This window comes from Streptomyces sp. NPDC054961, assembly GCF_053609145.1.
The window spans coordinates 1-47,640 of record NZ_JBSGWY010000047.1; the positions used below are offsets into that span (position 1 = coordinate 1).

Genomic DNA, 47,640 nt, shown 5'->3' on the forward strand with positions numbered 1-47,640 from the left:
GCCCCCCCCCCCCCCCCGCGGGGCCGCCCCCCACCACACACCACTCCACCGCATGCGGGGCCGGCTGTGACAGCCCGGAAGTTCCGGGTGCGGGGGGGGTCCCAGGCGACCCGCCCCTCACCCGTACAACGCACCGCGGCAGCGGCTACGCTCCGCGCAGCACCGCGCCCGTGCGCTCGCCCGCCAGGGCGACCGCCGCGTCACGGGCCGCCGTCGACTCCTCGGCCGTCAGCGTCCGGTCCGTCGCCCGGAAGCGCAGCGCGTAGGCCAGGGACTTCTTGCCCTCGCCCACCTGCTCGCCCTCGAAGACGTCGAACAGGCGCAGCGACTCCAGCAGTTCGCCGGCGCCCTTGCGCAGCGCCGCCTCGACCGTGGCGGCCGGGACGGACGCGTCGACGATCAGCGCGACGTCCTGGGTCGCCACCGGGAAGGAGGAGATCCGGGGCGCCTGCAGGGCCTCGCCGCCGGCCGCCGCGAGGCGGTCCAGGTCGAGCTCCATGGCGCTGGTACGGGCCGGCAGGCCCATCGCCTTGACCACGCGCGGGTGCAGCTCACCGGCGTGGCCGATGACCGTCTCCACCCCGTCGAGGGTGACGAGCAGCTCGGCGCACCGGCCCGGGTGCCACGGACCGTACTGGCCCTGGCGCACCACGAGCTCCGCACCGGCCTCGACGGCCAGCGAGCGCGCGGCCTGGACGGCGTCCGCCCAGTCGGCCGGGCGGCCCTTGCCCCACCAGCCGGCCTGCTCGCGGGCCCCGGCCAGCACGACCGCGGCGTAGCGCGGCTGCGCGGGCAGGGCCGCGTCCAGGGTGGCGATCTCCTCGTCCGAGGGACGCCGGTCGACGGGCAGCCGTACGGCGACGCCCGGCTGCGCGGCGGCCCGGAAGACCGAGCCGGTCTCGAAGAGGGCCAGGTCGTGACCGCCCCGGCTGTCGTTGCGCCGCAGCGCGCCGAGCAGACCCGGCAGCAGCGTGGTGCGCAGCGCCGGCTCCTCGTCGGAGATCGGGTTGACCAGCTTGACGACCTGGCGGGAGGCGTCGTGCGCGGGCAGCTGGAGCTGGTCGAAGACGCCCTCGCCCAGGAACGGGTAGCTGAGCGCCTCGACGTAGCCCGCGCCGGCCAGCGCGCGGCCCACCCGGCGGTGCAGCTGCTGCCGGGCGGTCAGACCACGGCCGGAGGGCACCTGCGGGAGGGTGGAGGGAAGGTTCCCGTAGCCCTCCAGCCGGATGACTTCCTCGGCGAGGTCGTTGGGCTCGGCGAGGTCGGGCCGCCACGAGGGCGTGGTGACGACGAGCTCGTCCTGGCCGTAGACGTCACAGCCGACCTCCTGGAGGCGGCGCACGACGGTCTCACGGCCGTACTCCATGCCCGCGACCCGGTCGGGGTGGTCCGCGCTCATCGCGATGGTGCGCGGCGCGCCCGGGGCGGTGAGCTCGGTGACACCGGCCTCGGCGGTGCCGCCCGCGAGCAGCACCAGCAGGTCCACGGTGCGCTGCGCGGCCGCGGCGGCGGCCTGCGGGTCGACGCCCCGCTCGAAGCGCTTGGACGCCTCGGAGGAGAGCTTGAGGCGGCGGGCGGTGCGCGAGATCGACACGGAGTCGAAGTGCGCGGCCTCGACGACCACGTCGGTGGTGCCGGTGACCGTGCCGGTCGCCGGGTCCGTGACGGAGTCGGCGATCTCGGTGTTGGCGCCGCCCATGACGCCGGCGAGCCCGATCGGGCCGCTGTTGTCGGTGATCACCAGGTCCTCGGCGTCGAGCGTGCGCTTGACCCCGTCGAGGGTGGTGAACTTCTCGCCCTGCTCGGCGCGGCGGACGCCGATGGCGCCGTCGATGCGCGAGCGGTCGTAGGCGTGCAGCGGCTGACCGAGCTCCAGCATCACGTAGTTGGTGATGTCCACGGCGAGCGAGATCGGGCGCATGCCCGCCTTCTGCAGGCGCCGCGTGAGCCAGATCGGGGAGCGCGCCTCGGGGTCGAGGCCGGTCACCGTGCGCGCGGTGAAGCGGTCGCAGCCCTGCGGGTCGTCGATGGTGACGGCGTAGCCGTACGAGTTCGGCGCGGGCACGTCGAGCAGCGCCGGGTCGCGCAGCGGCAGGCCGTACGCGGTGGCGGCCTCGCGGGCCACACCGCGCATGGACATGCAGTAGCCGCGGTCCGGGGTGATGTCGATGTCGAGGACCTCGTCGATCAGCTCCAGGAGCTTGATCGCGTCGGTGCCGACCTCGTGCTCGTGCGGCAGCACGATGATGCCGTGCGTGCCGTCGTCGCCCATGCCCAGCTCGTCGCCGGAGCAGATCATGCCGTGCGAGGTCCGGCCGTACGTCTTGCGCGAGGCGATCGCGAAGTCGCCGGGCAGCACCGCGCCGGGCAGGACCACGACGACCTTGTCGCCGACGGAGAAGTTCCGGGCGCCGCAGACGATCTCCTGCGGTTCGCCGGTGCCGTTCGCCGAGCCGACGTCCACCGTGCAGAAGCGGATCGGCTTGCGGAAGCCCTCGAGCTCCTCGATGGAACGCACCTGGCCGACGACGAGCGGGCCCTTGAGCCCGGCGCCGAGCTGCTCGACGGTCTCGACCTCGAGGCCGGCGTCGACGAGCTTGGCCGCGACGTCGCGACCGGTTTCACCGGCGGGGAGGTCGACGTACTCCCGCAGCCAAGAAAGCGGGACCCGCATCAGATCTCCATCCCGAACGGCCGGGTGAAACGGATGTCACCCTCGACCATGTCTCGCATGTCTTCTACGTTGTGGCGGAACATCAGCATCCGCTCGATGCCGAAGCCGAAGGCGAACCCGCTGTACTTCTCCGGGTCCACGCCGCAGGCGACGAGCACCTTGGGGTTGACCATGCCGCAGCCGCCGAGCTCGATCCAGCCCTCGCTGGAGCAGGTGCGGCACGGGCGGTCGGGGTTGCCCACCGATTCGCCGCGGCACACGTAGCACTGCATGTCCATCTCGGCGGACGGCTCGGTGAAGGGGAAGAAGTGCGGGCGCAGGCGCGTGGTGGTGCCCTCGCCGAACAGCTCCTGGACCATGTGGTCCATGGTGCCCTTGAGGTCCGCCATGGTCAGGCCCTCGTCCACGGCGAGCAGCTCGACCTGGTGGAAGACCGGGGTGTGCGTCGCGTCGAGCTCGTCGGTGCGGTACACCCGCCCCGGGCACACGATGTAGACGGGGGGCTTGCGCTCCAGCAGCGAGCGCGCCTGCACCGGGGAGGTGTGGGTGCGCAGCACGACGCCCGACTCGTCGCCCTCGGTGCCTTCCGGCCCCCGGACGAAGAAGGTGTCCTGCATCTGGCGGGCCGGGTGGTCCGGCGTGAAGTTGAGGGCGTCGAAGTTGAACCACTCCGCCTCGACCTCGGGGCCCTCCGCGACCTCGTACCCCATGGCCACGAAGATGTCCGCGATGCGGTCCATCAGCGTGGTCAGGGGGTGCCGGGCGCCGGCGGGAACCCGGTCGTAGGGCAGCGTGACGTCCACTGCCTCCTCGACCAGCACCCGCTCGTCGCGCTCGGCCTCGAGCTCGACCGTGCGGGCCCCGAAGGCCTTGTTCACGGCGCCGCGGGCCTGGCCCACGCGCTTGCCCGCCTCGGCCTTGGCCTGGGGCGGCAGCGCGCCGATCTCGCGGTTGGCGAGCGCCAGGGGCGAGCGGTCGCCCATGTGCGCGGTCTTCGCCTCACGCAGAGCGTCGAGGTCGCCCGCGGAGGCGAAGGCGGCGAGCGCCTCGTCCCGCATGCGCTCGATCTCATCCGGTTTCAGTGCCTCGACCTCAACAGGGTCGTACGACTTGTTCGGTGCCGACATCTCTTCCCGTACTTCCGATGGCTGGCTGGTGGGTCCCCCGCGTGACGCGCAGGACGCGCTCGGCACAAAGACACAAAGGTGCCAAAGGTCGAGTCTAAAGGTCGCTGGGGGTGAAGGGGCCCGTGGGCCGCCTGGCGAGACGCTCCGCAGGACTACTGCGTGAGGTACGCCGGGGCGGCGACGGGCAGGATAAACCGGAACTCGGCTCCGCCGCCGGGGCCGCGGCCGACCCTGATGGTGCCGCCGTGGGCTTCCACGATCCCCTTGACGATGTACAGGCCCAGGCCGGTGCCGCCGCGCTTGCTGCCCCGCCAGAAGCGGGTGAAGACGCGGCCCATCGACTCCTCGGGGATTCCGGGGCCCTCATCGGTCACGGTGACGGCGGTTCCCTTCTCGGTCTTCCCCGCGGCGTTCGCGAAGCTGGTCGGCGCTACGTCGATGGTGACCGTTCCCTCGCCGTGCCGCACCGCATTTTCGAGGAGGTTGCCGAGGATCTGGTCGATCTTGTCGGGATCCGCCCAGCAATCGGGCAGCGGGCGGCTCACGCTGAGGAGGAACCGCTCCGGGGCCTGTCCGTTCGCGGTGAGCGCCTGGACGTGACGGCCGACGGCGGTGGAGAGGTCGACCGGCTGGCGGCGCACCTCGAGGCGGCCCGAGTCGATGCGGGAGATGTCGAGGAGCTCCGCGATGAGCCGGGTGACGCGGTTGGCGTCGGCGTCGACGGTCTCCAGCATCAGCCGCTTCTGGTCGTCGGTGAAACGCTCCCACTTGGCGAGCAGGGTCGCCGTGAACCCCTTGACGGAGGTCAGCGGGGAGCGCAGTTCGTGCGCGACGGTGGCGATCAGCTCGGCGTGGCTGCGCTCGGTGCGCCGCCGGGCCTCGGTGCCCCGCAGGGTGACCACGAGGCGGCGCAGCGGGCCGGTGGGGTGGGTGCGCACGTACCGGGCGGAGACGAGCACCTCGCGGCCGCCGGGCAGCAGCAGGTTCCGCTCGGGTTGTCCGCGCCGGGTGGCGAGGCCCCCGTAGGGGTCGGTCATGGCCCACCAGCGGCGGCCTTCGAGGTCCTCCAGCGGGAGCGCGCGTTCGATGCCCACGCCGATCGCGCCCCCGGCCGCGAGCGCGGTGATCCGCTCGGCGGCCGCGTTGAAGCAGACGACCCGGCCGGTGGCGTCGGCGATCACGAGCCCGTCGGGCAGGTCGTCGGGATCGATCCCGAGACCGGCGAACTCGCCGCAGACGTCCGGTCCGGGGCCGGCGCCCGTGCCCGCACCGGTACCGGGGTCCGCGCCCGTACCGGCACCGGGGTCCGCGAGGCCCAGGGGGCTCGTGTGCGGGGTCCGGACGGCGTGCCCGGGCTGGGTGGTGGGCCGCGCGGGCGGGGCGGGCACCCGGGCGGGCTCGGCCTGCTGGGGCACGGCCGCCAGGACCGGTGCGCCGGCTGCCTTCGCGGCCCCCGGCGAGCTGTTCGTACCGACGGTCATGTCCCCGTACCCCACATCTCCGAGTAGCACAGTGGGCCCCCCGGGCGGCCACATTACTAGCTGGGGGTCACGGAGCGGCACCCTCCGGGCGCCCGCTGTGCACGCGCGGAGGCGTAGAGGCACACGGCGGCGGCCGTCGCGAGGTTCAGGCTCTCGGCCTTGCCGTGGATCGGGACCCGTACCACCGCGTCGGCGAGCGCCCGGGTCTCCTCGGGCAGGCCCCAGGCCTCGTTGCCGAAGATCCAGGCCGAGGCGGTGCCCATGGAGCCCGCGTCCAGCTCGGCGTCGAGGTCCTCGTCGCCGGCCCCGTCGGCGGCCAGGATCCGTACCCCGGCGGCGCGCAGCCCCTGGACGGCCAGCTCGACGGGGACGCCCACGGCCACCGGGAGGTGGAAGAGGGAGCCCACGGAGGCCCGTACCGACTTGGGGTTGTACAGGTCCACGGAGGCGTCGGTCAGCACCACGGCGTCCGCCCCGGCGGCGTCCGCGCAGCGCAGCACCGTACCGGCGTTGCCGGGGTCGCGGACGTGGGCGAGGACGGCGACCAGCTTCGGCCCGGCCCGCAGGATCTCCTCGAAGGGCGAGTCGAGGAAGTGGCAGACGCCGACCAGGCCCTGCGGGGTGACGGTCTGCGAGACCTCGGCGAGCACCTCGTCGGAGGCGTAGTGGACGCGGGCGCCCGCGGCGAGGGCGGCGTCGACGATGTCGGCGTAGCGCTCGGCGGCCTCGACGGTCGCGAACAGCTCGATCAGGGTGGGCTCGCCGTCGGCACCCCGGTGCTCGGCGGCTTCGCGCACGGCCTGGGGGCCCTCGGCGATGAAGCGGCGCTCCTTGGTGCGGAAATTGCGGCGCGCCAGTCGCCTGGCGGCGGCCACCCGCGTGGATCGGGGGGAGATCAGCTCGGCGGGGGTGCCCATGGAGGTCGGCTCGCTTCCGTGCGTACTGCGGGTCGAAACGGGTGGAACAGGCGGAACATGGTGGAAATGGTGGAACGTGCTGGACGTGCTGGAGCCTGGTGGGCCGCGCTGGAGCCTGGTGGGCCGCGCCGCGACCGGCGGGTCAACGCACCGGACCCGCAGGCGCGAGGCCTGCGGGTCCGGGCAAAATACTGCAGCCGTGAAGGCGTGCTGCTTAGGCAGCGACCTTCGGGGCGTTGACGTCGGCCGGGAGGGCCTTCTGCGCGACCTCGACCAGCGCGGCGAACGCGTTGGCGTCGTTGACGGCCAGCTCGGCGAGGATCTTGCGGTCCACCTCGATGTTGGCGGCCTTCAGACCCTGGATGAGGCGGTTGTACGTCATGCCGTTCTGGCGGGCAGCAGCGTTGATGCGCTGGATCCACAGCTGACGGAAGTCACCCTTGCGCTTCTTGCGGTCGTTGAAGTTGTAGACCAGCGAGTGGGTGACCTGCTCCTTGGCCTTGCGGTACAGGCGCGAACGCTGACCGCGGTAGCCCTTGGCAGCCTCGAGGATTGCCCGGCGCTTCTTGTGGGCGTTTACTGCCCGCTTGACGCGTGCCACTTTTAACTCCTTGTAGCGGGGCCGTGGTTGTCTTCACACGGCCCGAATTCGATGGGGTCCCGGTCTTGACGTCCCGCTCCCGGAAGGGGAGCGGAGAGCGTCACTTGCCGAGAAGCTTCTTGATCTTCGCGGCGTCGCCGGGGGCCATCTCCGCGGTGCCGGTGAGGCGGCGGGTGACACGGGACGACTTGTGCTCGAGCAGGTGGCGCTTGCCGGCGCGCTCGCGGAGCACCTTGCCGGAGCCGGTGATCTTGAAGCGCTTCTTGGTCCCGCTGTGCGTCTTGTTCTTCGGCATAGCGCCGTTATCTCCTCGTCGGTGGCGCCCCCACCGGCCCTGTTGGGGGCCGGCTCACCGGAGCGTCATGTTGTGTGGTGATCCGAGACGGGCTGCCTCGGATCAGGCCTGGGCAGGAGCCTCGGGAGAGGCGTCCGCCTCTTCGGGGGCGGCCTCGGCCGTTTCGGCCGCCTCGTCAGAAGCGCCCTCCGCGACCTCGGTGACCTCGGCGGCCGCGATGTCAGCGTCCCCGGCCTCGAACTCGGCGTCCTCGGTGAGGGCCTCGTCGTCGGTGGGGGCGAGGCCCTGGCGCTCGGCCTTGCGGGCGGCCTGCGCCTCGCGGGCTTCGGCCATCGCCTCGGTCTTCTTCTTGTGCGGACCGAGAACCATGATCATGTTCCGGCCGTCCTGCTTCGGGTTCGACTCGATGAACCCCAGGTCCTCGACGTCGGCCGCGAGGCGCTGGAGCAGTCGGAAGCCGAGCTCCGGGCGGGACTGCTCACGACCACGGAACATGATCGTGATCTTGACCTTGTCGCCCTGCTTGAGGAACCGGACGACGTGACCCTTCTTGGTGTCATAGTCGTGCGGGTCGATCTTCGGCCGGAGCTTCATTTCCTTGATGACCGTGTGCGCCTGGTTCTTGCGCGCCTCACGGGCCTTCATGGCCGACTCGTACTTGAACTTGCCGTAGTCCATGAGCTTGCAGACCGGCGGGCGTGCGGACGCCGCGACCTCGACCAGGTCGAGGTCGTACTCCTGCGCGAGCTCGAGCGCCTTCGCAAGCGGCACAATGCCGACCTGCTCGCCGCTCGGGCCGACAAGTCGTACCTCGGGAACGCGAATCCGGTCGTTGATGCGGGGCTCGGTGCTGATGGATCCTCCTCGGTAGCACCACACGGCTGCCTGGAGGACAGCCGCTGACGTAATTCCGTCAGACCGGCCGCGGCGGAGAATCAAAAAAGCCCCGCCGGGCACAGGCAGGGGCTCCAATACAACCGGAGCACCCTCGCGTGCGAACCGCGGGGCGCAACATCGGGCAGCTTTCCATCGTCCGTACGGAACGATGGATACCGCCTGACCGGTGACCCGCCTCCCGTGAGGGTGGCCGGGTGGGAGAATCGGAGCCTCCACTTGTTGGCCGGGCACGTGAGTGTCCGGCCGGTCGATGTACATACTAGCACCCTCGTTGCAAGCCCACCGCTCCGCATATCGTGGTGCACATGACTGACGCGACGCCCTCCGGTTCCACTCCCGAATCCCCCGACTACGACGACATGACCCGCGACATCGCGGACGTGCCGGCGGTCGAGGTCATCACCACGGTGGCCGTCCACCTGCTCAGCGCAGCGGCGGTCAACCTGGGCCTGGACAAGCCCGACTCCGAGCACAAGGACCTCGACGAGGCCCGCAAGCTGATCACCGCCCTGGCCGGGCTGGTCACCGCGAGCGCCACCGAGATCAGCTCCTTCCACGCCGCCCCGCTGCGCGACGGCCTGAAGTCCCTCCAGCTCGCCTTCCGCGAGGCCTCGCTGGTGCAGGACGAGCCGGGGCAGGGTCCGGGCGAGAAGTTCACGGGTCCCGTCTACGCCTAGCCCGCCCCGGGTACGCGGAGCGCGCCCCGTACCGGCCGTGCGCACAGGACGCGCGGTAACGCCCGGTACATCCGGTACACGTCACAGGAACGGCCCGAAGGGGGCCCGAGCGGATGCTCGGGCCCCCTTCGCGCGTCCGCGGTCGCGGTGTCCCTCAGCGGGTGAACAGCGCCTCGCCGGGCGGCACCGGAGCGCCCTGCGGGAGCAGCGCCAGGTCCAGTCCTCCTACGAGGCGTGCGCGCAGGGTCTCGTCGGCCGCCAGGGCCTCGGCCACGCGCCGGGCGGCGGCCGGAGCCTGCGGGCCGGCGGCCAGCACGATGGCCAGGGTGCCGTCGGCGTCCTCGCCGCCCGGGCCCAGGTGGGCCGCGAGCACGGCGGGCTCCGCGGCCACGACGGCGCGTACCGCCTCGCGCACGGCCGGGTCCTCGAGCGGACCGGAGTCGTCACGGCCCTCGGCCAGGGCCAGCAGCGCGGGGCCGGTCAGCTGGTAGGCGACCGGGCCGGACAGGTCGATGACGACGGTGTCGGCCTTCTCGTGCGCGGCGGCGGCCAGGGCCTGGTGCAGCGGGACCGCCACGGGGCGGGCGGCCGGGTCCCACCGGGCCAGCGAGGCGGTGGAGGTGAAGGCGGGCAGGGCCCGCCGGTCCCCCGCCCGCAGCGTGGGGACGGCCATGTCGCTGGTCTTCTCGCGCCTGAGCCCGGTCTCGGGGTCGGTCTCGACCTCGCCGAGGACCGCGACGACGGGAACCAGCAGCCGGGTGCCCCGGAGCGCGGCCAGCACCTCCGGCTCCCTGCTCCGGTCCTCGGCCCAGGCGGCCAGGGCCGCGCTCAGCCGCGGGTCGGCGGTGCCGTCGTCGTCGGAGAAGCCGGGGTCGGGGATGTTCTTGTTGGAAACGGTCTTGTTCGCCACAGTTACCCGACCCTATCCCCCCGCGCCGGCTTCGGGCGCCGGGCCAGTACGCCGGCCAGCGCGAGCAGCGCCAGCCCCGCGGCGGCGCCCGCCGGGGCGCCGAGGCGGGCCCGGCGCTCGGGGTTCGCCGGCTGCTCGGGGCCGGGGCCGAAGTAGGGGCCCGCGGCCGCGGCGGGCCGGGGCAGCGGCGGCTCGCCGGTCATCGCCTCGGCGACCTGGAGGGCGGCGACCGGGTCCACCAGGCCGAATCCGCGGGAGTCGTCGCGGCCGCCGGCCGGGGCACCGGAGGCGGTGTCCTCCAGCAGCTTCTTGATCTGCGCCGGGGACAGGCCCGGGTGGGCGGCCTTGACCAGGGCGACGGCGCCGGAGACGAAGGCGGACGCGGCGCTGGTGCCCCAGCCCTCGTAGTAGGAGCGGTCGGGGTCGGCGATGACCACGTCCACGCCGGGGGCGCTGACGGTGGCGTACCAGTTGCGGGTGGAGAAGGCGGCCTTCTTGCCCTTGCGGTCGACGGCCGTGACGGCGATGACCCCGGGGTACGCGGCCGGGTAGGAGGCGTGGTCCCCCTGTTCGCCGCCGTTGCCGGCGGAGGCGACGACGACCACGCCCTTGGCCAGGGCGTACTGCACGGCCTCGTCCTCGCCGGCCTCGTGGTGGGCGGAGCTGCTGTCGTCGCCGAGGGACAGGTTGATCACGTCGGCCCCGTGGTCGGCGGCCCAGCGGATGCCCTCGGAGAGCGCGCCGCCCTTGCTGTCGCGGGCCTTGCTCCGGCCGGGGTCGCCCTCCTCGAGGATCACGCGGACGGGAAGGATCTTCGCCTGGGGGGCGACGCCGAGGACGCCCTGCCCGCGGCTGGGTCCGTGCCCGTGGCCGGCGATGATCCCGGCCATGGCCGTGCCGTGCCGGGCCCAGGCGCGGTCGCCGCGGCCCGCGCCCATCCCGACGAGGTCGGTGCCCTCGAGGACCTGGCCGGCCAGGTCGGGGTGGGCCCCGTCCACGCCGGTGTCGAGGACGGCGACGGTGACCCCGTCGCCCCGGGTGGTGCCCCAGGCCTCCTCGGCGCGCAGGGCGATGAGGCCCCACTGGCGGTCGCGGATGGCGTCGGCGGCGGCCGGCGGCGCGGCGACGACGGCCAGGAGGGCGCCCAGGGCGACGCCCGCGGCGGCGGCCCGGCCGCGCCGCGGGGTCACCGGATCCGTCGGACGGCTCACCGAGCCGCTCATCGGCCGGCCGCCGGAGCGGGCGGCGCCGCGAGGGCCCGTACGGCGCGTTCCACACGGTCGGCGACGGCCCTGGCCTCGTGGCCGAGGCCCGCCTGGGCCACGGCTCCGGTGGCGCCCTTGGCCATCGCCTCCTCGGCGGGGCGGGGACCGTCCAGGATCCGGCCGTCGGCGAAGGCGGACACGGTGTAGACGACGACGGGGGCCTCGGGGAGCACGGAGGCGGTCCAGGCGGCGCGCCGGTCGTCGGGGAAGCCGTAGCCGGGCGGGACGGTCAGCCGGCCGCGCAGCGCGTTCATGGCGGGGGCCTCGGCGGGGGTGAACACCATGCCGACGGTGACGAGCGAACTGCGGGTGGCGTCGGTGTAGGTGGCGCGGAGCACGCGGGTGCAGCCCGCTCCGGCGAGCAGCGCCTGCCAGTCGGCGGCGAGCGCGGCGGAGCACGCGGCGTCGGGGGCGAGCGCGACGCGGGTCCACGTGCGGTCGGCGCCGCCCGGGCCGGCGTCGTCCCCGTCGAGGACGGGCGGGAAGAGGGTGTCGACGGGGGTGGCCCGCCAGAGGGAGGCCGCCTCGCGGTAGGCGGCGCCGGCGGTCGGTGCCCGGTGTCCGGCGCGGTGTTGGGTGAAGGCCGTGTAGCCCGCGGCGCCGCTCAGGCCGAAGCCGAGGAGGCCGCACAGGACGGCGGCGAACACCCTGCCGGGGCGGCGTCGGGGCGGAGCGGGGGGCCGGTCGGGCGCGGTCAGGACCTCGCCGTGCGGTGTGGACGTGCTCATCCGGCGGCTCCGCCCCCCGTTCCGTACGGCTGCCTGCCCCCACTTTACGCGCCCCCGGCCACCCGCCCGGCGGTTGCCCGCCCCTGACCCGCCGTCGGCCGGGACCGGCGCGGACCGCCGGGCCGCGCGGCGTCGCGCGGAGCCGCACGGAGTCGCACGGAGTCGCCCCCACGGCCACGACGGGCATCCGGCGGCCGGGGCCCGTGCCGGCCGGCCCGCAGCCACGGGCCCCGGCCCGGCCGGGAGCCGGGAAGCCCCGCGGGCCGGCCGGGAGCCGGGAAGCCCCGAGGACCCCCTACCCACGAGTACACCCATCTGGCAGGCTGCCGCCCATGAACTCCCCCGCCGCCGACCGGGCCCGCTACGACCGGGCCACCGCGCACCTCGACGCCCCGCTCGCCCTTGTGGATCTCGAAGCGTTCGACGCCAACGCCGACGACCTCGTACGGCGCGCCGGCGGGAAGCCGGTCCGGGTGGCCAGCAAGTCCGTCCGGTGCCGCGTGCTGCTCGAACGGGTCCTCGCCCGGCCCGGGTTCGCCGGGATCATGTCGTACACCCTCGGCGAGTCGATCTGGCTGGCCCGCTCCGGTTTCGAGGACGTGCTGCTCGCCTACCCGTCGGCCGACCGGGCCGGCTTCGCCGAGCTGGCCGGCGACCCGAAGCTGGCCGGGGCGGTGACCGTGATGGTCGATGACGTCGCGCAGCTGGAGCTGATCGACCGGGCCCGTGACGGAGGCACCCAGGAGATCCGGGTCTGCCTGGAACTGGACACCGCCCTGCACCTCTTCGGCGGCAAGGTCCGCGTCGGCGCCCGCCGCTCCCCGCTGCGCGAGCCGGCCCAGCTCGCCGAGCTGGCCCGTGCGGTGAGCTCCCGGCCGGGCTTCCGCGTCGTCGGCCTGATGGGCTACGAGGGCCACGTGGCCGGGGTCGGCGACTCGCTCGCCGGGCGTCCGGTGAGGTCGCGGATGATCCGGCTGATGCAGGGCGCGGCCCGCAAGGAGCTGGCCGCCCGCCGGGCCGAGGCCGTACGGGCCGTGCGCGCGGTGGTGCCGGACCTGGAGTTCGTCAACGGCGGCGGCACCGGCAGCGTCCAGCAGACGGCCGCCGAGGACGCGGTCACGGAGATCGCCGCCGGTTCGGGGCTGTACGTGCCGCGGCTCTTCGACAACTACACCTCGTTCAGCGGCCGTCCCGCGGCGCTGTTCGCCCTGCCGGTGGTGCGCCGGCCCGGCGTCGGGGTGGTCACGGTGCTCGGCGGCGGATATCCGGCCTCCGGCGCGCCCGGCCCGGACCGGCTGCCGGTTCCGTACCTGCCCCAGGGCCTGCGCTACGACCCGCAGGAGGGGGCCGGCGAGGTGCAGACCCCGCTGCTCGGCAGCCCGGCCGACGATCTGCTGATCGGCGACCGGGTCTGGTTCCGGCACGCGAAGGCCGGCGAACTGTGCGAGCGGTTCGACGCGTTGCACCTCGTCGAGGGCGACCGGGTGACGGCCACCGCCCCGACCTACCGGGGCGAGGGCCACACCTTCCTCTGAGGGGTGACGGGGCCTACTGGAACACGGAGTCCGTCTGGTCGGGGATGACGCTGGTGTCGCCCCGCAGGACGGGCCCCGGGGTGCCGTCGCGGCCGGTGAAGCCGGTGGTCGCGCACGGGTACGGCGCGGCCTTCTGCTTCTTCGGCTGGATGAACATCGGGTTCACGATCCACTTGCCGTCGCTGTCGTCGTAGGCGCGGCACATCAGCTCGTTCTTGTTGCGGTTGACGACGAGCCGCAGGGCGGTCGCGTCCCGCAGGAACGTGACGTCGGTGTCGGAGTCGCCCGCGGCGAACACCTGGCGGCGGGCGGCCGGCTGGACCTTCTCGGCCGCGGCGCCGCGGACCCCGAAGACCTCCTTGTTGATCCAGCAGCGCTTCCCGTCGACGTACGTGATCATCGTGTCGGCGCCGTCCGCGACGGATCCGCAGCCCTGCAGGTGGGAGGTGAACCTGCCGCCCGCGGTCGTGGTGTTGCGGATGCCGATGACGTGCGACGCGTCGATGCCCACGCCCTGGGCCCACACCTCGACGACCGGCTGCGGCGAGGCCGAGCTGATCCAGACGTCGAAGCCGGCCTTCTGCAGGCTCTTGACGAGGTCCTTCTGCTGGTCGTAGTAGCGCACCCAGCCGGTGGCGGTGCCGCTGCCGACCTGCTGCTTGGCGTCGATGGGCGCGGCCAGGTTCTCGGCCTTCGCGGCGGCCGCGAAGGCGCGGATCTCGCGGGCGGTCCAGCCCTGCATGAGCTGCGGCAGCCAGGCGTAGGCGGGCTCGATCGTCCGGTGGTCCCAGCCGGCGAACGCGGGGGCGCCCGCGCGGGTCGCGGCGGTGCCGTAGACGGCGTTCAGCTCGTCGGCGCAGCCGACGCCCTCGGGGGTGCCGGTGGGCAGCGGGGCGCCGGGCTTCGCGAGGGCGCCGCAGGCGTCGGCCAGGGCCCTGGCCGCGGCCGGGGTCAGGTAGCGGCTGGTGGTGGTCCAGTCGCCCTTGGCCGGCTGACGGATCTTGCCGTTGCGCAGCAGCCAGAACATCTGCGCGTCGCCCACGTCGTTCTTGACGACGGTGTTGTCCCAGTCGAAGACGGCGACGGGCTTGGTACGGCTGGGCCGGTACGGACTGCACGTGCCGTAGGTGTCGATGAGCTGCTGGAGGCGGGCCTGGTTGTCGCCGTACCAGCCGCCGGCGAGCTTCGCGGTGGTGCAGTGGGCGCCGGGGCGGGCCGCCTGGGCGGCGGGAGCGGCGGCCACGAGGGTTCCGGCGGCTATCGCCACGGCGGCGCCGGCGGCCTGGAGCCGCCGTACGGAGGGGGAACGGGTCACTGGGGTGAACTCTCCTGATTCTTCTGCAAGATCGTCCGGGACGGTAGAGCACGACAGCCGGGCGGCGTGCGACGCCCGGCGGTCGGGGAGGTGCAGTACGGGTGAACCCTTGGCGTCGGGCCCTTCCGCGGCCTACAGGGGGGTGACGTACGCCCCGGAGATGCCGCCGTCGACCAGGAAGTCGGTGGCGTTGATGAAGGAGGAGTCGTCGCTCGCGAGGAAGGCGACGGCGGCGGCGATCTCGGTGGGCTCGGCGAACCGGCCCAGCGGGATGTGCACGAGCCGGCGGGCGGCGCGCTCCGGGTCCTTGGCGAAGAGCTCCTGCAGGAGCGGGGTGTTGACGGGCCCCGGGCACAGCGCGTTGACGCGGATGCCCTCCCGGGCGAACTGCACGCCGAGCTCGCGGGACATGGCGAGCACGCCGCCCTTGGAGGCGGTGTACGAGATCTGCGAGGTGGCGGCGCCCATGACGGCGACGAAGGAGGCGGTGTTGATGATGGAGCCGCGGCCCTGGCGCTGCATGTAGGGCAGCGCGGCCTTGCAGCACAGGTAGACGGAGGTGAGGTTGACGTCCTGGACCCGCTTCCAGGCCTCCAGGCCGGTGGTGAGGATCGAGTCGTCGTCCGGGGGCGAGATGCCGGCGTTGTTGAAGGCGATGTCCACGGAACCGTAGGTGTCGAAGGCGGTCTTGAAGAGGGCCTCGACCTCCTCCGGGCTGGTGACGTCGACCTTCACGAAGGTGCCGCCGACCTCTTCGGCCGCGGCCTTGCCGGCGGTCTCGTCGATGTCGCCGCAGACGATGTGGGCGCCTTCGGAGGCCAGTCGGCGGGCGGTGGCCAGGCCGATGCCGCTGCCGGCTCCGGTGATGACGGCGGTACGGCCGACCAGGCGGCGGCAGACGATCTCTTCGGTGGACTCAGTGGACATGTTTTCAGGCCTCCGTGCTGATGAAGACGTTCTTGGTCTCGGTGAAAGCGGCGAGGGAGTCGGGTCCGAGCTCGCGGCCGAGCCCGGACTGCTTGTAACCGCCGAAGGGGGTCCAGTAGCGGACGCTGCTGTGGGAGTTGACCGACAGGTTGCCCGCGGCGACGGCGCGCGAGACGCGCAGCGCGCGGCCCACGTCGCGGGTCCACAGGGAGCCGGCGAGGCCGTACTCGGTGGCGTTGGCCAGGCGCACGGCGTCCTCCTCGTCCTCGAAGGGCAGGACGACGGCGACGGGTCCGAACACCTCCTCGGCGGCCACGGGCGCGCCCGGGTCCACGCCGGTGACGAGGGTCGGCGGGTACCAGAAGCCGGGGCCCTCGGGGGCGGCGCCGCGGACGACCGTCAGGTCGTCGGTGACGTAGGACCGTACGCGGTCCAGCTGCACCCGCGAGATGAGCGGCCCCATCTGCGTCTTCTCGTCGTTCGGGTCCCCGACGACCACGCTCTCGACCGCGGGGACCAGCAGTTCCATGAAGCGGTCGTAGGCGGACCGCTGGACGAGGATCCGGGTGCGGGCGCAGCAGTCCTGCCCGGTGTTGTCCAGGAAGGACATCGGAGCGGCGGCCGCGGCCGCCTCCAGGTCCGCGTCGGCGAAGACGATGTTGGGGTTCTTGCCACCGAGTTCGAGGGTGACCCTCTTCACCTGGCCGGCGCACGAGGCCATGATCTGCTTGCCGACCCGGGTGGAGCCGGTGAAGACGATCTTGGCCACGCCCGGGTGCTCGACGAGGGCGGCGCCCGCGACCGCCCCGCGGCCGGGCAGCACCTGCAGCAGGTGTGCGGGGAGTCCGGCCTCCAGGGCGAGTTCGGCCAGGCGCAGCGCGGTCAGCGGGGTGGTCTCGGCGGGCTTGAGGATGACCGCGTTGCCGGCGGCGAGTGCCGGGGCCAGGCCCCAGGCGGCGATCGGCATCGGGAAGTTCCACGGGGCGATCACGCCGATGACGCCGAGGGGTTCGAGGAAGGTGACGTCGATGCCCCCGGCGACGGGGATCTGGCGGCCGGAGAGCCGCTCGACTCCCCCGGCGGCGAAGTCGAGCACGTCGCGCACGTTGCCGGCTTCCCAGCGGGCGTTGCCGATCGTGTGGCCCGCCTCGAGGACCTCCAGCTGCGCGAGTTCCTCGATGTGCCCGTCGACCACGGCGGCGAACCGGCGCAGCAGCCGGGCCCGGTCGGCGGGCGCGGCGGCCGCCCAGGTCCGCTGGGCCGCGGCGGCCCGCGCGACGGCGGCGTCGACATCGTCCCGTGTGGCGGCCGGGACGATGGCGACGACTTCCTCGGTGGCCGGATTCAAGACTTCCAGCGCATCGGACACGTGGTGGCCTTTCAGACGTTCGGGTGCGGAGGGTGCGGTGGGTGCGGTAATGCGGCGCCGCCGGTCATCCGGTGCGGTGCGGCGGGCGCGGCTCTACAGGCGTTCGAAGGAGCGGCGCAGCTCCCAGTCGGTGACCGCGGAGTCGTACGCGTCCAGTTCCACGCGGGCCATGTTCCGGTAGTGGGCGACGACCTCGGGGCCGAAGGCGGCCTTGGCGATCTCGCTGTTCTCCCAGAGTTCGGCGGCCTCGCGCAGGGTGGTGGGGACGTGCGCGAAGTCGGCCGTGTAGGCGTTGCCGGCGCAGGGCTCGGGCAGTTCCAGCCGGTGCTCGATGCCGTACAGCCCGGCCGCGACCAGGCCGGCCACGGCGAGGTGCGGGTTGACGTCACCGCCGGGGAGGCGGTTCTCGAAGCGCATGGAGCGGCCGTGGCCGACGACGCGCAGGGCGCAGGTCCGGTTGTCGACGCCCCAGGCGACGGCGGTCGGCGCGAAGGATCCTGGCCGGAAACGCTTGTACGAGTTGATGTTGGGGGCGTAGAGAAGGGAGAAGTCGCGCAGCGCGGCGAGCTGGCCGGCCAGGAAGTGGCGCATCACGGGTGACATGCCGCCGTGCGCGTGCGCGTCCGGGCCGTCCGCGGCCATCGCGCTGCGTCCGTCGGCGTCGGTGAGCGAGAGGTGGATGTGACAGGAGTTGCCCTCGCGCTCGTCGTACTTGGCCATGAAGGTGAGCGAGACGCCTTCCTGGGCCGCGATCTCCTTCGCCCCTGTCTTGTAGAGGGCGTGCTGGTCGCAGGTCTTCAGGGCCTCGTCGTAGCGGAAGACGATCTCGTGCTGGCCGAGGTTGCACTCGCCCTTGGCCGACTCCACGACCAGGCCGGCGGCCTGCATCTCGTTGCGGATGCGGCGCAGCAGGGGTTCGACGCGGCCGGTCCCGAGGACGGAGTAGTCGATGTTGTACTGGTTGGCGGGGGTCAGACCGCGGTAGCCCGCGTCCCAGGCCTGCTCGTAGGTGTCCCGGAAGACCATGAACTCCAGCTCGGTGCCCACCATCGCGGTGTAGCCGTGTTCGGCGAGGCGCTCCAGCTGGCGGCGCAGGATCTGCCGGGGCGCGGCGACGACGGGCGAGCCGTCGTTCCAGGCGAGGTCGGCGAGGACGAAGGCGCTGCCCGGGTTCCACGGGATCCGGCGCAGGGTGGCCAGGTCGGGGTGCATGGCGAAGTCGCCGTAGCCGCGGTCCCAGGAGGACATCTCGTACCCGTCGACGGTGTTCATGTCCGTGTCGACGGCGAGGAGGTAGTTGCAGCCCTCGGTGCCGTGCGCGAGGACCTCGTCGAGGAAGAACGGTGCGGCGAACCGCTTGCCCTGGAGGCGCCCCTGCATGTCGGGGAAGGCCAGGACCACTGTGTCGATCTCACCGCTGGCCACGAGAACGCGGAGCTCTTCGGGCGAAAGCGGCGGCTTGCGGTCTACCACGGGAATCTCTCCTTCGGTGAGCCGAGGGGGCCTAAGGTATTGAATAGAACCATTGCTTGGGAAGGGGAGGAGCCGAGATGACCGGTACGGCGAGCGAAGGGGACGCGATCACGCGGCTCAATCCGGTGCTGCGGCAGGTGCGGGCCGGCAACGGGTTCGAGGAGGCGCTGGAGCAGATCCTCCAGGTGGTCCGGCTCGGCCTGGTCCCGGGCGGGGAACGCCTCCCGGCCGAGCGCGAGCTGGCCGAGCGGATGGGGATCAGCCGGGTGACGCTGCGCGAGGTGCTGAAAGTACTCCAGGACCAGGGCCTGGTGGAGGCCCGGCGCGGGCGGTACGGCGGAACGTTTGTGCTGCACCGCCCCGACACCCCCGCCGGCGGCGCCGAGGAGGAGCTGCGCCGGCGGGTCGCGGGCGTGGACATCGAGGACGCCCTGCGCTTCCGCGAGGTCCTGGAGGTGGGCGCGGCCGGCCTGTGCGCCTCCCAGGGCCTGTCGGAGAAGGACGCGGACCGGCTGCTCGGCGCGCTGGCCGCCACCCACGACGCCCCGCTGACCGCATACCGCCGCCAGGACACGCTCTTCCACCTCACCCTGTGCGAGCTCGCCGGATCCGCCACCCTGACGGCCCAGTACGCGGCTGTCCGGGCCACCGTGAACGACCTGCTGGACTGCATCCCGCTGCTGGTGCGCAACCTCGAGCACTCGCAGCAGCAGCACACCGCGCTGGTGGAGGCGGTGCTGGAGCGGGACGCGGACGCGGCGCGCGAGGTGATGCGCGAGCACTGCTGCGGCACGGCGGCGCTGCTGCGGGGATTCCTGGCCTGAGCGGGGCCGGCGGCGTCCGGGAGCTTTTCGTAACCTCCGTTTAACGCACAGGTCTTGCGCCCGCCACTCCGGAACGGCAAAGGTACGCCCCACAACCATTGCCCTAGGCAGGAGCGCACATGGCCGACGACACCGGCGCACGGCTGGCAGCCGTGCCCGAACCCACCACGTCCCCCGAGAGCGGCGGCGACGCCTACCTGGAACGCCGTACCCTGCGCCGCGGCAGCGCCGGCTGGCTGCTGCTGACCGGTCTCGGCGTCGCGTACGTCGTCTCCGGCGACTTCTCCGGCTGGAACGTCGGCCTCGCCCAGGGCGGTTTCGGCGGCCTGGCCATCGCCACCGTCCTGATGGGCGCGATGTACGCGTGCCTCGTCTTCTCCCTCGCCGAGCTGTCGGCGATCCTGCCCACCGCGGGCGGCGGCTACGGATTCGCGCGCCGGGCGCTGGGCACCTGGGGCGGCTTCCTCACCGGTACCGCGATCCTGATCGAGTACATCCTCGCCCCCGCCGCCATCGCCATCTTCATCGGCGACTACGTCGAGTCCCTGAAGCTCTTCGGCCTCACCTCCGGCTGGCCGGTCTACCTCGCCTGCTTCGCGGTCTTCATCGGCATCCACCTGTGGGGCGTCGGCGAGGCCCTGAGCTTCTCGCTCGTCGTCACCGCCATCGCCGTGATCGCGCTGGTCGTCTTCGCCGTCGGCGCGTTCACCCAGTTCGACGCCTCCCGCCTCGACGACATCGCCGTCGACACCACCGCCGCCGGCGCGAGTTCGTGGCTGCCGCTGGGCTTCCTCGGCATCTGGGCCGCGTTCCCCTTCGGCATGTGGTTCTTCCTCGGCGTCGAGGGCGTGCCGCTGGCCGCCGAGGAGGCCAAGGACCCGGTCCGCTCCGTGCCGCGCGCCCTGTCCATCTCCATGGGCATCCTGGTCCTGCTCGCGCTGGTCACCTTCCTCGCCTCGACGGGGGCGCGCGGAGCCGACGCCCTCAAGGACGCGGGCAACCCGCTGGTCGTCGCCCTCGAGGGCGACTCCGGGCTCTCCTGGCTCAAGACCTTCGTCAACTACGCCGGTCTCGCGGGCCTGGTGGCCTCCTTCTTCTCCCTCATCTACGCCGGCTCGCGCCAGCTCTTCGCCCTCTCGCGGGCCGGATACCTGCCGCGCTTCCTGTCCCTGACCTCGAAGCGCAAGGCCCCGTACCTCGGCCTGCTCATCCCCGGAGCCATCGGCTTCGCGCTGGCCGCCGCCACCGGCAACGGCCCCCGCATGCTGAACATCGCGGTGTTCGGAGCGACCATCTCGTACGCCCTGATGGCCCTTTCCCACATGGTGCTGCGGCGCCGCGAGCCCGGCCTGGAGCGCCCGTACCGCACCCCCGGCGGCGTCGTCACCTCCTCGGTGGCCTTCGTGCTCGCCCTCTCGGCCCTGGTCGCCACCTTCCTGGTGGACAAGGACGCGGCGTTCATCGCCCTGGCCGTGTACGCCGTCGCCCTCGCCTACTTCGCGTTCTACAGTCGGCACCACCTGGTGGCGTCCGCGCCGGAGGAGGAGTTCGCGGCGCTGGCCGCGGCCGAGGCCGAACTGTCCCGCGACTGACCACCCGCACCCTTCCCCTGGAGGTAACCACCGTGCCCAGGCCGCTCATCGGCATCACCACCTACATCGAGGCCGTCACCCGCTACGGCGTGTGGAACGTCCCGACGGCCCTCGTCCCCACCGGGTACTACGAACTCGTCCAGGCCTCGGGCGGCACGGCCGTGCTGCTGCCGCCGGACGACCCGGAGGCGGCGGCGGAGGTGCTGAGCCGGCTGGACGGCCTGGTCGTCGCGGGCGGCCCCGACGTGGACCCGGTCCGCTACGGGGCCGCCCGGGACCCCCGTACGGGCGCGGCGGCGACCCAGCGGGACGCCTGGGAGCTCGCGCTCATCGCCGCGGCGCTCGCCTCCCGGACCCCCGTGCTCGGGATCTGCCGGGGCATGCAGGCGCTGAACGTGGCCCTGGGCGGGACGCTGATCCAGCACATCGACGGGCACTTCGAGACGGAGGGCGTCGTCGGCCGGCACCCGGTCCGCCCGGTCCCGGGCACCCTGTACGCGGCCCTGGTGCCCGAGGAGTCGCAGGTCCCGACCTACCACCACCAGGCCGTCGACCGCCTGGGCCGCGGCCTGGTCGCCTCGTCGCACGCGGTGGACGGCACGGTGGAGTCGGTCGAACTCGCCGACCCCTCCCACTGGGTCCTGGGCGTCCAGTGGCACCCGGAACGCGACGAGGACACCCGCGTGATGTCCGCCCTCGTCGCGGCGGCGTCCGCCGCGGCGCTCTGCACCACTCCCGCCTGACGGGCCGCCCCCGGATCCCGGCCGACGGACCCCGGCCGACGGACCCCGGCCCCGGGTCCCGTCCGGCCCCCCGGGCCGGCGGAGGAGGGTCAGTGCCGCGTCAGCGACAGCAGGTCCCGGGCCGGGCCCGCCGGACGGGAGCCCGCGGGCCAGACCGCGCGCAGCGCCCGGTCGAGCGGGGTGTCGAGGACCGGGACCGACACCAGGCGGCGGGCCGCCAGTTCGTCGCCGAGCGCCAGCTCCGACAGCACGCACGGCCCGGCTCCGCTCAGCGCCGCGGCCTTCACCGCCGTGGTGGAGGCCAGTTCGAGCAGCGGCTCCGCCAGGCCGCCCATACCGGCCAGGGCCGCGTCCAGGACCTGCCGGGTGCCCGAGCCCCGCTCCCGCAGGATCAGCGGCGTCGCCGCCAGCTCCGCGGCTTCCACTCCCCTCGACCGCCGGGCCCACGGGTGTCCGGGGGCCACCGCCACCACCAGGCGGTCCTGCGCGATCACCACCGCGTCGAGTCCTTCGGGCACGCTGAGCCCCTCGACGAAGCCGAGGTCGGCCTCGTGCGCGAGGACCCGTTCGGCGACGGCGGCCGAGTTCCCCGCGTGCAGCGACACCGCCGTGCCGGGGCGCTGCCCGCGCAGCGCGATGAGCCAGCCGGGCAGCAGGTACTCCGCGATGGTCATGCTGGCCGCGACCCGCAGCCGGGAGTCGCGACGGCCCCGTAGCGCCTGCGCGCCCGCATCGAAGGCCTCGGCCGCCTCCACCACCCGCCGCGCCCAGTCCGTGACCAGGGCGCCCTCCCGGGTCAGGGTCGAGCCCCGCGGGGACCGGTCCACGAGGGCCACGCCGAGCCGGGTCTCCATCGCCCGGATCCGGCTGCTCGCGGCGGGCTGGGTGATCCCGAGCCGCCGGGCGGCCCCGCTCAGGCTCCCCACCCGGGCGACGGCGAGCAGCAGCTCCATGGCGCCCAGGTCCGGAACCCGGTGCGCCAGCGGTACCTGCGGCTCAGCCCAGTCCTCGATGCCCATAACTTCAGTTTATGCCCTCATAGGAACAAGCCCTCTGCCGTCCGGCCCCGCCCGACGGGACGCTGGACCCATGGCCACCACCCTCGTACGCCCCCGTCCCACCACCCCCGGGACCCAGCGGATCCACAAGGTCCCCTCGCTGCGCCACCTCGGCCCCAACTGGTACGCCTCGGTCATGGGCACGGCGATCATCGCCAATGCCGGCGCCACCCTCCCCTACCAGGTCCCGGGCCAGCGCGTGGCCTGTCAGATTTTCTGGGTCCTGTCCGCCACCGCCCTCGCCGTGCTGCTGACCGCCCGCGCCGGCCACTGGATCCACCACCGCGACCAGGCCCGGGCCCACCTGCTCGACCCGGCCGTCGCCCCGTTCTACGGCTGCCTCGCGATGGCCTTGCTGGCCGTCGGCGGCGGCACCCTCATCGTCGGCAAGGACCTCATCGGCGTTCCCGCCGCCGTCGCCGTGGACACGGTCCTCTTCACCGCCGGCACCGCGATCGGGCTGCTCGCGGCCGTCGCCGTGCCCTACCTGATGGTGGTCCGCCACAAGGTCGAGGCCCACCAGGCCACCCCCGTGTGGCTGCTCCCCGTGGTCGCCCCGATGGTGTCCGCCGCCCTGGGCCCCCTGCTGATCCCCCACCTGCCCGCCGGCCAGGGCCGCGAGGCCATGCTGCTCGCCTGCTACGCCATGTTCGGGATCAGCCTGCTCGCCACCCTGCTGATGCTCCCCCTGGTGTTCGGCCGGCTGATCGTGAGCGGTCCCCTCCCCCTGGCGCTCACCCCGGCCCTGTTCCTGGTCCTGGGCCCCCTCGGCCAGTCCACCACCGCGGTGAACTCCCTCGCCGACATGGCCCCCCAGTCGATATCCGCCGCGTACTCCGGCGCCTTCGCCGCCTTCGCGGTGGTCTACGGGGTGCCCGTGATGGGATTCGCCCTCCTCTGGCTGGCGCTGGCCTCGGCGATGCTGCTGCGGGCCGCCCGCGACGGCATGGGGTTCGCCATGACCTGGTGGGCGCTGACCTTCCCCATCGGCACCTGCGTCACCGGCGCCGCCGGGCTCGCCCGCCACACCGGCCTCACCGCCTTCTCCTGGCTGGCCGCGGCCCTGTTCCTGGCCCTGCTGACCGCCTGGCTGCTGGCCGCCGCGAACACCCTGCGCGGCCTGCTGAACGGCCGTCTGCTCGCCGCGCCCCGCTAGGCCGTCGGCGGCCGGCCTTCCCGCACCGCGCGAACGCCCTGCCCGAGCGCCGCGCGCAGGGCCCGCGCCAGCACCGCCGGCGCCTCGGCCAGCGAGGGCCCGTACCAGGTCAGGTGCCGTCCGCTGACGAGCGCGGCCGGGATCCGCGGGAAGGCCTCGGGTCCGTCGCCGGCGGTGAACCGGTACGGCTCGTCCGGCAGCACGACGAGGTCACAGCCCGCCGCGGCCAGCTCGGCCGCCGGGATCCGGGGGTAGCGCTCCGCGTGAGCGGCGTAGGCGTTGCGCACGCCGAGGCGGGCCAGCAGGTCCCCCGCGAAGGTGTCCCGGCCGAGCACCATCCACGGCCGCCGCCAGATCGGTACGAAGGCCAGGGCCGGCGGGAGCGGCTCCGCCCGGGCCCACGCGGCCTCGGCGTCCGCCAGCCACCCGGGCCGCTCCAGACCCAGCGCCCCCACCAGCACCCGCTCCAGCTCGCTCAGCGCCTGTGGGAGGTCCCGTACCTCGGTGACCAGCACCTCCAGCCCGGCCGCCCGCAACGCGTCCAGGTCCGGGGCGCGGTTCTCCTCCTCGTTGGCGACGACCAGGTCCGGGCGCAGCGCCGCGATCGCGCGCACGTCGGGGTTCTTGGTGCCCCCGACGCGCACCGCGTCCCCCAGGCCGGCGGGATGCGTGCACCAGTCGGTCACCCCGACCAGCGCTCCGGGCGCGCTCACGGCCACCGCCTCGGTCAGGGACGGCACGAGCGAGACGACCCGCTTCGGTGTCCGCATCCGGCGGCTCAGTGCCCCGGCGAGGGCGGCTCGGAGGTGGCGTGGATGTGGTCGCCGACCGCGACGATCAGGATCCGGGTGTCCTCGGTGACGGCCCGCCACCGGTGGCGCACCCCGCCGGAGAGGAACAGCGCGTCGCCGTTCTCCAGCCGGTAGGCCCGTCCCTCGGCCTCCACCTGGCAGGCGCCCGAGATCACGTACATCAGTTCGTCGTTGCGGTGCTGGTACTCGCGGCCGGCGTCCTGGTCCCCGGTGAACTCCAGCGCGTGCAGCTGGTGGTGCCCGCGCACGAGGGGCCGTACGCCGGGAACGGGGGTGAGCTCCGCGCCGTCACCGGCCCGTACGAGGTCCACGGTGCGCGCGGTGTCCGAGGCGGCCAGCAGCTCCACGGCCGTGGTCTCCAGCGCGTCGGCGACCCGCTCCAGGGACCGCATGCTGGGCCGGGCCCGCTCGTTCTCTATCTGGCTCAGGAACGGGACCGACAGGCCGCTGCGCGCCGATACGGCGGCGAGGGTGAGGTGCAGTGCCCGGCGTCTCTTGCGCACGGCCACGCCCACCCGGAGCGGTTCCTTGGCGTCCTTGTCCTTGTCCCGTTGCTTGTCGTCCGTGCCGCTCGACGCGCTCGCGGCGCTCCTGCCGTCCGTACCGTCGGTGCCATCCCTGTCGTCCATGGTGGGGCTGCCCTCCCCTTGTCCTGGTCCGTCGCACACCACACGCCGCACATCGGCGTGCTGCAAGCACCTTACGCAGCAACCGGCCCGCGTTTCGCGCTCAAGAGCCGAGGAGGGCCGACCTCCGGTACTTTCCACCGGGCCTCAAGGCATCATCGTGATCGTGACGACGACACGACGCTTGATGCTCCTGGACACCGCCTCCCTCTACTACCGCGCGTACTTCGGCGTGCCGGATTCGGTGAAGGCCCCCGACGGCACCCCGGTCAACGCCGTGCGCGGCCTGCTCGACTTCATCGGCCGCCTCGTGCAGGACCACCGGCCCGACGACCTGGTGGCCTGCATGGACGCCGACTGGCGGCCGCACTGGCGGGTGGAGCTGATCCCCTCCTACAAGGCCCACCGGGTCGCCGAGGAGTCCGCGAGCGGCCCGGACCTCGAGGAGACCCCCGACACCCTGGCCCCGCAGGTGCCGATCATCGAGGCCGCCCTGGACGCCTTCGGGATCGCCCGGGTGGGCGTCGCCGGGTACGAGGCGGACGACGTGATCGGCACGCTCACCCTGCGCGCCACCGGCCCGGTGGACATCGTCACGGGCGACCGGGACCTCTACCAGCTGGTCGACGACGCGAAGCGGCGGCGCGTGCTGTACCCGCTGAAGGGGGTCGGCAGCCTCCAGGTGACCGACGAGGCGTGGCTGCGCGAGAAGTACGGCGTGGACGGCCCGGGCTACGCGGACCTGGCGCTGCTGCGCGGCGACCCGAGCGACGGCCTGCCGGGCGTACCGGGCGTCGGCGAGAAGACGGCGGCGAAGCTGCTGGACGCCTACGGGGACCTGGCCGGAATCATCGCCGCGATCGACGACCCCGCGTCGAAGCTGACCCCCGCGCAGCGCAAGCGGCTGGACGAGTCCCGGCCCTATCTGGCGGTGGCCCCGAAGGTCGTCCGGGTCGCCGCGGACGTTCCGCTTCCGGCCTTCGATCCCACGCTCCCGGCGGTCCCCGCCCAGCCGGACCTGGTCGCCGCACTGGCCCACCGGTGGGGCCTGGGAGGAGCAGTGGAACGACTGAGCAGCGCACTGCGCCCGTGAGGTGCTAACTTAGGTAATCCTAAGCTTCACGGATGGCAGGGTCGGAAGGTCAGGGGAATCGTCGTGGCAGAAGGACGCGTCCGCACGGTCGGCACCGCGGTCGTCGTGCGCACCGAGCGGTTGAGCCCGCACATGGTGCGGGTGGTGCTGGGCGGTGACGGGCTGGCCGGATTCGGCGCGGGCGCGTACACCGACCACTACGTGAAGATCTTGTTCCCCGCGGAGGGCGTCACCTACGCCAGCCCGTGGGACCTGGACCAGATCCGGGCGGACTATCCGCGCGCGCAGTGGCCGCGGCAGCGGGCGTACACGGTGCGCTCCTGGGATCCCGTCCTGCGGGAACTGGCCCTCGATTTCGTGGTCCACGGCGACGAGGGCCTGGCCGGCCCCTGGGCGGCCCGCGTCCAGCCGGGTGAACTCGTCCGTTTCCTCGGGCCGGGCGGGGCCTACGCCCCGGACCCGGCGGCGGGCTGGCACCTCCTCGTCGGCGACGAGAGCGCCCTGCCCGCGATCGGCGCCGCGATGGAGCGGATGCCGGCGGGGGCCGTGGTCCACGCGCTGGTGGAGGTCGAGGGACCGGCCGACGAGCTGCGGATCGCCACCCCGGACGGGGTCACCCCCTTGTGGATCCACCGGGGCTCGCGCCCGGTCGGCGAGGCCCTGACGGAGGCCGTCCGCGCCCTGTCCTTCCCCTCCCCGGACGTCCACGCCTTCGTGCACGGCGAGGCGGGCTTCGTCAAGACGCTGCGCCGCCACCTGCGTCTGGAGCGCGGCATCCCGCGCGAACGCCTGTCGATCTCGGGCTACTGGCGCCTGGGCGAGACGGACGAGGGCTGGCGCTCGATCAAGCGTGACTGGAACGCCGCGGTCGAGGCCGAACAGGAACAACTCGCGGCGGCCCGCTGAGCCCATGCGGAAGGGGGTCCCCGCCCCTCCGGGGGTGACCTCGTCCCCCTCCGGATGACCCCCTCCCCCTCCGGGTGAGCTTCTCCCCCTCCGGCCGCACGGTCGGCGTCGCACACCTGGGCGCCGACCACCAGGGCACCTTCAACCACAGCCGGGCGACCGGCCGTTCCGCGTCCCGATCACGCGGAGGCCTGCGTCGTCATGGCCCCTTCACGCCCCGATCGCGTAAGCTTCCCTCCTGAGGGGCACCTATTACATTCAGGGGGCGGACCGCGATGCCGGACACCGGGACCAGCGAACTCGTACGGATGTGGATCGACGGCTGGGTCGCCTCCCGCGGCACCTCGGACCCGATCGGCGAGCCGTGGGGGTGGACGATCGACGTCGGGCAGCCCCGGCACGTCGCCCGGCACGTGCTGCCGGAGCCCTCCGAGGCAGATGTGCGCAAGATCGTCGCCGCGACGAGCGCGCCCGGGACGTGGCTGAAGCTGTTCGCCGAGGACCACGAGGTCCTGCCCTGGGTCGGGCCGGGCTGGCGGCGCGACCTCCCCGGCTTCCTGATGACCCGCCCCCTCGCACCGGAGCACGCCGAGGCGCCCGCCGGCTACACGCTCACCCACTGGACCCGGGGCGGCGTCAGCCGGGTGCTGGTCCGCACGCACGCCGGGCACTTCGCCGCCCGTGGACAGATCGCCCGGGCAGGCACCCATGCCGTGGCCGACCAGGTCGAGACCGCCACCGAGCACCGGCGCAAGGGCCTCGGCGGCCTGGTGATGCGCGCGCTGCAGGGCGCCGCGTACGAGACCGGCGCACGGACCGGCCTCCTGGTCGGCACGCCGGAGGGCCAGGCGCTCTACGCCTCGCTGGGCTGGACCACGCGCTCCCCGATGACGAGCCTCTGGTACGAGCCGGCGGACGCCCCCCGGTGAGCTGAACTCGCGCGAGCCCCCGGCCGCATAGCCTGTACCCCGATGAAACGCAGATCCCACATCCCCGACCCGCCCCTGCCCCAGATCGACGGCATCGACCCGGTCCGCATGCGCCTGCCCCCCGACCCGCAGGGCACGTGGCCGGACCTCGGCTCCTACCTCGCGGCGCGCTACGAGGGCACCCGCGGCGAGGAGTCCATGGCCCGGCTGCTCCGGGACGGCCGGGTACGGGGCGTCGGCGGACGGGTCCTGGGACCCGGGGACCCCTACGAGCCGGGGGCCTTCCTCTGGTTCCACCGGGACATGCCGCCCGAGCCGGTGGTGCCCTTCCCGATCGGGGTCGTGTACCGGGACGAACACCTGCTAGTGGCCGACAAACCGCACTTCCTGGCCACCACCCCGCGCGGCAGCCACGTCTTCCAGACGGCCCTGGCCCGGCTCCGGGTGGAGCTCGGCCTGCCCGCGCTCAGCCCGGCGCACCGCCTGGACCGGATGACCGCCGGGCTGGTGCTGTTCAGCATCCGCCCCGAGGACCGGGGCGCCTACCAGCTGCTCTTCCAGGAGCGGCGGATCCGCAAGGAGTACGAGGCGCTCGCGCCCCACGACCCGGCGGTGGAGTTCCCCCGGACCCTGCGCAGCCACATCGAGAAGGTGCGCGGGGTGATGGCGGCGGTGGAGGTCGAGGACGCCGAGCCGAACGCCGAGACCCTGGCCGAGCTCGTCGAGGTCAGAGGCGACCTGGGCCGCTACCGGCTGACTCCGCACACCGGGCGCACCCACCAGCTGCGGGTGCACATGAACAGCCTCGGCCTGCCGATCCTGGGCGACCCGGTCTATCCGGTGGTCCGCGACCCGGCGCCGGACGACTACCGCCGGCCGCTGCAACTCCTCGCCCGCACGCTGGAGTTCACCGATCCCGTCACCGGGACCGCGCACCGGATCGAGAGCGGCCTCACCCTGCGGGCCTGGGAGGACCGGGCCGGCTGGGAACGGGACGACGGGGCGGGCACCGGTACCGGCACGGCGCGGGCCCGGCACGATCCGGAGGAGACGGCCTAGCCGCCGACGCCCGCGATCCGCAGCGCCGCGTCGGCGGTGGCCTCCGCGAAGGCGGAGACGGGGCGCGCCGGATCGGCGCGGTGGACGAGCATGACGCCTTCGATGAGACCGAAGACGAGGTCGCCCCGGAGCACCAGCGCGGCCCGGTCTCCGGCCAGTCCGGATGCGGCGCAGGCGCGGTCGAGCAACTCCTGGTAGGCGTCCTTGAGTTCCAGGCGCATCCGCAGGAAGCGGCTGAACCGCGATCCGCCCACCTCGGGCAGCAGGTAGAGCGCGCCGAGGTTGTAGGGTCCGCCGCACAGCAGCAGCACGTCCGAACGGCACAGCTCCCACAGCCGCCGGCCGGCCGGCCGGTCCGGTTCGCCGAGCAGCCGCCGGGCCAGATCCAGCGAGGGCGCGACCGTGGACTCCAGGAGTTCGGCGAGGAGTTCCTCCTTGCCGCCGAAGTAGTGGTACATCGTGGCCTGGCGCATTCCGGCCCGCTCGGCCACCGCCCGCGTGGTGGTGGCCGCGTACCCCCTGACCGTGAACAACTCGGCCGCCGCGTAGAGGAGTTCCTCACGCGGCGGCCGGCCACTGTCCGCTCGCAGCTGGTCGGCGCGCGGCCGACCGACCCGTCTCGGACCTTCTCCCGTTCCCCCAGTCATGGCCCGATCGTCGCACAGCACACGCCGGATCGATCATGGCAAGAGATCAGATCCAGCCATGACCACTTTTGGAGGAAGCGACGAATCCTCTTAGCCCACCGAGCTGTAGGCCACCACACCCCGCAGCAGCGCGTCCACGGCCTTGCGCGCATTGCGCGCCACCGTGCTGCCGCCCTGCGAGGACGGCGGGGCCGTGGAGGACGGCGCGGCGGCCGCGACCTGCCCCAGCACGTCGATGACCTGCTTGCACCAGCGCACGAAGTCACCGGCCGGCATCTCCGCCTCGCGCAGCACCTCGTCCAGGCTCTTGTCCGAAGCCCACTGGTAGACGGCCCACGCGAAACCGAGGTCCGGCTCGCGCTGGCCCACGCCCTCCGTCTGGTTGATGCCGTGCTCCTCCTCCAGCGCGTCGAGCCGGCCCCAGATGCGGACCATCTCGCCCAGCGCCGCCTTCGCCGCGCCGCCCGGCACCTTCGGCGCGACCGCGTCGTCGGACTGCCGCGCCTCGAAGACCAGCGCCGAGACGCAGGCGGCCAGTTCGGCCGGGCTGAGCCCCTCCCAGATCCCGGCCCGCAGGCACTCCGACGCCAGCAGGTCGAGCTCGCCGTAGAGCCGGGCGAGCCGCCGGCCGTGCGGGGTGACCTCGTCCTCGCGCAGATAGTCCAGATCGGTCAACAGCGCGTGGATCCGGTCGAAGGTACGGGCGATGGTGTTCGTCCGGCCCTCGATGCGCCGCTCCAGCTGCTGCGTGTCCCGCTGCAGCCGGTGGTAGCGCTCCGCCCAGCGCGCATGGTCCTCGCGCTCGTCACAGCCGTGGCACGCGTGCGCCCGCAACTCGGTGCGCAGCCGCGCGATCTCCCGGTCGTCGGCCGCCGCCGCCCGGCCGCGGCTGTGCCGCTCCACCGGGATGTGCCCGGCCTTGACGCGCAGCTGCGACGCCAGGTCCCGGCGCGAGTGCGGGGACTTCGCGTTGAAGGTCTTGGGGATCCGCATCCGGTCGATGGGCTCCACCGGAACCGGGAAGTCGATCGCGGCGAGCCGCTTGACCTGCCGCTCCGCCGTCAGCACCAGCGGACGCGGGCCCTCGGTGTACTCGTGCCCGCGGTGCCCGTTGGACCGGCCGGGCGGCACGCCCGGCTCCAGCACCAGGGCCAGACCGGCGAACTTGCCCGTCGGGACGTGGATGATGTCGCCCGGCTTCAGCTTCTCCAGCGAACCGGCGGCCTGCGCCCGGCGCTGCGCCGCGCCCTGCTTGGCCAGCTCCGTCTCGCGGTCCTTGAGGTCGCGGCGCAGCCGCGCGTACTCCCCGAAGTCTCCGAGGTGACAGGTCATGCCCTCCCGGTAGCCCTCCAGGCCCTCCTCGTTGCGCTGCACCTGCCGGGAGATCCCGACGACCGAGCGGTCCGCCTGGAACTGCGCGAAGGAGGTCTCCAGCAGCTCGCGCGAGCGGTGCCGCCCGAACTGCTGGACCAGGTTGACGGCCATGTTGTACGAGGGCCTGAAGCTGGAACGCAGCGGATACGTACGGGTACCGGCGAGCCCGGCCAGGGCCGCCGGGTCCATGCCCCGCTGCCACAGCACCACCGCGTGGCCCTCGACGTCGATCCCGCGCCGCCCGGCCCGGCCGGTGAGCTGCGTGTACTCGCCGGGGGTGATGTCGGCGTGCTGCTCACCGTTCCACTTGACCAGCTTCTCCAGGATCACCGTGCGCGCGGGCATGTTGATGCCCAGCGCCAGGGTCTCGGTGGCGAAGACGGCCTTCACCAGGCCCCGTACGAACAGCTCCTCTACGACCTCCTTGAACGTGGGCAGCATGCCCGCGTGGTGCGCGGCGATGCCCCGCTCCAGGCCTTCGAGCCATTCGTAGTACCCGAGGACGTGCAGGTCCTCGGTCGGGATCGCCGCGGTGCGCTCCTCGACGATCTCGCGGACCCTGACCCGCGCGGCGTCGTCGTTGAGCCGCAGCCCCGCGTACAGGCACTGCTGTACGGCGGCCTCGCAACCGGCCCGGCTGAAGATGAAGTTGATGGCTGGCAGCAGCCCGTCGCCGTCCAGGCGGGCGATGACCTCGGGGCGCGAAGGGGTCCAGATCCGGCCGCGGGAGCGCCGTTCGCGCTCGCGGTCGGCCTCGCGGACCATCTTTCCGCGCCGCCGGTCCTTGGGGTTGTACCGGCTGGTGTTCTCCTCGCGCGCCATCCGCAGGAGGTCCGGATTGACCTCGCGGCGCGCGGAGCCGCGGCCGCCGTGGTCGGACTCCTCCTCGAAGAGGTCGTAGATCCGGCGGCCGGCCATGACGTGCTGCCACAGCGGTACGGGCCGCTCCTCGGAGACGATCACCTCGGTGTCGCCGCGCACGGTGTCGAGCCAGTCGCCGAACTCCTCGGCGTTGGAGACGGTCGCCGAGAGGGAGACCAGGGTCACCGACTCCGGGAGGTGGATGATCACTTCCTCCCAGACGGCCCCGCGGAACCGGTCGGAGAGGTAGTGGACCTCGTCCATCACGACGTAGCCGAGCCCGGTCAGCGACTGCGAGCCCGCGTACAGCATGTTGCGGAGCACCTCGGTGGTCATGACGACCACGGGAGCCTCGGAGTTGACGCTGTTGTCACCGGTGAGCAGGCCGACCTTGTCGGCGCCGTAGCGCCGGGCGAGGTCGGCGTACTTCTGGTTCGACAAGGCCTTGATGGGCGTCGTGTAGAAGCACTTGCGGCCCTGTTGCAGGGCGAGGTGCACGGCGAACTCGCCGACGATCGTCTTGCCCGAGCCGGTCGGGGCGGCGACGAGGACGCCCTTGCCGGCCTCCAGTGCCTTGCAGGCCTCGATCTGGTACGGATCCAGGTCGAATTCGTACATCTCGCGGAAGGGCGCCAGAGCGGTGGCCTCTTCGGCGGCGCGGATCCGGGCAGCGGCGTACCGCTCGGCGGGTGAGAGTTCTTCGGTCATCTTGTCCTCGAGCCTACCCGCCACCCCTGACAACAGTCGCGATCTTTATCAGGAGCTCGGAGCGCCCGCCTGCGCCCCCCGGGCCCCCCGCGGCTACCCCAGCAGACGCAGCGCGGACGGTACGCACACGGCGGTCACCGGGAGCGCGCCGAGCGGCTCGCCGTCCGCGTAGGCGGTGCTGCCGGCCGCCTCCAGGGTCACCTTCGCGGCCCGGTGGACGGTGACCTTCGGGTGCGACAGGTGCGTTCCCCGGTACACGCGCGGGAAGACCTTCAGCAGGGTGGTGCGGCTGCAGTCGCCGACCACGGTGACGTCGAAGAGCCCGTCGTCCGGCTCGGCGTCCGCGCAGATGCGCATGCCGCCGCCGTAGGAGGAACCGTTGCCCACGGCCACCAGCGTGGCCTCGGTCTCGAAGGCCGGTCCGTCGTCGAGGGTGATCCGGTAGCGGAAGGGCCGGAAGGCGGCCAGCTCCGCGATCATCGCCAGGTCGTACTTGAACCTGCCGGCCGGCAGCCGCATCCGGTTGCCGCGGTCGTTGACCCGCGAGTCGAAGCCGGAGCACAGCACGGTCCCGTACCAGGTGCCCCCGTCGACCCGGCCGAGGTCGATGTCCCGGATCCGGCCCCCTTTGAGGGCCTCGGCGGCCAGCCGGCCCGCCCCCGCGGGATCCCGTACGGGCAGACCCGTCGCCCGCGCGAAGTCGTTCCCGGTGCCCACCGCGACCACTCCGAGCGGGACCAGGGTGCCCGCCACCGCCTGGAGCGCGAGGGAGACCATGCCGTCCCCGCCGACGGCGACGACCGCGCCGGTGCCCTCGCGGACGGCGGCGCGCAAGCGGACCAGCGCGTCCGCGGCGTCGGCCCCGACGACGGTCCGCACGGAGAAGCCTGCGTCCCGGAGCGCGGAAGCGGCCGGCTGCGCGGCGTGCGCGCCCCGGCCGCGTCCGGCGGTGGGATTGACGAAGAGGGTGATCTCAGCACTCACCCGCGGGAATGTACCTGCCGGGATCCGCCCGCGTCGATCAGGTGGCGTCGTCGTAGCCGTTGATCCGCTGGCGTCCGCCGTCGGTCTGCTCGGGCAGCGAGCCCGCGGCCGACACGGACTCGATCTCGCCGAGCTCCGCGGGCGTCAGGTCCAGCTCGGAGGCCTCGTCGTCGTCCAGGGCCGCGTCGGGGTTGTTCCGAGCCCGCCTGCGGTCGTTGAGGAAGCAGACGAAGAGCGCGAGGAAGTACAGGGTGACGATCGGCGCGGCCAGCGACAGCATGGTCAGCGGGTCGCCGGTCGGCGTCGCGAACGCGGCGAAGATCGTGATGCCCAGCACCATCGCCCGCCACCAGCTCCCGAGCCGCTTCGCGGTCAGCGCCCCGGTGATGTTGAGCAGGATCAGCAGCAGCGGCAGCTCGAAGGCCAGGCCGAAGACGACGATCATGCGCGTGATCAGGTCGAGGTAGTCGTCGACCGGCAGCAGGTTGCGCGCGTTGTCCGGGGTGAACTCGAGCAGGATCACCGCGGTCTGCGGAAGGATCTTGTACGCGAGGATCCCACCGGCGGCGAACAGCGGCGCGCCGACCGCCACGAACCCGACGGCGTACTTCTTCTCGTGGTTGTGCAGCCCCGGGGCCACGAAGCCCCACAGCTGGTAGAGCCACACCGGGGCGGCGAGCACCACACCGGCGGTCAGCGAGACCTTCAGGGCGATGGAGAACGGCGCGATGAGGCCGTTGACCGTCATGTCGGCGCAGGGACGCCCGTTGCGCTGCTCGACCACGCCGTTGGTGCAGCCGACCGAGTCCAGCATCGGCTTCATGATGAAGTCGATGAGGTCCTTGTAGAAGAACGCGGCCACGATGGTGATCGCGAGGACCGCAAGGACCGACTTCAGCAGCCGGTTTCTCAGCTCACGCAGGTGCTCGACGAGAGGCATGCGCCCTTCGGCGTCCTTTGCCTTCTGGTCCTTGTTCTCCTGCTTGCGGGCAGACTTGAGCAACCCACGTCCCTTGTCTCGTTGCAGATGACTGGCGCGACCGCGACGGGCGGGAGTCAGCCCTGAGTGGTGTGGTTGGGCTCGTTCACGGGCCGGGCGCTGGTGACGTCACCGGGCGAGGCCTGGATCGTGCGCGGGGCCGCGGGCTGCTGCTGGCCGGCCTGGTCGGCGACGGAAGCGGCGGTGGAAGCGTCCTCCGCCTCTCCCTCCTTCTTCATCGCCTTCGCCTCGCTCTTGAGGATGCGGGCGGACTTGCCGAGCGAGCGGGCCATGTCGGGAAGCTTCTTGGCACCGAACAGCAGGAAGATCACGGCGACGATAAGGAGGATCTCGAGGGGCTTCAGGTTGCCGATCATGTGTGTCTTCCTTCTCACCGAAACGGCTGGTTGTGGTGGCCAGACGGCCCGGACCTAAATCCGTCGACCGCTCTGACATGGATCGTAACCCCCGGGGGTAAACGCCAGGCAATCCCCCGGGGTATCCCCGCTTGCGTGGTCAGACAGTACGACGGTTGTCCCACCATTACTATGGCCGAACGGCCCGTCCGGCCCGGGCCAGGTCTGCCGCGGCCCGCTCCAGGTCGCCCGACGCGTCCGCGATCCGGCGCCCGGCGTCCGCCACCTGGCCCGAGAGCCTGCGCACCTCCACGAAGACGCGCACCGCGAGGACGGCGAGGACGGCGAGCCCGAGGAAGCCCAGAGCGATTGCGATCATCGGCCACAGCATGGGAAGAGCCTAGGCCACCGCACATGTCACAGGCTGCGCAGGGTGCTCACGCCGCCCCCCGTCAGCAGCTCCACGATGCGCTCACCGGCCGGCTTACGGACCTGGATCCCGCACTCCGGGCAGGTGAAGGAGTAGAAGGTGGTCCGCCGGCTGCCGCCGATGGCCAGCCGCAGGTCCCCCGCGTCCAGCTCGAAGCGGGCACGGCACTCGGTACAGGCCGCCTTGAAGGAGACCGGAGCGTCGGAGACGACCGGAGCACCGGAAACGACCGCAACATCCCGCACACCGGGCGAGCCCGGCACACCCCGCGCCTGCGGGCCGCCCCCCGCGCCCGGCGACCCCGGCCCTGACATCGGCGACATCGCTCCGAGCCCCCTCAGACCCGTTCCCCGGCAGCCGTGTCCTCGTACGCCGCGAGCGCCTCGCGGGCGGCCCGCCGCGCACTGTCGGCGAGCTCCACGGGGGCCACGATCCGCCCCTCGCGCCCCAGCCGCAGCGCGAGCCGGCGCAGCGAGGCCGGATCGGGACTGCGCAACGTGATCCGCAGGCCCCCGTCCGCCAGCTCCTCGGCGCTGTCGTGCGGGTAGTACTCGGCGACCCAGCGCCCGCCCGGACCGACCTCGACCACCACCTCCGGGTCCTCGGCGGCCGGCTGGACCAGGCCCACCGACAGGTCCCGGGGCTCGATGGCCGGCGGGTCCGCCCGCTCGTCGAGCAGACGGATCTCGGCCACCCGGTCCAGGCGGAAGGTGCGCCGCGCCTCCGAGAGGTGGCACCACCCCTCCATGTACGTGTGCCCCACGGCGAAGAGGCGGATCGGGTCCACCTCGCGCTCGGTGAGCTCGTCGCGCGCGGGCGAGTAGTACCGCAGCCACAGCCGCCGCCGCTCGGCGATGGCCCGGTCCACGTCGGCGAAGACCCCGCCCTCGGCCTCGAAGGTCACCGAGAGCCGCGCACTGGCCCCGGCCGCCTCACCGGCGGCCGCCTCCAGCTTCGCGGTCGCCCGCAGGAGGGCGTCCCGGTCGCTCTCGCGCAGCCCGGGCAGCGTGGCCACCGCGCGCGCCGCGACCAGCAGCGCGGTCGCCTCGTCGGCGGCCAGCCGCAGCGGCTCGGCGGTGGACTCCCCCGAAGCGTCGGGATTGCGCCACCAGATCCGCTCCCCGTCGGTGTCGATGTCGAGCAGGTCCCCGCCGCGGAAACTGGTCCCGCACATGGGAAGCACGTCGAGGTCCGAGATCAGCTCGTCCTCGGTGATCCCGAAGGCGCGGGCGACGTCGGCGACGTGCGCCCCGGGACGCTCGCGCAAGTACGTCACCAGCGAAAGCATCCGGCGCGTCTGGTCGATGGCGTTGGCAGCCATGCTGGTACGTCTCCCCCTCAGGGCACGTTCTACGGGAATGGACCGTCTACGGGAATGGACGGGGCCGGTCAGCCCTGGGCGACGGCACGCAGCCGGTCGACCACGTCGGCCCGCAGATCGGCGGGCTCCATCACGACCACGTCGGGGCCGAACTCCACCAGCCAGGCGTCGAGCCCGTGCCCGTACGGGATCTCCAGCTCGTCCCAGCCCTCCCCGCCCGCGCTCTCGCGCAGGGCGGTGGCCTTGGCCCGCAGCGGATAACCCGCCCCGGCCCGCAGCCGGATCAGCGCGGAGCGCTTCGCGCCCTCCCCGGCCCAGCTCGCCACGGTCTCCCGCACGGTCACCACGTCCGGGACCTCGGCGGTGTACACGGCCGCGCGCGAACGGACCTTCCCCGTGATGCGCGAGAGCCGGAACACCCGCTCCGCCCCGCGGTCACGGTCGAACCCGGCCAGGTACCAGTGGCCCCGCCAGCACTCCAGGGCCCAGGGCTCGACCTGACGGCTCTCGGGCCGGGCGGCATTGGACCGGCGGTAGTCGAAGACCACCGGGCGACGGTCGCGGCAGGCCAGCATCAGCGGCTCGAAAGCCGCCTCGTGCACCGGGATCCGCGGTTCGATGGCACTGTGCTGGCCCTCGTAGGGATCCCCGGCCTCCGGCATGCCCCCGGCGCGCAGCTTCTGCAGGGCGCCGCTCGCGGCCCCGGCGAGGCGGGCCTGCTGCCAGACCTTCGCGGCGAGCCCGAGGGCGGCGGCCTCCTCCGCGTCGAGGGCGACGGGCGGGAGCCTGTTGCTGTCACGGCGGGCCAGGTAGCCGGTGTCGCCCTCCAGGTTCTCCACGGTCTCGATGACGAGGCCGAGCTCCCGCAGGTCGTCCTTGTCCCGCTCGAACATCCGGTTGAAGGACTCGTCGTTCCCGGCTTCCATGTACGCCTCGATGGAGCCCCGCAGTTCGCGCTTGCTCAGCGGCCGACGGGTCCCCAGCAGACACAGCGCCAGATTCATCAGCCGCTCGGCCTTGGCAATCGCCATCGACGCCCATCCGCCCTTCTCGCCCCCGCACGCGCAATACCGCCACGCGCGCGCGTGCACCCGCGTGCACCCTCGTGACCGTGACCGTACCGCCCCGTCGGTCCAGGGCAAAAGCGAGGGCCCCCGCCGTCCGGCGGGGGCCCAGCGGCTTCACGGCGTGGCGATCAGGCGTTGACCAGGTCGCACACGAAGATCAGCGTCTCACCCGGCTTGATGGCGCCGCCGGCGCCACGGTCGCCGTACGCGAGGTGGGCCGGGATCGTCAGCTTGCGACGGCCGCCGACCTTCATGCCCTGGACGCCCTGGTCCCAGCCGGAGATGACCTGGCCGACACCGAGCTTGAACTGCAGCGGGGTGCCGCGGTTCCAGGACGCGTCGAATTCCTCACCGGTGGAGAAGGCCACGCCCACGTAGTGGACGGAGACGAGGGAACCGGCCTTGGCCTCGGCGCCCTCGCCCTCCCAGATGTCCTCGATGACGAGGTCGGCGGGGACCGGGCCGTCGGGGAAGTCGATCTCGGGCTTCTCGAGCTTGTCGCTCACGGTACTGCTCCTCAAACGTACGAACAGGGGGACAACCTGGACAGTCTTACATCACCGCGAGGATGTCGAGGCTGAAGACCAGCGTCGAGTTCGCCGGGATGGTGCCCTGCTCCTTGTCCCCGAAGCCCATGTCCGGCGGGATGACCAGCAGGACACGGCTGCCGGCCTTCTTGCCGATCAGGCCTTCCTTCAGACCCTTGACCGAAAGCTGCTCCATCGGCCACGTCACCGACTGGTCGGTGGCGTACGTGCTCTCGAAGGTCTTGTCGTCCTTCCACGTCTTGCCGTTGAACTTGACCACGACGTTGTCGGTGTCCTTGACGGCCGCGCCGTCACCCTCGAGCACGTAGTTCGAGACGAGCTTGGCCGGCGGCGCGACGTCCTTCGGGACGGTCACGGCCACTTCCTTGCCGTCCGTGTTCGTACCGACCTTGGGGAGGTCCTTGTTGTCCTGCGCGACCTCCTTGCCCGTGGCCGACGGCGGGATGGAGGTGCCCTTGACGATGTCCACGACGAAGACCAGCGTGGCGTTCGGCTTGATCTTCGGGGGCGAGCCCTGCTCGCCGTAGCCCAGGTCCGGCGGAATCACCAGCTCCAGACGGCTGCCGACCTTCTTGCCCTCGAGGCCCTGGTCCCAGCCCTTGATGACCTGGCCCGCCCCGATGGTCACGTCGAACGGCTTGCCCTTGCCGAAGCTCTGGTCGAACGGCTCCTTGCCGTCCCAGACCTGGCCGACGTAGTTGACCTGGGCGACATCGCCCTTCTTCAGCACCGGGCCGTCGCCCTCGCTGAGGGTCACCACCTTCAGTTCCTTCGGCGGGGTGCCCGACCCCTTCGACAGGGTGGGAGTCTCCCCGAACTTGGCGCCCTTCGTGATCGCGGGCACCCCGTTCTTCATCTCGGAGCCGCTGTCACCACAGGCCGCTGTCGAAAGCAGCAGAAGGGGTACGACTAGCAGGCCGGCAAGTCGGCGCACGTGTTCCTCAGATCTCAGACGGCACATAGGTCGCCGCCACTCTAAGGCGTGCACAGGGCCCCGTACGAGATTCGTACGGGGCCCCGTCTCAGATCAGTGCCACGTCACACACCGCGACAGCGGCCGAAGGCGGCTCCTACATCCCCGCGATCAGCTTCTCCACCCGGTCGTCCACCGACCGGAACGGGTCCTTGCACAGCACCGTCCGCTGCGCCTGGTCATTGAGCTTCAGATGCACCCAGTCGACCGTGAAGTCCCGCCGCTGCTCCTGCGCACGGCGGATGAAGTCACCGCGCAGCCGCGCCCTCGTCGTCTGCGGAGGCACCGACTTGCCCTCGAAGATCTTGAGGTCGTTGCAGATCCGCGCCGCCTGCCCCTTGCGCTCCAGCAGGTAGTACAGCCCGCGCCGACGATGGATGTCGTGGTACGCGAGGTCTATCTGAGCCACGCGCGGATTCGACATGGTCATGTTGTGCTTGGCCCGGTACCGCTCGATCAGCTGGTACTTCATGACCCAGTCGATCTCGGTCCCGATCCGGTCCAGGTCCTCCGCCTCGATCGCGTCGAGGGTCCGGCCCCACAGCTCCAGCACCTGGTCGACGACACCGGTACGGATGCCCCGGCGCTCGGCGAAGTCCACCGCCTTGTCGTAGTACTCCCGCTGGATCTCCAGCGCGGAGGCCTCCCGGCCGCTCGCCAGCCGCACCTTGCGCTGACCGGTGATGTCGTGACTGACCTCGCGGATCGCCCGGATCGGGTTCTCCAGCGTCAGGTCCCGCATCACCGTGCCCGCCTCGATCATGCGCAGCACCAGATCGGTCGCCCCGACCTTGAGCAGCATGGTCGTCTCGGACATGTTCGAGTCGCCCACGATCACGTGCAGACGGCGGTAGCGCTCGGCGTCCGCGTGCGGCTCGTCCCGCGTGTTGATGATCGGCCGCGAGCGGGTCGTGGCCGAGCTGACGCCCTCCCAGATGTGCTCGGCCCGCTGGCTCACGCAGTAGACCGCGCCCCGGGGCGTCTGCAGCACCTTGCCCGCGCCGCAGATCAGCTGACGCGTGACGAGGAACGGGATGAGAATGTCCGCGAGCCGCGAGAATTCCCCGTGCCGGGCCACCAGATAGTTCTCGTGGCACCCGTACGAGTTGCCCGCCGAGTCGGTGTTGTTCTTGAACAGATAGACGTCGCCCGCGATTCCCTCCTCGTGCAAGCGGCGTTCGGCGTCGACGAGCAGGCCTTCGAGAATGCGCTCGCCGGCCTTGTCGTGGGTGACCAGTTCGATCAGGTTGTCGCATTCGGGAGTTGCATACTCCGGATGCGAACCCACGTCGAGGTAGAGGCGGGCGCCGTTCCGCAGGAAGACATTGCTGCTGCGGCCCCATGACACAACACGGCGGAAGAGGTAGCGCGCCACTTCGTCAGGAGACAGTCGGCGCTGTCCCCTGAACGTGCACGTGACGCCGTACTCGTTCTCCAGCCCGAAAATGCGGCGGTCCATGACTGAACATTACGCCTTCTGCTCTGTTCTGAAACCGAGTTCGCGAGCGTCGTTCCGATCATTTTCCCGGGAACCGGCCACCGCACCGCCCGCGGCCGGGCGCCCCAGCACCCGCTGAGTGGCCATCAGCACCACCAGCGCCGCGGCCCCGGCCACGCTCGCCACCGCGAAACCGGCCGCCGTACCGCCCGCCTCCACCGACGGACCGGCCGCCGCCGTACCGATCGCCGCCCCCACGCCGAAGAACGTCACCAGCCACGAGAACGCCTCCGTCACCGTCCCCGCCGGAGCGTGCCGGTCCACCACGATGAACGCGCACGCGATCGCCGGCGCCAGGAACACCCCCGCCAGCGCCGTCAGCGCCGTCATCGCCACCGGACCCGGCACCAGCATCAGCGGCAGGTAACAGACCGCCAGCAGCCCCACGAGCAGCCGCAGCCGCCGCTCCGCCGCCCCCGGCCACTGCCGGGACCCGTAGAACACCCCGCCCACCAGCGCGCCCAGGCCCAGCGCCGCCATCAGCCAGCCGTAGACCGCCTGGCCCCCGTGCCCGTCGGCGTACGCCACGCCCGCCACCGTGATCGACCCCAGCGCCGTCCCCACGAAGAAGAAGGCGCCCAGCAGCGCCAGCAGCCCCCGCGACCGCAGGGCCCCCAGCCAGTGGGCCTCGCGCGGCGCCGAACGCCACGTACGGGAGGGCTCGGACACCACGACCGACAGCGCCCCGAGCACCCCGATCGCGTTGATGGCCAGCAGCGCGGCCGCCGGATCCCACAGCGCCACGAACAGGGTCACCAGCAGCGGCCCCACCGTGAACATGACCTCCTGCGCCACCGCGTCCATCGCGTACGCCGTGTGCACCCGCTCCTCCTTGCCGCCGAGCACGCTCGGCCACAAGGCGCGCAGCCCGCCCTCCAGCGGCGGCGTAAACAGCCCCGCGACCACGACCGCCCCGTACGCCGCGACCGCCGACCCGGTCCCCGCGACCGCCAGCCACACCATGCCCAGCGCCGAGAGGACCGCAGCCGGCAGCTGCACCCGCGGCTGCCCGTACAGGTCCACCGCCCGGCCCAGCAGCGGCTGCCCGACGGCGTTGGCCACCCCGTACACCGCCGCCAGCGCGCCCGCCAGGCTGTAACTGCCCCCCTCGGCCCGGGTGAACAGCACGATCGCGATCGGCCCCGTGCCGTTCGGCAGCCGGCCTATGAGCGTGCCCACCAGCAGCCTCGCGGCGTGCCGGGTCCTGAGCAGCTCCGCGTACCCCGCGGCCATGTCCGCCCCCCTTCTGCCCGGTTCCGACCGGGGTAATACGTATAACGCGACGCGTCATACGTACCATGGCCCCATCCCGGCGGTCCACACGCCACCACCCCGCCGGACCCCCCGAACCCCCCTGACCTCGCACTCCAGGAGCACCGTGTGACGAGACCCACCAGCCGCGACGTGGCCACCGCCGCCGGGGTCTCCCAGGCCACCGTCTCCCTCGTCCTCGGCGACAAATGGCGCGGCCGCGTCTCCGAACGCACCGCGGACACCGTCCGCCGGACCGCCACCGAACTCGGCTACCGCCCCAACCTCGCCGCCCGCAACCTCCGCCTCGGCTCCACCCGCACCGCCCTCCTCGTCGTCCCCGCCCTCACCAACGAGTTCTTCGCCCGCGTCTACACCGGCGCCGCCCGCGTCGCCGCACGACACGGCTTCGGCGTCGTCCTCTACCCCTCCCCCGACGGCACCGGCCCCGCCCGCGACCCCTTCGCCTCCGCCGCCGCCGCCCTCGACGGAGTCATCGCCTCCTCCATGGCCGCCGACGCCCTCGAAGCCCTGGGCGGCGACGGACTCCCCCTCGTCATGCTCGACAGCGACCCCACCGCCGGCACCGCCGCCGCCCATGTCAACCTCGCCATCGCCGACGGCATGCGCCAGGTCACCGCGCACCTCCTCGCCCACGGCCACCGCCGCTTCCTCCACCTCGCCTCCGCCGTCGACTCCTGGACCTTCGACATCCGCGCCGCAGCCCTGAGCGCCCTCCTGAGCCCCTCCGCCGAACTGCGCACCGTACGGTCCCCGCTCACCGTGGACGGCGCCCGTACGGCCACCGAGGCCGCCCTGGCCGCCCCCGGGGCCCGCCCCACCGCCATCGTCTGCGACGACGACATCCTCGCCGCCGGAGCCTGCAAGGCCGCCCGGCGCCTCGGCCTGCGCGTCCCCGAGGACCTCTCCGTCACCGGCTTCGACGACCTCGCCCTCGCCACCGCCGTCGAACCCGAACTCACCACCGTCCGGCTCCCCGCCGAACGCATCGGCGAACAGGGCATGACCGCCCTCCTCGCCGTCCTCGAAGGCACCCCCTGGACCGCCGCCGACCTCCCCGTCGAACTCGTCGTCCGCGACTCCTCGGGCCCCGCCCCGGCCCCGTGACGCGCGAAAGCGCCCCCGGCCGCGAGGCCGGGGGCGCTTGCACACGCCTGATCCCTACTCGGCTTCCTCGTCGGGAGCCTCGTCGTTCGAGACGGCGTCCGCCTGGACGGCCGCCGGAACGTCCGCCTCCAGCAGCCGCGACAGCTGCCGTCCCCGGATCCGCTTGAACTTGCGCTGCTGGCCCCGCGTACGGTCCAGCACCGCCACCTCCAGCCGCTCGGCCGGAATCGTCTTGTCCGTACCGTTCGCCTGGCTGGACAGCGCCTGCACCGCCAGCTTCAGGGCCTCGGACAGGGTCATCCCGTCCTGGTGCCGCTGATCGAGGAACGTACTGATCTGCTCGGCGTTGCCGCCGACCGCGACCGAACCGTGCTCGTCCACGATCGACCCGTCGTGCGGCAGCCGGTAGATCTGGTCGCCCGCGGCCGTGGCACCGACCTCGGCCACCACCAGCTCCACCTCGTACGGCTTCTCGCCGGCGCTGGAGAAGATCGTTCCCAGCGTCTGCGCGTAGACGTTCGCCAGCCCACGGGCCGTCACGTCGTCACGGTCGTAGGTGTATCCGCGCAGATCGGCGTAGCGCACGCCCCCGATCCGCAGGTTCTCGTACTCGTTGTACTTGCCGGCGGCCGCGAAGCCGATCCGGTCGTAGATCTCGCTGAACTTGTGCAGCGCGCGAGAGGGGTTCTCCCCGACGAACACGATGCCGTCGGCGTACTGGATCACGACGAGGCTGCGACCGCGCGCGATGCCCTTGCGGGCGTACTCCGCCCGGTCGGCCATCGCCTGCTGCGGTGAAACGTAGAACGGAGTCGACACCGGCTGTCCGTCCCTTTCTTCTGGGCTCCTACGGGGCGACGGATGGTCAGAGCAGGGCGGCGCGCGGGCCGTCGGGCTGCTCCAGCCGACGATTCGTGATCTTACGGGCCAGCTCCGACGACTCCTCGTCGGTCAGCCTGCGGAATCCCTCATCGGTCATGACGGTGACGATGGGGTAGATGTGGCGGTACAGGTCCGGACCACCGGTCGCCGAGTCGTCGTCGGCGGCGTCGTACAACGCCTGGATGACGAGCGTCGTCGCCTCTTCCTCCGTCAGCTTCGAGTGGTACAGCTTCTTCATGGAGCCGCGCGCGAAGATCGAGCCGGAACCGGTCGCGGCGTACCCGTGCTCCTCGGAGCGGCCGCCGGTCACGTCGTAGGAGAAGATCCGGCCCTTCTCCTTGGCCTCGTCGTACCCGGCGAAGAGCGGTACGACCGCGAGGCCCTGCATCGCCATTCCCAGATTGCTCCGGATCATGGTGGAGAGACGGTTCGCCTTGCCCTCCAGGCTCAGGGTCGCCCCCTCCACCTTCTCGAAGTGCTCCAGCTCCAGCTGGAACAGCTTCACCATCTCCACGGCCAGACCGGCCGTACCGGCGATCCCGACGGCGGAGTACTCGTCCGCCGGGAACACCTTCTCGATGTCCCGCTGCGCGATCATGTTCCCCATGGTCGCCCGCCGGTCACCGGCGAGGACGACCCCGCCGGGGAAGGTGGCGGCCACGATGGTCGTCCCGTGCGGCGCCTCGACGATCCCCTCCGGGAGCCTCCGGTTGCCCGGCAGCATCTCGGGCTGGTGCGCGCCCAGGAAGTCCATGAAGGACGAGGACCCCGGCGTCAGGAAGGCTGCCGGTAGACGCCCTGTGCTACGAGTGTTGGGTTCCACAGGTTTCCTTCCACATAAGCGGCTGCACGCCGTATGACGTCCGGCCGATCCTTGAGTTGCCCCAGTGCTGCGTTGCAGGCAAAGCACAGCACGCCCCGGACCCTACCCGTCTGGTGATCGTGATCCACATGTTCTGCCGGACCCTCCTGGCAGATCACGCACACTCCACCCTGAGCCGCGATCATCTCGTCGCGTTCGGCTTCGGTGATGCCGTATTTACGCATGAAGTAGCTCGCTCGGTTCCGCTTCGCCCTGCATGTGCGGCAGTAACTAGACCACCCATCCGATGTGGTCTTGTTCGCTTCCCATTCCGAGTGCGGCTTAATCTCCTCACACCGGGGACACCGCTTGCGGCCGGACGGGACGGCAACCTTCTGCCGCACCGTCCGCCCCTTCGCCTCTTGGCGCTCCTTGTAGTACTCCGCCGAGCACGTGCGGCAATAGGCCTGTAATCCATCAGGTGACGAGCGGTTGCTCTGGAATTCCGCTCGCGGTCTGTCCTGCTTGCATCGAGAACACCGCTTCGTACCCTCGGAGAACAACCCCGCCCCCGCCTTCGATTCGAAGGTCAAATGGCCCTACTGGCCACCTTTTTGCACGAACGACCGCACGAAGTCCTCGGCATTCTCCTCGAGCACATCATCGATTTCGTCGAGTACCGAGTCGACGTCGTCCGAGAGCTTTTCCTGTCGCTCCTTGAGGTCGGTCGATTCTTCGACCGCGGCCTCCTCGACCTCCTCGGTCGAGCGCTGCGCCTTCTGCTGTCCGCCGCCGGTGTCCTTGGTCGCCATGTCTAGCTCACCCCGCTCGGTTCGCACGCTCACACGGAGAGACCCCGGGAATTCGGGATCCCTCAAGATCAGACCCTACGTCGGACCCTACAAGGAGGCTCCGACATTCGTCGCCGTACTTGTTCAGAAAATCCCGCGGAACGCCCGGGTGTCTTCATGATTCCCAGGTCGGGGGCCTTTCAGCCCCCGACGGGCGATCGATCGAAGGGGCTCAGCGCCCCGAAAGCACCCGCACCAGGTCCTGCGCCGTCCGGCACCGGTCCAGGAGCTCCTTCACGTGGGCCCTCGTCCCCCGGAGCGGTTCCAGCGTCGGGACCCGCTGGAGCGAGTCGTGGCCGGGCAGGTCGAAGATCACCGAGTCCCAGGAGGCCGCGGCCACGTCGTCCGCGTACTGCTCCAGGCAGCGGCCCCGGAAGTACGCCCGGGTGTCCTCCGGGGGCTTGCCCTGCGCCCGTTCCACCGCGGTCTCGTCCAGCAGCCGCTTCATCTTGCCGCGGGCCACCAGGCGGTTGTACAGCCCCTTGTCAGGCCGTACGTCCGCGTACTGCAGGTCCACCAGGTGCAGCCGCGCCGCGTCCCAGCCCAGTCCGTCCCGGCGCCGGTAGCCCTCCAGGATCTCCCGCTTCGCGATCCAGTCGAGCTCCCCGGACAGGCCCATCGGGTCGGTCTCCAGCCGGCCCAGTACGTCCTCCCAGCGGGCCAGTACGTCCTTGGTCTGCTCGTCCGCGTCGGAGCCGAAACGCTCCTCCACGTACTTCCTGGCCAGCTCGAAGTACTCCATCTGGAGTTGTACGGCGGTCAGCGTGCGGCCGCTGCGCAGCGTGATCAGGTGGTGCAGGTCGGGGTCGTGGGAAACCTGGTGCAGGGTGCGCACGGGCTGGTCCACGGCGAGGTCGACGTTGATGTAGCCGTCTTCGATCATGGACAGGACGAGTGCGGTCGTGCCGAGCTTGAGGTAGGTGGAGATCTCGGAGAGGTTGGCGTCGCCGATGATCACGTGGAGCCGGCGGTACTTCTCGGCGTCCGAGTGGGGTTCGTCGCGGGTGTTGATGATGGGGCGCTTGAGGGTGGTCTCGAGGCCGACCTCGACTTCGAAGTAGTCGGCGCGCTGGCTGATCTGGAAGCCGTGTTCGCGGCCGTCCTGGCCGATGCCGACGCGGCCGGCGCCGGTGAAGACGATGCGCGAGACGAAGAAGGGGGTGAGGTGGCGCACGATGTCCGAGAAGGGGGTCTCCCGCTTCATCAGGTAGTTCTCGTGCGTGCCGTAGGAGGCGCCCTTGTTGTCGGTGTTGTTCTTGTAGAGGTGGATGGGCTGGGCCCCGGGGAGCTGGGCGGCCCGGACGGCCGCCTCCGCCATGATCCGCTCGCCGGCCTTGTCCCAGAGGACGGCGTCGAGCGGGTTGGTGATCTCCGGCGAGCTGTATTCGGGGTGGGCGTGGTCCACGTAGAGGCGTGCGCCGTTGGTGAGGATGACGTTGGCGAGGCCGATGTCCTCGTCGGTGAGCTGGCTGTTGTCGGCGGCCTCGCGGGCGAGGTCGAAGCCGCGGGCGTCCCGCAGCGGGTTCTCCTCCTCGAAGTCCCAGCGGGCGCGTCGCGCCCGGTGCATCGCCGCCGCGTAGGCGTTGACGATCTGGGACGAGGTGAGCATGGCATTGGCGTTCGGGTGCCCCGGGACGGAGATCCCGTACTCCGTCTCGATCCCCATTACTCGCCGTACGGTCATGCGGCCCTCCTTGCCCGGCGGCGCTCCCGTGCGGGAGCGGCGCTCAAGTACCGCTGGTGCTCCGATGCGTCGTGTGCGGTGCCCGTCCCCGCACTGCGCGACCTGCGGTACGGAAGAGCCTAGAACCACTCCGCGCTGGTGGGGAGATCATTTCGGTCATTGAATTCGACCGGTCACCGGCTGAAAAGAGCAGTCGGTAAAACAGGCGGGGGGGGGGGGGCCGGGGGGGGGCCCCCCCCCCCCCCCCGGGGGTTGTGGTTAATTCAGGGTGTTGGGCCCCGGGGGCTTGTGTGTGACGGGTGGGGGC

General features: G+C 72.2%; 46 protein-coding genes. 11 read left to right on the forward strand and 35 right to left on the reverse strand.

From position 1 onward, the window contains the following. Positions 1 to 145: 145 nt before the first annotated feature. From pheT to infC, 7 genes are all read right to left on the reverse strand, one after another. Positions 146 to 2,674 (reverse strand): phenylalanine--tRNA ligase subunit beta, encoded by a 2,529-nt coding sequence (gene pheT / locus ACWF9Z_RS30760; protein ID WP_453607510.1) that lies wholly within the window; start codon positions 2,672 to 2,674, stop codon positions 146 to 148. Continuing rightward, entirely contained in the window at positions 2,674 to 3,801 is a 1,128-nt protein-coding gene (gene pheS, locus ACWF9Z_RS30765; protein WP_453607513.1) for a phenylalanine--tRNA ligase subunit alpha, read from the reverse strand. Before pheS ends, pheT begins: the two co-directional genes overlap by 1 nt. Positions 3,802 to 3,953: 152 nt before the next feature. Continuing rightward, complete coding sequence (locus tag ACWF9Z_RS30770) at positions 3,954 to 5,282, reverse strand: ATP-binding protein (RefSeq protein WP_453607515.1); 1,329 nt, start codon at positions 5,280 to 5,282, stop codon at positions 3,954 to 3,956. Positions 5,283 to 5,338: 56 nt separating this feature from the next. Next, the gene (locus ACWF9Z_RS30775) at positions 5,339 to 6,199 is read right to left on the reverse strand and encodes a TrmH family RNA methyltransferase (protein ID WP_453607517.1); all 861 of its coding nucleotides are present in this window, start codon (positions 6,197 to 6,199) and stop codon (positions 5,339 to 5,341) included. Between the two features lie 214 nt (positions 6,200 to 6,413). Then, positions 6,414 to 6,800 carry a 50S ribosomal protein L20 gene (rplT, locus tag ACWF9Z_RS30780; RefSeq protein WP_215021862.1) on the reverse strand — a complete coding sequence of 129 codons (387 nt, stop codon included), beginning with the start codon at positions 6,798 to 6,800 and terminating at the stop codon, positions 6,414 to 6,416. A gap of 100 nt (positions 6,801 to 6,900) precedes the next feature. After that, positions 6,901 to 7,095, reverse strand: a complete 195-nt coding sequence (gene rpmI / locus ACWF9Z_RS30785) for a 50S ribosomal protein L35 (RefSeq protein WP_030157249.1) — start codon at positions 7,093 to 7,095, stop codon at positions 6,901 to 6,903. Positions 7,096 to 7,197: 102 nt separating this feature from the next. Next, on the reverse strand, positions 7,198 to 7,974 hold the full coding sequence (infC, locus tag ACWF9Z_RS30790; RefSeq protein ID WP_453607521.1) for a translation initiation factor IF-3: 777 nt from the start codon (positions 7,972 to 7,974) through the stop codon (positions 7,198 to 7,200). Positions 7,975 to 8,297: 323 nt separating this feature from the next. On the opposite strand from infC, the gene ACWF9Z_RS30795 reads away from it, so the two are divergent. Further along, positions 8,298 to 8,669, forward strand: a complete 372-nt coding sequence (locus ACWF9Z_RS30795) for a DUF1844 domain-containing protein (protein ID WP_214948115.1) — start codon at positions 8,298 to 8,300, stop codon at positions 8,667 to 8,669. 154 nt (positions 8,670 to 8,823) lie between these two features. Here ACWF9Z_RS30795 and ACWF9Z_RS30800 read toward each other — a convergent pair whose 3' ends face one another. From ACWF9Z_RS30800 to ACWF9Z_RS30810, 3 genes are read right to left on the reverse strand one after another with little or no spacing between them, the layout of a single operon-like run. Then, on the reverse strand, positions 8,824 to 9,579 hold the full coding sequence (locus ACWF9Z_RS30800) for an SseB family protein (protein ID WP_453607524.1): 756 nt from the start codon (positions 9,577 to 9,579) through the stop codon (positions 8,824 to 8,826). Between the two features lie 2 nt (positions 9,580 to 9,581). Next, positions 9,582 to 10,802: a type VII secretion-associated serine protease mycosin gene (gene mycP / locus ACWF9Z_RS30805; RefSeq protein WP_453607527.1), complete on the reverse strand. Its 1,221-nt coding sequence runs from the start codon at positions 10,800 to 10,802 to the stop codon at positions 9,582 to 9,584. Then, on the reverse strand, positions 10,799 to 11,572 hold the full coding sequence (locus ACWF9Z_RS30810; protein ID WP_453607530.1) for a hypothetical protein: 774 nt from the start codon (positions 11,570 to 11,572) through the stop codon (positions 10,799 to 10,801). The genes mycP and ACWF9Z_RS30810 overlap by 4 nt, the downstream gene beginning before the upstream one ends. A gap of 332 nt (positions 11,573 to 11,904) precedes the next feature. Here ACWF9Z_RS30810 and ACWF9Z_RS30815 point away from each other — a divergent pair, with 332 nt between their 5' ends. Then, positions 11,905 to 13,107 (forward strand): amino acid deaminase/aldolase, encoded by a 1,203-nt coding sequence (locus ACWF9Z_RS30815; RefSeq protein ID WP_453607532.1) that lies wholly within the window; start codon positions 11,905 to 11,907, stop codon positions 13,105 to 13,107. Positions 13,108 to 13,120: 13 nt separating this feature from the next. On the opposite strand, the gene ACWF9Z_RS30820 is transcribed toward ACWF9Z_RS30815, so the two are convergent. The 4 genes from ACWF9Z_RS30820 to ACWF9Z_RS30835 all read right to left on the reverse strand — a co-directional run bounded on the left by ACWF9Z_RS30820 (position 13,121) and on the right by ACWF9Z_RS30835 (position 18,191). Next, positions 13,121 to 14,422, reverse strand: a complete 1,302-nt coding sequence (locus ACWF9Z_RS30820; RefSeq protein ID WP_453607535.1) for a haloacid dehalogenase-like hydrolase — start codon at positions 14,420 to 14,422, stop codon at positions 13,121 to 13,123. Between the two features lie 132 nt (positions 14,423 to 14,554). Beyond that, the gene (locus tag ACWF9Z_RS30825; RefSeq protein WP_453607538.1) at positions 14,555 to 15,349 is read right to left on the reverse strand and encodes a 3-oxoacyl-ACP reductase; all 795 of its coding nucleotides are present in this window, start codon (positions 15,347 to 15,349) and stop codon (positions 14,555 to 14,557) included. Between the two features lie 4 nt (positions 15,350 to 15,353). Next, positions 15,354 to 16,718, reverse strand: a complete 1,365-nt coding sequence (locus tag ACWF9Z_RS30830) for an aldehyde dehydrogenase family protein (protein WP_453607541.1) — start codon at positions 16,716 to 16,718, stop codon at positions 15,354 to 15,356. Between the two features lie 93 nt (positions 16,719 to 16,811). Beyond that, the gene (locus ACWF9Z_RS30835; RefSeq protein WP_453607543.1) at positions 16,812 to 18,191 is read right to left on the reverse strand and encodes a glutamine synthetase family protein; all 1,380 of its coding nucleotides are present in this window, start codon (positions 18,189 to 18,191) and stop codon (positions 16,812 to 16,814) included. Positions 18,192 to 18,268: 77 nt separating this feature from the next. Here ACWF9Z_RS30835 and ACWF9Z_RS30840 point away from each other — a divergent pair, with 77 nt between their 5' ends. From ACWF9Z_RS30840 to ACWF9Z_RS30850, 3 genes are all read left to right on the forward strand, one after another. Then, positions 18,269 to 19,015: a FadR/GntR family transcriptional regulator gene (locus ACWF9Z_RS30840; protein WP_453607546.1), complete on the forward strand. Its 747-nt coding sequence runs from the start codon at positions 18,269 to 18,271 to the stop codon at positions 19,013 to 19,015. A gap of 119 nt (positions 19,016 to 19,134) precedes the next feature. Further along, the gene (gene eat, locus ACWF9Z_RS30845; protein WP_453607549.1) at positions 19,135 to 20,607 is read left to right on the forward strand and encodes an ethanolamine permease; all 1,473 of its coding nucleotides are present in this window, start codon (positions 19,135 to 19,137) and stop codon (positions 20,605 to 20,607) included. A 32-nt stretch (positions 20,608 to 20,639) separates the two neighbouring features. After that, positions 20,640 to 21,350, forward strand: coding sequence for a gamma-glutamyl-gamma-aminobutyrate hydrolase family protein (locus ACWF9Z_RS30850; protein WP_453607551.1), 711 nt, complete (start codon positions 20,640 to 20,642; stop codon positions 21,348 to 21,350). 89 nt (positions 21,351 to 21,439) lie between these two features. On the opposite strand, the gene ACWF9Z_RS30855 is transcribed toward ACWF9Z_RS30850, so the two are convergent. Beyond that, positions 21,440 to 22,369, reverse strand: a complete 930-nt coding sequence (locus tag ACWF9Z_RS30855) for a LysR family transcriptional regulator (RefSeq protein WP_453607554.1) — start codon at positions 22,367 to 22,369, stop codon at positions 21,440 to 21,442. A 70-nt stretch (positions 22,370 to 22,439) separates the two neighbouring features. Between ACWF9Z_RS30855 and ACWF9Z_RS30860 the strand changes: the two genes are divergently transcribed. Next, a complete protein-coding gene (locus ACWF9Z_RS30860; RefSeq protein ID WP_453607556.1) occupies positions 22,440 to 23,564 on the forward strand; it encodes a TDT family transporter in 1,125 nt (374 codons plus the stop codon). On the opposite strand, the gene ACWF9Z_RS30865 is transcribed toward ACWF9Z_RS30860, so the two are convergent. Both ACWF9Z_RS30865 and ACWF9Z_RS30870 read right to left on the reverse strand, forming a co-directional pair. Beyond that, positions 23,561 to 24,334, reverse strand: coding sequence for a helical backbone metal receptor (locus ACWF9Z_RS30865; protein ID WP_453607559.1), 774 nt, complete (start codon positions 24,332 to 24,334; stop codon positions 23,561 to 23,563). The genes ACWF9Z_RS30860 and ACWF9Z_RS30865 overlap by 4 nt on opposite strands. 8 nt (positions 24,335 to 24,342) lie before the next feature. Further along, positions 24,343 to 24,891, reverse strand: coding sequence for a helix-turn-helix domain-containing protein (locus ACWF9Z_RS30870; protein WP_453607642.1), 549 nt, complete (start codon positions 24,889 to 24,891; stop codon positions 24,343 to 24,345). Positions 24,892 to 25,189: 298 nt separating this feature from the next. On the opposite strand from ACWF9Z_RS30870, the gene ACWF9Z_RS30875 reads away from it, so the two are divergent. The 4 genes from ACWF9Z_RS30875 (at position 25,190) to ACWF9Z_RS30890 (ending at position 28,989) form a co-directional block, all read left to right on the forward strand. Beyond that, complete coding sequence (locus tag ACWF9Z_RS30875; RefSeq protein WP_453607645.1) at positions 25,190 to 26,095, forward strand: 5'-3' exonuclease; 906 nt, start codon at positions 25,190 to 25,192, stop codon at positions 26,093 to 26,095. Positions 26,096 to 26,158: 63 nt separating this feature from the next. Further along, positions 26,159 to 27,001, forward strand: coding sequence for a siderophore-interacting protein (locus tag ACWF9Z_RS30880; RefSeq protein WP_453607561.1), 843 nt, complete (start codon positions 26,159 to 26,161; stop codon positions 26,999 to 27,001). Positions 27,002 to 27,276: 275 nt separating this feature from the next. Continuing rightward, positions 27,277 to 27,930 (forward strand): GNAT family N-acetyltransferase, encoded by a 654-nt coding sequence (locus ACWF9Z_RS30885; protein ID WP_453607564.1) that lies wholly within the window; start codon positions 27,277 to 27,279, stop codon positions 27,928 to 27,930. A gap of 42 nt (positions 27,931 to 27,972) precedes the next feature. Continuing rightward, on the forward strand, positions 27,973 to 28,989 hold the full coding sequence (locus tag ACWF9Z_RS30890; RefSeq protein WP_453607567.1) for a pseudouridine synthase: 1,017 nt from the start codon (positions 27,973 to 27,975) through the stop codon (positions 28,987 to 28,989). On the opposite strand, the gene ACWF9Z_RS30895 is transcribed toward ACWF9Z_RS30890, so the two are convergent. The 13 genes from ACWF9Z_RS30895 to ACWF9Z_RS30955 form a co-directional block, all read right to left on the reverse strand. Beyond that, complete coding sequence (locus ACWF9Z_RS30895) at positions 28,986 to 29,636, reverse strand: helix-turn-helix domain-containing protein (protein WP_453607570.1); 651 nt, start codon at positions 29,634 to 29,636, stop codon at positions 28,986 to 28,988. The two genes, ACWF9Z_RS30890 and ACWF9Z_RS30895, sit on opposite strands and share 4 nt — an antisense overlap. A 90-nt stretch (positions 29,637 to 29,726) precedes the next feature. After that, positions 29,727 to 32,579: a DEAD/DEAH box helicase gene (locus ACWF9Z_RS30900; RefSeq protein WP_453607573.1), complete on the reverse strand. Its 2,853-nt coding sequence runs from the start codon at positions 32,577 to 32,579 to the stop codon at positions 29,727 to 29,729. A 93-nt stretch (positions 32,580 to 32,672) separates the two neighbouring features. Beyond that, positions 32,673 to 33,563: a diacylglycerol kinase gene (locus ACWF9Z_RS30905; protein WP_453607576.1), complete on the reverse strand. Its 891-nt coding sequence runs from the start codon at positions 33,561 to 33,563 to the stop codon at positions 32,673 to 32,675. Positions 33,564 to 33,600: 37 nt separating this feature from the next. Continuing rightward, positions 33,601 to 34,566, reverse strand: coding sequence for a twin-arginine translocase subunit TatC (gene tatC, locus ACWF9Z_RS30910; protein WP_453607579.1), 966 nt, complete (start codon positions 34,564 to 34,566; stop codon positions 33,601 to 33,603). Positions 34,567 to 34,619: 53 nt separating this feature from the next. Then, complete coding sequence (tatA, locus tag ACWF9Z_RS30915) at positions 34,620 to 34,919, reverse strand: Sec-independent protein translocase subunit TatA (RefSeq protein WP_449481283.1); 300 nt, start codon at positions 34,917 to 34,919, stop codon at positions 34,620 to 34,622. Positions 34,920 to 35,088: 169 nt separating this feature from the next. Beyond that, complete coding sequence (locus tag ACWF9Z_RS30920; RefSeq protein ID WP_453607583.1) at positions 35,089 to 35,289, reverse strand: hypothetical protein; 201 nt, start codon at positions 35,287 to 35,289, stop codon at positions 35,089 to 35,091. 26 nt (positions 35,290 to 35,315) lie between these two features. Then, on the reverse strand, positions 35,316 to 35,642 hold the full coding sequence (locus tag ACWF9Z_RS30925; protein WP_453607586.1) for a hypothetical protein: 327 nt from the start codon (positions 35,640 to 35,642) through the stop codon (positions 35,316 to 35,318). Positions 35,643 to 35,665: 23 nt separating this feature from the next. Further along, a complete protein-coding gene (locus ACWF9Z_RS30930) occupies positions 35,666 to 36,649 on the reverse strand; it encodes a helix-turn-helix transcriptional regulator (RefSeq protein ID WP_453607587.1) in 984 nt (327 codons plus the stop codon). Positions 36,650 to 36,717: 68 nt separating this feature from the next. Further along, positions 36,718 to 37,680, reverse strand: a complete 963-nt coding sequence (locus ACWF9Z_RS30935; RefSeq protein WP_453607590.1) for a helix-turn-helix transcriptional regulator — start codon at positions 37,678 to 37,680, stop codon at positions 36,718 to 36,720. Positions 37,681 to 37,844: 164 nt separating this feature from the next. After that, positions 37,845 to 38,222, reverse strand: coding sequence for an FKBP-type peptidyl-prolyl cis-trans isomerase (locus tag ACWF9Z_RS30940; protein ID WP_453607592.1), 378 nt, complete (start codon positions 38,220 to 38,222; stop codon positions 37,845 to 37,847). A gap of 46 nt (positions 38,223 to 38,268) precedes the next feature. Further along, complete coding sequence (locus ACWF9Z_RS30945; RefSeq protein ID WP_453607594.1) at positions 38,269 to 39,198, reverse strand: FKBP-type peptidyl-prolyl cis-trans isomerase; 930 nt, start codon at positions 39,196 to 39,198, stop codon at positions 38,269 to 38,271. Positions 39,199 to 39,334: 136 nt separating this feature from the next. Then, on the reverse strand, positions 39,335 to 40,696 hold the full coding sequence (pafA, locus tag ACWF9Z_RS30950) for a Pup--protein ligase (protein WP_214948088.1): 1,362 nt from the start codon (positions 40,694 to 40,696) through the stop codon (positions 39,335 to 39,337). 9 nt (positions 40,697 to 40,705) lie between these two features. Further along, entirely contained in the window at positions 40,706 to 41,968 is a 1,263-nt protein-coding gene (locus tag ACWF9Z_RS30955) for an MFS transporter (RefSeq protein ID WP_453607597.1), read from the reverse strand. Between the two features lie 147 nt (positions 41,969 to 42,115). On the opposite strand from ACWF9Z_RS30955, the gene ACWF9Z_RS30960 reads away from it, so the two are divergent. Then, the gene (locus ACWF9Z_RS30960) at positions 42,116 to 43,114 is read left to right on the forward strand and encodes a LacI family DNA-binding transcriptional regulator (protein ID WP_453607600.1); all 999 of its coding nucleotides are present in this window, start codon (positions 42,116 to 42,118) and stop codon (positions 43,112 to 43,114) included. A gap of 54 nt (positions 43,115 to 43,168) precedes the next feature. Here ACWF9Z_RS30960 and prcA read toward each other — a convergent pair whose 3' ends face one another. The 5 genes from prcA to dop form a co-directional block, all read right to left on the reverse strand. Next, positions 43,169 to 43,933 carry a proteasome subunit alpha gene (gene prcA, locus ACWF9Z_RS30965; RefSeq protein WP_453607603.1) on the reverse strand — a complete coding sequence of 255 codons (765 nt, stop codon included), beginning with the start codon at positions 43,931 to 43,933 and terminating at the stop codon, positions 43,169 to 43,171. A 46-nt stretch (positions 43,934 to 43,979) separates the two neighbouring features. Further along, a complete protein-coding gene (prcB, locus tag ACWF9Z_RS30970; RefSeq protein ID WP_453607605.1) occupies positions 43,980 to 44,819 on the reverse strand; it encodes a proteasome subunit beta in 840 nt (279 codons plus the stop codon). Beyond that, on the reverse strand, positions 44,771 to 45,043 hold the full coding sequence (locus tag ACWF9Z_RS30975) for an endonuclease VII domain-containing protein (RefSeq protein WP_453607608.1): 273 nt from the start codon (positions 45,041 to 45,043) through the stop codon (positions 44,771 to 44,773). Before ACWF9Z_RS30975 ends, prcB begins: the two co-directional genes overlap by 49 nt. 354 nt (positions 45,044 to 45,397) lie before the next feature. Beyond that, the gene (locus ACWF9Z_RS30980) at positions 45,398 to 45,610 is read right to left on the reverse strand and encodes a ubiquitin-like protein Pup (RefSeq protein WP_133898495.1); all 213 of its coding nucleotides are present in this window, start codon (positions 45,608 to 45,610) and stop codon (positions 45,398 to 45,400) included. 211 nt (positions 45,611 to 45,821) lie between these two features. Beyond that, positions 45,822 to 47,333, reverse strand: coding sequence for a depupylase/deamidase Dop (dop, locus tag ACWF9Z_RS30985; RefSeq protein ID WP_453607611.1), 1,512 nt, complete (start codon positions 47,331 to 47,333; stop codon positions 45,822 to 45,824). Positions 47,334 to 47,640 lie beyond the last annotated feature (307 nt).

What these genes read in the sequence shown, in the direction of transcription:
- mycP (WP_453607527.1), bottom strand. Translation starts at nt 10,802, where the DNA reads ATGAGCGGCTCGGTGAGCCGTCCGACGGATCCGGTGACCCCGCGGCGC.
- ACWF9Z_RS30815 (WP_453607532.1), top strand. Translation starts at nt 11,905, where the DNA reads ATGAACTCCCCCGCCGCCGACCGGGCCCGCTACGACCGGGCCACCGCG.
- eat (WP_453607549.1), top strand. Translation starts at nt 19,135, where the DNA reads ATGGCCGACGACACCGGCGCACGGCTGGCAGCCGTGCCCGAACCCACC.
- ACWF9Z_RS30980 (WP_133898495.1), bottom strand. Translation starts at nt 45,610, where the DNA reads ATGGCGACCAAGGACACCGGCGGCGGACAGCAGAAGGCGCAGCGCTCG.
- pafA (WP_214948088.1), bottom strand. Translation starts at nt 40,696, where the DNA reads ATGGACCGCCGCATTTTCGGGCTGGAGAACGAGTACGGCGTCACGTGC.
- ACWF9Z_RS30825 (WP_453607538.1), bottom strand. Translation starts at nt 15,349, where the DNA reads ATGTCCACTGAGTCCACCGAAGAGATCGTCTGCCGCCGCCTGGTCGGC.
- pheS (WP_453607513.1), bottom strand. Translation starts at nt 3,801, where the DNA reads ATGTCGGCACCGAACAAGTCGTACGACCCTGTTGAGGTCGAGGCACTG.
- ACWF9Z_RS30925 (WP_453607586.1), bottom strand. Translation starts at nt 35,642, where the DNA reads ATGTCAGGGCCGGGGTCGCCGGGCGCGGGGGGCGGCCCGCAGGCGCGG.
- ACWF9Z_RS30935 (WP_453607590.1), bottom strand. Translation starts at nt 37,680, where the DNA reads ATGGCGATTGCCAAGGCCGAGCGGCTGATGAATCTGGCGCTGTGTCTG.
- tatA (WP_449481283.1), bottom strand. Translation starts at nt 34,919, where the DNA reads ATGATCGGCAACCTGAAGCCCCTCGAGATCCTCCTTATCGTCGCCGTG.
- ACWF9Z_RS30795 (WP_214948115.1), top strand. Translation starts at nt 8,298, where the DNA reads ATGACTGACGCGACGCCCTCCGGTTCCACTCCCGAATCCCCCGACTAC.
- dop (WP_453607611.1), bottom strand. Translation starts at nt 47,333, where the DNA reads ATGACCGTACGGCGAGTAATGGGGATCGAGACGGAGTACGGGATCTCC.
- ACWF9Z_RS30895 (WP_453607570.1), bottom strand. Translation starts at nt 29,636, where the DNA reads ATGACTGGGGGAACGGGAGAAGGTCCGAGACGGGTCGGTCGGCCGCGC.
- ACWF9Z_RS30975 (WP_453607608.1), bottom strand. Translation starts at nt 45,043, where the DNA reads ATGCGTAAATACGGCATCACCGAAGCCGAACGCGACGAGATGATCGCG.
- ACWF9Z_RS30855 (WP_453607554.1), bottom strand. Translation starts at nt 22,369, where the DNA reads ATGGGCATCGAGGACTGGGCTGAGCCGCAGGTACCGCTGGCGCACCGG.
- ACWF9Z_RS30900 (WP_453607573.1), bottom strand. Translation starts at nt 32,579, where the DNA reads ATGACCGAAGAACTCTCACCCGCCGAGCGGTACGCCGCTGCCCGGATC.
- ACWF9Z_RS30860 (WP_453607556.1), top strand. Translation starts at nt 22,440, where the DNA reads ATGGCCACCACCCTCGTACGCCCCCGTCCCACCACCCCCGGGACCCAG.
- ACWF9Z_RS30890 (WP_453607567.1), top strand. Translation starts at nt 27,973, where the DNA reads ATGAAACGCAGATCCCACATCCCCGACCCGCCCCTGCCCCAGATCGAC.
- ACWF9Z_RS30770 (WP_453607515.1), bottom strand. Translation starts at nt 5,282, where the DNA reads ATGACCGTCGGTACGAACAGCTCGCCGGGGGCCGCGAAGGCAGCCGGC.
- rpmI (WP_030157249.1), bottom strand. Translation starts at nt 7,095, where the DNA reads ATGCCGAAGAACAAGACGCACAGCGGGACCAAGAAGCGCTTCAAGATC.
- ACWF9Z_RS30810 (WP_453607530.1), bottom strand. Translation starts at nt 11,572, where the DNA reads ATGAGCACGTCCACACCGCACGGCGAGGTCCTGACCGCGCCCGACCGG.
- ACWF9Z_RS30840 (WP_453607546.1), top strand. Translation starts at nt 18,269, where the DNA reads ATGACCGGTACGGCGAGCGAAGGGGACGCGATCACGCGGCTCAATCCG.
- ACWF9Z_RS30775 (WP_453607517.1), bottom strand. Translation starts at nt 6,199, where the DNA reads ATGGGCACCCCCGCCGAGCTGATCTCCCCCCGATCCACGCGGGTGGCC.
- ACWF9Z_RS30955 (WP_453607597.1), bottom strand. Translation starts at nt 41,968, where the DNA reads ATGGCCGCGGGGTACGCGGAGCTGCTCAGGACCCGGCACGCCGCGAGG.
- ACWF9Z_RS30930 (WP_453607587.1), bottom strand. Translation starts at nt 36,649, where the DNA reads ATGGCTGCCAACGCCATCGACCAGACGCGCCGGATGCTTTCGCTGGTG.
- ACWF9Z_RS30885 (WP_453607564.1), top strand. Translation starts at nt 27,277, where the DNA reads ATGCCGGACACCGGGACCAGCGAACTCGTACGGATGTGGATCGACGGC.
- ACWF9Z_RS30865 (WP_453607559.1), bottom strand. Translation starts at nt 24,334, where the DNA reads ATGCGGACACCGAAGCGGGTCGTCTCGCTCGTGCCGTCCCTGACCGAG.
- ACWF9Z_RS30875 (WP_453607645.1), top strand. Translation starts at nt 25,190, where the DNA reads ATGCTCCTGGACACCGCCTCCCTCTACTACCGCGCGTACTTCGGCGTG.
- ACWF9Z_RS30920 (WP_453607583.1), bottom strand. Translation starts at nt 35,289, where the DNA reads ATGCTGTGGCCGATGATCGCAATCGCTCTGGGCTTCCTCGGGCTCGCC.
- pheT (WP_453607510.1), bottom strand. Translation starts at nt 2,674, where the DNA reads ATGCGGGTCCCGCTTTCTTGGCTGCGGGAGTACGTCGACCTCCCCGCC.